We start from the raw sequence: 57,671 nt of genomic DNA, 5'->3' as shown, positions 1-57,671 counted from the left end.
GGACTGTTCAAATAAACTTCCTGCATACTGAGCAGATATATTTCCATCGTGATCTTGCTTACCCGCTGCAGGGATTATGATAGTATATTGTGCCAATTGTGCCAATGCGGATTCATTATTGGTCGTAAAGCCAATAACCTTTGCATGGTGATTATAAGCTGTTTCTGCAGCCTTTACAATAGAAGAAGTAGTACCGGAACCGGAGACAGCTATCAATACATCTCCACTACCTATTGCAGGTGTGGTCGTCTCTCCAACAACATGCACCGAATAGCCCAAATGCATCAGGCGCATGGCAGCTGCCTTCACCATAAATCCTGTCCTTCCAGCACCAATCAAAAAGATATGCTCTGCTTCTAGTAATACAGGGATAATAGTGTTCACCGATTCAAATTGAAGTTTATTAGATAAGTCCACATGTTCTTTGATGATCAAATCAAAGGCCTCCCGAATGCCATTGGTTTCGATAGCTGTTTCCATATTCTTACTCTTTACTAATTTCTTTGGCTCGAATTGATTAAGTAAATCTTGGATACAAAACTAGGTTGCACAGCTGGTACTGTTTGTACACTATTTGACAGATGTGTGGTACAATTAGCCCAATCCTATAAAACCTTGGGTGATATTCGCTATTTTTGTGGTACTATTTGGAAAAAGATAAAAACCCTGATAAAACAAGTATATGCTGAGTGATAAGGTAATCTATATTCGAAATCTTGATAACTGTCCACCTTCTTATCTGGATGATCCTGGAAGAAAGGAGTTCTTTGAGGTAGTCTGGCTCAAGGATGAAGATGCACTTCATGAACCTCAGCATAGTTTCCAGACCCTGCGGGGAGATTGGATTTACCTCATTCCCCCATATCGAGTTCACCAGTTAAATAAAGCTGGAAAAAAAGGCTTACTGATTTCCTTCAAAAGAGAATTATTGGAGGGCGACCTAAAGGAGTTTTTACTGGATGTCTTCCGGATTTTCAATATTCAAGGAGAATTTTCTTGCCTACAGGTCAATGAAGAAAGCTCAAGAAAACTGAATACCATTTTTGACCTGATGAATGAAGAATACAAACAACCAGTATTGAATCTCACCATGATAAAGGCACTGCTTAAAGTATTTTTACTTCAGTTGATACAATTGAAAGAGCAGCATTTTACCTTGCAGGATATCAATGAGAAGCGCATCTATGAGTTTATGATTTTATTAGAGACGAATTACTTAGAGGAGCGTACAGCTGAATTTTATGCGGATAAACTGGGAATAAGCGGTAAGAGGCTTAACCAGATATTGAGGGAAAAATTGAATAAAACGGGGATGCAATTGATCCATGACCGGGTATTGCTGGAGGCCAAAAGACAGATCATCCATAGCGAAAATACCATCAAAGAAATTGCCTTTAACCTAGGATTTAAGGACAGGTCCTATTTTAGCCGTTTCTTCAAACTACATGCAGGGCAAACACCGCAGGAGTTCCAGTTAAACGTTAGGAACCATATTGATAATTATGATAATACCCTAATTAACTAACCCGTTTTTGTAACTCGGGTTGTTTGATTCAAGCATTTGTAATGCGGCCATTTAAATAGAGAATAAGGCGTTGAAAACGCTGAGATTTAAAGTCCTCGTTGCAAACGAGGACTAGATTATTTGCTTACATCTTGTATCCTGGGGATTTGTAAAGAATATCCTGATTGCCATTTCCCATAATATCATTCGGATAGACCTCATCCTTCCATTCTTTTAAGGTAAAATCCTCTATGGTTACTGAATAGGATTCATCACCATAGCCAATGACTTTTTGGGCTGCTTTGATGACTTCATCTGCCAATGCTTGCTTTTGCGCTTCAGTTTTACCTTCTAACAGCTTTATTTGAATATGAGGCATAGCTTTTATCTTAGATAGTCTTCATCTGAAACCTTTTCCATCCATTTCACCACTTCCCCTTTTACTTCTTCCTGAATGGCTATATGACTCATGGCTTTATTTGCGGATGCTCCATGCCAATGCTTTTCTCCTGGCTCAAACCAGACGATATCACCAGGACGGATCTCTTCTATGGGACCTCCCTCCTTTTGGACCCAACCTAAACCTGACTGCACAATTAAGATTTGCCTAGCGGGATGGGTATGCCAGGCAGTTCTAGCCCCAGGTTCAAAGGTTACCAAGGCCCCTGCAGCCTTGGTAGTATTCTCTTTTTGGTTGAATAGTGGATCAATTCTTACTGCCCCTGTAAACCAATCTTCAGGCCCTTTCACTGAATTGAGTTGATCTTTTTTTATGATTTCCATAGTTCAGACTTTTAGTAATTTCATTTACCTGAGTATACTGGAAAAACACTAGCTTCCCCATAATTTTCTATTTGCTCCATATTTTGAAGGATTTCCATATCATCCTTACTGATTTCAAAATCCAAATCTGCATTGCCCTTCATATGTGCAGGATTGGCAGTTTTTGGCAAAGGAAGCATGCCTAGTTGCAAATCATAGCGAATCCCTAATTGTGGAACGCTAACTTTATATTTTTGAGCCATTTTAATTACCTCTTCATTCTTTAAAAGCTCACCATGACCAATTGGGGAATAAGCTTCCACAAGGATTCCCTGATCTTGACAGTAATTGATCAGTTCCTTTGGCGTATTGCTAATATGAGCCAATATTTGATTCACCATAGGCTTGATAGAGCAAGTATCGAGAATGTTTTCAATATCAGCTTCTTTAAAATTAGAAAGTCCAATGGCTTTCAGTTTGCCTGCTTTATAAGCATCCTCCAAAGCCCTCCATGCTTCTTGGTTTCCTTTGAGATGGCGATCATCTTGGCCAAATTCCGCCCAAGGCTGGGGACTGTGAATAATCATCAAATCAATATAGTCAAGTCCCAATTTATTAAGTGACTCATCGATTCCTGCTACGGCTTCCTCATATGTTTTTGTTTCTGCTGCCAGCTTAGTGGTCACGAACAGCTCTTCACGCATTAGACCACTATCTTTAATTCCCCTTCCTACGCCTACTTCATTTCCATAAGCCTGGGCGGTGTCTATATGCCTATAGCCCAATTTTACGGCTTCTTTTACTGCTTCTACCACTTCCTCGTCTCCAATAAACCAGGTACCTAATCCCAATTTAGGGATTTCAACTCCATTGGATAAAGTGAATTTTTCTTGTATAATCATTATTTATTTTAGTTTTAAAATTTAAAATGTTGCCGCATCTATCACATATCGGTAGCGGGCTTCTTTGTTGACTACTTTTTCCCAAGCCTCATTAATCTGATTTGCCTGGATGATTTCTATTTGTGGCCGAATACCATTATCTGCACAATAGTGAATGACCTCTTGGGTTTCTGGAATCCCACCAATTAAAGAAGAATTGAAGTTTACCCTTGAAGCAGCCAAGCCCAAATTATTGAGGTTGATTTCAAATGCTTCTGGCATCCCTACATAGGTGAAATGGCCAAAAGGTTTTACGCAGGCCACATAAGGTGCTGCGTTAAATTGATAAGGAATTGTACAGATCATATAACCCAATTGCTTGGCATATGCTTTCAGGTTTTTGAAATCCTTATCTACAACGATTACCTCCTTAGCTCCCCAAGATTTTATATCAGCTGCTTTTTCTGAGGATGTGGTAAAAGCATAAACTTCAGCTCCCTTGGATACAGCCAACTTCACCGCCATATGTCCAAGTCCACCAATTCCTGCTACCCCAACCTTATCTCCTACATTCAACCGTGCATTCATTAAAGGGGAATAAGTTGTGATCCCGGCACAAAGCAAAGGTGCCGCCTCCTCAAAACTGATATGCTCAGGGATATGTACAGCAAAATGGTCCCTTACCACAATTTTATTGGAATATCCTCCTTGGGTAATACCAGTTGGTTCGGCATTAGTTGGATATCCATAGGTAAATAGAGTTTCCCCTCTTTCACAAAAATGTTCTTCACCATGGGTGCAGCTCTCGCACTCCATACAGCTGTCAACCATACATCCTACTCCTGCCCTATCACCAAGCTTAAATTTGGTGACATTTTTACCTACTGCTGCCACCACGCCTACAATCTCATGGCCAGGTACTTGAGGATAGATTTGTTGGCCCCAATGTCCTTTTTCCTGATGAATATCAGAATGGCAGATGCTCGCAAATTTGATATCAATCAGAATGTCATCGTCCCCGACAGGTCTTCGCTCAAACTCCCAAGGCATCAGCTTTCCTGATTCGTCCATTGCTGCATAGCCTCTGGTAGAAACGGTTTGCTTTAATTTTTCTTTGTTTTGTTGCTTCGAGAAAAGCTGTATAGGATTCGATAAGGTCAGCCCAGCTCCAAGCAAGGTCGATTGTTGAAGAAATGCCCTTCTAGAGCTCTCCCTCACGGTTTTTTCATTCTTCATTTTATGGATTTATTAGGTTTGATTAGGAATTTCTATTCTTTTCCTGCATCATAAATTTCATCAGATACAGCTTCCATCCATTCTACTATCCCTTTTTCAGTATTAGGAACGATATACAACTGCTGTAAACCAAATTCATGGCTTGCTCCATGCCAATGTCTGGTATTAGGCGGGCAGGTCGCCACATCTCCTTTCTCCAACTTCTGAATGGGCTCTCCTTCAATTTGGTGATAGCCCATACCATCAGTAATGATCAGGATTTGACCAGCTGGATGTGTATGCCAGTTACTACGAGCCCCTGGCTCAAAATATACATTCCCTACCAAAGTAGTCAAGGTAGAATCCATCGGAACCAAACCCTGGTTATAGGCATTTCCTGTAAAAAATTCCGATGGGCCCTTTTGACCTTTAGGGAATATGCTCTCCAAAACTTGGTCATTATGGCTTTTTGAAACCTGCTGACCACAACTTGCAGTAAGTGCTAAAAGCATTGAAAATGTAAGTAATCTTCGCATGATTATTTATATTTAAATTCAAGATCAAGGTATTGTATTTTATAACTTAGGAGATAAAGGATATCAAACCTATAATTAAGAAATTCAAATCATTCCCCATTTCACAAGACACCTTAACAGACTGTTGTTCTTATTTTTAAAAAATACAACCTCGAAATAGATTAAGATTATTTACAGAATCTTGTATCTGTATAAGGATTAGTTATGACAAGTTGTTATGTGGGATAGCTCTATCAAAATGAGACACAATCCACCAGAAAATTTATTCGTTCAATTCCTTCTTAATTTTTGCAGGTACTCCAGCTACAAGGGTATTGGCTGGTATGTCTGATGTTACCACAGCACCAGCAGCAACGACAGCATTTTCTCCTACAGTTACACCAGGGAGAATTGTTGCTCCTGCCCCTATCCAAGCATTCTTCTTTACAGTCACTGCTCCAGGCACTAATGTTTTCCTTATGGAAATCTCCACTGGGTGGTTTTCGGAAGTGATATTTACCCTAGGGCCAATCATCACTCCATCTTCTATGGTTATTCCACCCAAATCAAGAAAACTACAGGCATGGTTGATAAACACATTTTTTCCCAAAGAAATATTCTTACCATAATTGGTGTAAAACGGAGCAAACACCCTGGTGCTCTCATCGACCTTCTCTCCTATGATTTCACTCAGATATTCCCGAATTTCATTCACATTAGTAGAATTATTCAGTTGAGTGGAAAGAACTATGGTATGGTCTACCTCTTCAGATAGCTGTTCGAAACCTGGGTCATCCATTGGGATAGATTCCCCTTCTAAAAATCGATCAAAAATGTTCTTTTCAGATGATTGTGTTTTAATTGACTTGCCCATTTCCTTCAATATTTAGATTTCCCTGATAATAATTCAAGCTTATATAATATACATCAAAGCATATTAATCATTGCTTTAGTTGAGCTCGAACCACGATACAAAGGTCAGCAAAAAATGGGCTGGGGTAATAATGAATATCAAATCAAAAAATAAGAATTTCAAACATTGGCAATCCGAATATCCTTTGGAGTATTGCCTGTTTGCTTTTTAAAGAAATTGTTAAAGTAAGTGGGGTACTCAAAACCCAAAGCATAAGCAATTTCGCTAATATTCCAGTTGGTATGCTGAAGAAGAGCCTTCGCTTCGCTCAATATACGCTCTGTAATATGAGCTGTCGTTGGTTTACCCGTAACCTCCTTGATAGACCGGTTGAGATAATTGACATGAACAGAAAGATTGCTTGCATAATCCTGAGCCGTTCTAAGTTTCAAAGGGTTATCTGGAGTTTCGATGGGAAATTGTCTTTCCAACAGCTCCATGAAAACTGAGGTTAACCTTGAAGCTGCATTATGATGTTGATCATAGTTTTCAGATGGCTGCAATTTCATGGCCTCATGTAAAATCAAATAGATATAATTGCGAATCAAATCATCTTTATAGGAATAGTCAGATTGCTGTTCTTCAATCATTTTTTGAAAAATCCCATTTAAGAATTCCCTTTGCTGTTCCGTTATTTTAAGTATTGGAGTTCCTCCTAGTTTAAATAAAGGTGATTGTTGGAGAATATCTAAACGATCTGATTGCTTTAAGAAATCCTCAGAAAAGAGACAAGTGTACCCCACATACTTGGTAGAAATTGTCTCCCATGAATAAGGTATATGTGGATTACCAAAAAATAAAATCGTGCCTTCCTGCTCAAAACTACGATCAGCATAATGAATAACACTTTTACCAGTGGTCAGACAGATTTTATAAAAATCCTTTCGGCTATAGGTTTTAGTGGCATTACCATCCTTTTCAATTTGGAATATATTGAACCCTTTTAGTTTTAATTCATTGTTGAAATCGGAAACAGAGCGCTTGATTTTGGTATCCATATATTAAAGTTAAGAAATTCAAACCGAATATGTACAATCGCTAGTTTGGATTTAAAGTTCCCAATTACATTAAATCGAGCTAACCCGTGTTTGCAACGCAGGTTGCTATATCAAAGCATTTGTAATTCGGCTAATTGATTTAATGATTGAAGCGTTAAAAATGCTGAAATTAAAAAATCCTAGTTGCAAATGAGGACTAGATATCGTTTCTATGACAACCGGTACAGTTGTATTACTGGGTGTAGCAAATGCTACACCCAGTAACTAGGTTCAAAAAACACCTATTAATAACTATCCCCATATATCTCAAATACCAACTATTTTTCCAGATAAGCCTTAATTCCTGTGGTATCCACATTACCTTGGATGGACCAGGCAAAATCCAACAATAATTGTCCATCAAAGATCGTATCTGATCGACTGACATAGGAATTGCCCACGTAGGGTGTTTTTGAGGTGGAGGAAGTGGAAAGGCCATCTGGATTTACCGAAGCCATTCTATGACAGCTCATACAATTGGTCCTTACCCCGGCATAGGTATCTATTTTACCTTCTTCCGTATTTACAAAGCTGATAGCTTCATCAAATACCTTTGGACCGAAGCCCGCTTCCAAATATGGATTAAAAGCATAATTAGGAGTCCCGATGATATTTTCTCCAGAATAAGGCTCATTGGGATTTACCATATAATAGGCCACAGCCATAGCATAATGACGGGCTGGCCCTTTCAGTTCATCAGGCCTACTTTCCGCTATGGATTTTGAACTGGGGGCTGGTGGGTCATTATGATCAGGAGTCCACCAGAAAGTTTGCCAAGTCCAATTGGTGATTTCTCTAGAGGTCACATGCATCCCTATCAATATGGCTATATCCCCGGGCTTTGCATTGAACTGATTTCCGCTATTTTCAGAAAATTCTTCATTAAGAAAATAGGCATCTTCGTCATTCAACTTAAAATGGATAAAATCATCCAAGGGATAAATATCATTGGATATATTTCCATTATTATTTACATCCACCGTCACATAGCTACCCCATTCCTTTTCTGGAAAAGCTGCCAATGAATCTATAGTACCCGGCCAAGTAGCAATGTCAAACCTTGATTCTCCTCCTGAAGTAGGTAATAGTTTAAATACTGGCTTTATCGTAATGGCATCAGTTGGGAAAAAAGGAATCTCTGTCCTCCCTTCATTTTTGGCCATATTATAAAGGGTAGTGGCCATGAATATTTTATTTTCAATGGCATAGCTGGATGCCCCTGGACTATATGATACAGACTCAAAAATACTATCATTGACTGTTTTTTGCATTGCAGCAAAATGGGTGAATTGATTGGGGACTTTCAGGTTGGCCCTATTGGATCTTTTGATCGGTTCATTTTTAATGGAATCAATCATTTCCTCTGGAGTCAGCCATGTCTCAAAAACAAGCAAGTTTCTTGGATCTCCGGGAATTTTTTGATCGGTTTTGGCTGTAAGCCCAGCCCAAATTCCCCAGCCATGTAAATAGATTTTTTCGGTATCCATTTCATGAATCCACTGGTTTAGGACTGTTGAATCTTCCGGGAAGTTAAAACCAGGAATATTTAGCTGAGGAAATTCCGCAGGTGTTACCTTGTCATAAGCGAAATGCATTAGAGCGGTTTCAGTAACCTCCTTCTTTTGTTCTTTACAGGAGAACAGGCCTAAGAGCAATACCGTCATTAAGTGATAATGTGATTTATTTTTCATGATCATTGTGTTTGGTGAAAAAAATTGAATTAAATCGGCAATTTCATCTATGTCTATTCCCCCTATATTAAAGGCGGAAATAATGATTCTAGGCACACTAAAACTTGATCACTCCCTTTTTTTATACAATTCGAATTGACCTTCCTGATTTTAAAAAAATAATATGATTTGGATCAAATTATATTCCCAATCAGCCCATTAAACATTGCAATAAAATCTTTCAATTCAGAATCTTGTATATCATTGTATTTCAAGAGATTTTCCTCCTATCAACCAACAATTATTATAAATCTAAAAATTAAATTTTCATTTTAATACTATAAAACAAATATATTTCATTTCCAAAAAACAACCTTTGGTTTACAATTAACATTTATTCATTTTCTCATGGTTTTGATTTAAACCTTTGATCATCTTATATGTAATCCTAATTTTCATTGATGGAAAGTGAATATTAAACCGATCAATATGGATATTGTCTAAACTATATCCCAGCAGATAAAATTGATGACTTTAATTTTTCAAATAGTGATTTTAATGATCCTAACTGTGTTTTCAACAAAAGACCCAGTAAAAAATACGATCTTAGTCGATGGGATTGATCGGAGTTTTATCTTGGACTTACCCCAAAACCCGAATGACAAAATACCTCTTTTAATTGTCTTACATGGTGGTTTTGGCAGTGGGCAGCAGGCAAAAGATTCCTATTCGCTCACTCCTATATCTCATCAAAATGACTATGCTGTGGTCTATCCAGATGGCATTGACCGTAAGGGACGGCTATTGAATATACGAACTTGGAATGCAGGAGGCTGTTGTGGTTATGCTGCTAAAAACGAGGTGGATGACGTGAAGTTTATCAGTAAGCTTATTGATAAATTGGTGGCAGAACAGGGTATTGATCCTAAAAAAGTATTCGTTACAGGTATGTCCAATGGGGCAATGATGGCTTATCGCCTGGCCTGTGAAATTCCTGAAAAGATCAGGGCCATTGCACCAGTGGCAGGTACCATTCTACCCGTGAAAAGCTGTGGTTCAGCAGTGCCTATTATCCATTTTCACTCCAAGGAAGACCAAAATGTACCCTTGGAAGGAGGAAAAGGAAATGGGCCATCAGGCTTTGATTTCCCCTCTTTGGAAGAAGTCATCGCTAATTGGGAGGAAATCAATCAATGCGAAGAGATGGAAACCTTAAAAAACAATGGGTATACGCTATACCAATGGAATAAAGGTTCAGTGCCCATGAAATATTATATCACAGATGATGGAGGGCATTCTTGGCCAGGCGCAGAAGGGAAACCATGGAGAAAGGCTGATGCCCCCTCTCAAATTTTAGATGCCAATCATTTGATTTTTGATTTTTTCAATACCCTGGAGTAGTAAGTGATCTTTTGATTCTTTTTGACTTCCATTCAAATAAAGTAAAAGCAATTACAAACATCCAACAACACATTGATATTCAGCAAATAGTATATCCTCACTTACAACTCACACTCCTCATTATCGTTAATAACGTAATATTTCTTTTAACATAAACCCTAGCGAAAATGAAAAATTCAAACCCATCTGGAGTATTCCATGAAATACACGATATAAAAGTAGAAGAAAGGGAAAAGCCAATAATTAGCGATGATAGTGTAATTGTAAAAGTAGCAAAGACAGGAATTTGCGGAACCGATTTACATATATATCATGAAGGACTTGTTCCCAGAGGTTCTGTATTGGGGCACGAATTTTCTGGGGAATTGATAGAAATTGGTAAAGATGTACAGGGTTTAAATATTGGGGACAGAGTGGTCATCAACCCAATGTACAATGGTATTGGTCTTGGACTTGCCCCTGGTGGATTTGCCAAATATGTAAAAATAGATGCCGCAAAGCTCAACCAAAACATTTATAAAATCCCCGATAATATTGACAGCAAAAAAGGAGCACTGATTGAACCCCTATCAGTGGGCCTGGCAGCCATTAATATTACAGATGTACACCCCCAGGATAATATACTTGTAACAGGATGTGGCACCATTGGTTTGGTGACAATTGCTGGGTTAAAAAGTAAAGGAATAGATAATATTATCGCCTCGGATATCAGTTCAAAACGACTTGAACTGGCAAAAAAGGTCGGGGCAAAATATGCCTTTAACCCTTCCACCGATGGAAATATGAAGGATTTTGTTTCTAAAACATATGGTGAAGTAGACTCTTTAAACTATGCAGGTAAATTGCCCAATTTGACTGCCGTATTTGAGTGTTCAGGAGTGAGCGCTTTATTGGCCCAAAACATGGAATTACTGGCCCCAGATGGTAAGCTTACCGTTTTGGCCATATACAGCAAGGACCTTATTGTTGACCCCAATCTTGTGGTATACAAACGCTTGACGGTAAGGGGATCCTTGTTCTATAAACCTGAAGACTTTTTGGAGGCAATTGAACTCAGCAGCAATGGCAAACTGGATATTTCTCCACTTGTCACCCATCAATTTCCGTTGGCCGAACTGCCAAAAGCATTTGAGACACAAGCCGATGGATCTAAGTCCGTAAAAGTCCTGGTAGACTGTCAGGAATAATAAATTTTATTCCGGATTCGCAAAACATCCAAATAACAAAACCCGCCTTTTAAAAATGCGGGTTTTGTTATATAATGAAGCTTCAAATTTTAATATAAAGAAATTACTTCTAAGGATTAATGAATAGTTAGCCTGGAAAGTGTCACGGCCTAAAATTACTTGACACTTTTTTCATTAATCTTAAATCTAATGTAGAATATCTAGTGTCGAATATCTAACATTATTCTGGATTCCGAATATAAATCATATACTGCTACCAAACCTTCCTGGCCGGTATTATTGGGATAGGTCTCATATCCGCTAAATTCCTCACGGCTTTCCACATATTGAGGCTTATAGGTTTCATCCACCACATTCCAAATAATCAACATATAGTTATACCTGATCTTTTTTGCGCGCCCTTCTTCTAGCCAATTTTCAAAAAGTTCCTCACTAAGTGCCTTTGGATAATCTGAACCTTCAAACATATAATTAATCTAAGGGATAAATAATTTCGACCGAAGTTAGTCATCAAAATTTCCATTGCAAAGTAAAAAAAGTATTCAGTAGGGATTGTGGAGTATTGAGAAAGAAATGGACTAAGATGCTTGTTATGAGCAATTCTGCTTTTCACAGTAAAAATCCAAGATTTCCGTATCTTTGTGGCTCATTAAAACGATTTGTAAAAATGTCTGATATTATCCCTTGCCCAAAATGCGGCTGTGAATATACTTATCCAATGGATGCTTTGATGGTTTGTCCAGAATGTGCACATGAATGGAACCCTGATGAAGCAGTGGTAGAAGAAACTGGTTTGGTGGTCAAAGATTCTAATGGCATGGAACTACAGGATGGCGATAGTGTAATTGTAGTGAAGAATTTACCAGTTAAAGGTTATCCTCAACCTATCAAAGCGGGTACTAAAGTAAAAAATATCCGTTTGGTGGAAGGTGATCATAATATCGACTGTAAGATTGATGGCTTTGGTTCTATGGCCCTGAAATCAGAGTTTGTGAAAAAGGCATAATTTTTAGTCATGAGTATTTAGTCGTGAGAAACACTAGGCGCCTTACTTATAATATTAGATGGCAAACTCAGTATTTTTTTCCGTACTTAATACTCAATACTGACTAATTCCTCCAAAAGACTTTGGTAATCGTATTGTAAATCCTCATGGAGCCCAGAAATGAGCTTTTGAATCTTATTCAACTGCATTTGATAAAGGTTTCCAATCACAGGATGGCGAAAATCCATATAGCCGTTTTCCTTCAGTCCTCTGCAGAAGAAAGCAATCAGCTCAATCTGAATAGTTTTATCCTTCGTGAACTTCAGGTATTTGTTCAGCTTCCTTCTGATGGCTTGGGCTGATTTTTTGGCAAAATGAGCATGATCCAAATTGGCATTCTCAAATGCCTGCTGGAGTTCTTCTTCCACCATTTCCTGAAAAAATACTGGATTCTCCCTTCCGTAAACTTTAAAAAACAGAAACTGCTTATTGTCTGTAGTGAACTTTGCAGTATCCATTAACAAGGCAATCAAATCATCCTCTGAAAGATGGGAAAGCTCTTTTTTTATCTGGGCAAGGCTGGGGAGTTTCATAAACCAAAAGTCATCATTAAAGCCAAAAATATCAACATGAAGCCATCAATACTTCTTCTCACAGCCTTAAATACCTATCACAATTATACTAGTAGTAATTGATTTCATTAAATTTGAATATTATTTAAAACAAAAAGATGCAGGAATCCTGGAAATTCAAATTGAACAATACCCATTCTGATCCAAAAAATCTGATTGGGGAAACCATAGCCAAAGAGCAAAAGGAATGGGGCATTTTTATCTCCTTGTATGCAAAATTGGATGGGGCCATTGCTGAAGATATCTCATTGGAAGAAATCAAGTCAATTGGTACAGATCTCTCAGGAACAGTGATTCTAGCTTTTAATAAGATTTACTATAATGCCTGCCTGAATATTCATGAACAGGATAAGGACAAAATCAAACTGGATTATCAAATTGATACTGAAAAAGATGAAATTGTTTTCATTGGTCCCATGATACCAGAAAGAGGGATGGATGATATTTAGAGGTTAGACACAAGACATTAGACTTAACTCGTTACTTTTCAACTCAAAAATCCCACTTCGTACTTCTCACCTCGTTCTTTGTACATACATGGGGTTCTTTGTGCAAGCTTTGTGACCTTTGTGGTAGATTAAACAATAAACTATTGACCTTAAATAGCCCAATACTCCAATTGCTCATAAAGCAGCCCATTAATTTGAAAATCCGTTTCTTGCTCCTATCTTTAATCCCCAACTTTTAATACAACCTATAGAAAACCTTATAACATGACCAAGAAAATTAATGTGGCCATAGTGGGCACAGGATTTATCGGACCAGCCCACCTAGAGGCTTTGCGCAGAATTCCCAATATCGAAGTTACCGCATTATGTGAAGTGAATATCGAATTGGCCAAGGAAAAAGCCAACTTGCTAGGTATTCCAAATGCCTATCTTTTTGATGATATGTTGAAGCAAGATGATATTGATGTTGTTCATATCTGTACCCCTAACTTCCTTCATTATTCACAGTCAAAGGCAGCCTTATTAGCTGGCAAACATGTGGTTTGTGAAAAGCCATTGGCCACCAAAATTGAGGAAGCTGAAGAATTGGTAGCCCTGGCCAAAGAAAAAGGCCTTGTCAATGCAGTTCACTTCAACCTGCGCTATTATCCAATGGTTCGTCAGATGAAGACCATGAGAGAAAATGGTGAATTGGGAGATATTTATAGCATTATGGGCTCTTACCTACAGGACTGGTTATTCTTAAAAACTGACTATAACTGGAGATTGGAGCCGGACAAATCCGGTGATTCCAGGGCTATTGCAGATATTGGTTCCCACTTATTGGATTTGACTGAATATGTAACTGGATTAAAGGTTACTGAGGTAATGGCCGATTTCTCTACGGTACATAAAACACGTTTGAAGCCGTTAAAAGCCATAGAAACCTATTCAGGCAAAATGCTTCAGGAATCAGATTATGCCGAAGTTCCAATTGATACTGAGGATCATGCTACAGTAATGCTAAGGTTTGACAATGGCAATAAAGGTTCTGTGACCGTAAGTCAAGTCAACGCAGGTAGAAAAAACAGATTGAATATTGAGATCGCAGGTTCTAAATCCAATTTTGAATGGTGCTCTGAAAAGCCCAATGAGATGTGGATCGGTAAACGTGAAACGGCCAACCAACAATTGATGAAAGATCCTTCCTTATTTACCCAAGAGGCTGCTGGTTTGATCAGTTTCCCAGGTGGTCATAATGAAGGCTTCCCAGATACCTCCAAACAAATGTTCAAAGAAGTGTATGCTGCTGTTGCTGAAGGAAAGCAGCCTGAGGCACCAAGCTTCCCTACTTTTGCTGATGGATACAGGGAATTGTTGATTTGCGAGCGAATCATAGAAAGTAATAAAAAGCAGGCTTGGGTGAAAATCTAGGATTTGCAGGAATATAAGATGCTAAAGGCCTTTCCTGTTTATTGGGAGAGGCCTTTTTATTGAAATACCTATTTGATGGAGCTGGAAATACTATACCAAGACGATTATTATATTGCTGTCAATAAACCAGCAGGTATGATGGTGCATAAATCCAATATCGCCATGGAGGATGAACCTGTTTATGCCCTTCAAACCTTGAGAGACCAAATAGGCCTTAAGGTTTATCCCCTTCACAGGATAGATAGGCCGACTTCTGGCATTCTTTGGTTTGCCAAATCATCTGAGGCAGTGGCCCCTTTCCAAGAGCTCTTTACCAATAATGAAATTAAAAAATACTACCTCACCATTGTTAGAGGCTATACCAAGGAAAAAGAAGCGCTTATAGATCATCCATTAAAAAAGAAGCTAAAAAAAGAGTTGCAGGATGCCCAAACGGAATACCTAAGACTGGCAGAAGTTGAAATTCCTTTTGCGAGTTCCCCCAAACATGAAACTAGCCGTTATTCACTGGTAAGGGCCTACCCTCTCACCGGTAGAATGCATCAAATCCGTCGTCATATGGCCCATGAAAGGAATTATATCATCGGGGATAATACACACGGTGACAATCGCCAAAACAGATTTTTTCGAATGCACTATAATATGCACAATATGCTTCTACATGCTTGGCAAACTGAATTTATCCATCCCATAACCAAAGAAGTCATTCGGGTGAAAGCAAATCCACCTGACTACTTTATGCATATCGTTCAATCTTTTGGTTGGGGAAATAGCATAGCGTAGATAAAAAAACCGGCCCCCAATAAAGGCCGGCTTTTTACTCCACTAACCAAATCTATGTAATTTTTTACTTAGTGATCATGATCATGATCATCTTCTTCATGCTCTGCATGAATCTCAAATGTAAGATTCAGAACATCGTCTCCTGGAAATCGCTCTTCGTAGTCATCTGCATTCCAATCAATACGCTCAATCCCTGCCTTGGTAATAGGATCATCGAATTTTCTAAGTACATAAGACACCGCTTTAGACTCTCCCTCATTGGATTCTCCAATGATTAAATAACTTAATATTCCTGTGACTTCATATTTGCCATCCACGGCAGATCCATCTGCATATTCTTTTTCCCTAGCTTGGAAAATGGCACCAGATTCATCATCTGTATCAGGGTTCAGCACAAAATCCCCCCCTATTAAAAAGGCCTTGTATTGGTCTGCTGTAGCTTTATTCTTGATAAAATCTGACTCAACCCGGTTCCCTTGATAATCCCAAGCTTGCAGCTCAACCTTATAAATTACTTCTGGATCCAAGTGAAGGTGGCCACCACTTAAAGCATTTCCATCTGAATCAAATTCAACTGAAATGTGCTCTCCTTCTGTTGCCCCATCTATACCATGAAAATGATCCCCATGGGCACTGAGATGGTCATCCCCAGAAAGTGCTGTAAAAACCAAATTGGCCTTTTCAATTCCTTCCTGTGGAATCACCGGCTCATCATCTTCAGTACATGAAAAGGCCAGCAATGCAACGAACAATACAGGAAAAAACGATCTTTTGATAAACTGTGTCATAAATAGTTTGATTTAAGAAATTAAAATTGATTTATAGTGTTGTTAATAAAATGCAATAATGTTGCATATTTAAATTAGACATACATATCCAAGCTAATGAGCATTTTACCCATTAGATGCCTGGCCTAAACTTAAATTATTGAACGCTGTTCAATCCAGCTTTATACTAATTCCCTTCAGGGTTTGCCAGCCCTCTTTATCTGTAACCTTGATCATAAAATGATAATCCCCTGGATCTACATCTTTTGGTACAGTAATTTCCATGACTGCCTCATAGGTTTGAAAGCCTTCAGGAATAGGAAAACTTTCTATGAACAAATAGGGCTTTTCGGTAGTCTTTACCGGATCCATATTACAGTCATTCACTTCTGTGCTGTGGGAATGATGGTCAAAATTGTGGTGCACATCCAGGCTGTAACTACCTAATTCCACATTATCCTTGAATAAAGCTCTAAAAACAAATGTTTCTCCTCTTTTGATCACTGCACATTGGCTTGGAAAAGCCCCTAAAAAACTATTATCAATCTCAGGTGAAATCAAATCCTGTTCATCTTCATTGAACTGACAACTAGCAACCAAAAAAACAAAGATGAGCATGTAAGCAGTAAAAATTTCACGTATCTTAAGGTACTTCATATTGTCTCTTCGTTGATGATGTAAAAGTCTTCTTTAAGTTGTAAATGAGTTCCATTGGTATCTACCACAGTAAAGATAAAATCATAGGCACCTATTGGAGCATTTTCTGGAATGGTAAAATGCTTATGCACATTAGTGTTTTTCAATCCCTTATATTCATTCCATTCCACAAAATATTCCCATTCTTCTGTGTATGACTGATCCTGTTTTTGTAGCATTTGAACTGTTAGGGTTTTGATTTTTTCCCCAGCTACGATATCTGCATTGAAATGAAAGTCCTCCCCTACTTTTCCTTCTTTTCTATTATCATAACCAATCTCAATATTGCTAATCTGGGGATTGGCCAAATCTGGCTGTGCATCATCTTCAGAACAGGACGACATTGCCCAGCCAAAGCATAAAATCAATAAGATGCATACATACTTTTGTTCCATCATTTTATTTTTAAATATCTAATTGAAAGGAAATATTAAAACTTCTTCCCTGCTCGGGAAGGTCGATTAATCTATAGAAACTGGTATGGTTCAAATACCTAGTATTGGAAACGTTTCTAACTTGAAAATCAAATTGTAAGGGCGAATCGAACAAATTCAACTCGGCCCCAAACCTCAAATCCACCAGTTGGTATCCAGGAGTCATTTTCTCCGGTGGTACAATCTGTTGCTGTCTAGCTGTTAACCGATAATCTATGGCTAAATATGGGTTTTCCATGCCCAAGGACCATGATGGTTTATAAGTAGTGTTTAGCAATATTGAGGGCGGTGGTGAGAATGGTAAGGTGTATCCCTTTTTATCCCCAGAAAGCTGTTCACTATATACATATTCACCCAATAACTCTACATCCAAGTCTTTATTGATTTGGTGAATTACAGCAAGTTCACCTCCAAAACGGACTACTTCTGACTGGGTATAATTAAAAACCTGATTGCCTGCCCCGTATAGATAATCATATTCAGCTGATGGACTGAGGTAAATATAATTGGAGAAGTAATTCAAAAAAGGACTAAAGTCAATCTGCCACCTGTCTTCTTTAAATGTCACTCCCAAATCCAACTGGTAAGACTTCTCTGGGGCTAAATCAGCATTTCCTCTTTCGTATCGATAATAGTGATAATTCACCCCATTTGCACCCAATTCCTTGGCTATAGGCACCCTAAATCCTGTTCCAATATTTCCTTTGAAACTGAACTTTCCAGGGACGTAATTGAAGCCCAGTGCCCAAACCTGACTATTGAATGTTCTTGTACTAGCTTGAGAGCGGTACAAATAGTCAGAAGGCTGCTCCTCCTGCTCTTCAGTAGATGGAAACCAGTCCTGATATGCCTCAATGGCTATCCGGCTATAATCATATCGCAAAGCGCCCTGTACTTGCCACTCTTCATTTATCTTGAACTTGTCCAGGGCATAAAGTCCAAAACCACCTTTTCGAAAGGCAGGTATTAAAAATCCCCAGCCCCCGATCTCATTAATCTGCCACTCTCCACTGAGCCCAAACTGCAATTGGTGTTTATTAAGGAACCATTCATCTCTGGGCTGCATACTGAAGACTTTTTTGTCAAATGAACGTTCCAAAGTGGAGGGATAGCTCAATTCATCAGGGTAATTAGGCGGCATAAAACCATGATTAACATATTGGCTCCACTCCTTTCTTTCATTGAGCTGAAAGCCGAAATCAGCTTCTATGAGGTGCTTTTCAAATCGATAGGAAAACTGATCTACGAGCTTAAAATGTCCCACTTCCTGATGAGGTAAAAGTATATCCCTATTAGCACTATCATGCAATTCCTCATTGACATTGCGAGGCTCCAATCCATGGGCATTGGCAAAGAAGCCTGATTTCATATATACCCTTCCAGCGGTAAGGGTATTTTTCAACGGGCCTTCCAAATATCCTAGCTTAACAGACCAATCAAATTCTTTTCCTGCAGTATTTCGCACCTTGCCCTGATCTAAGGCGACGCCAAAGTCATATACATAAACCGTATCAGCGGGCACTTTAAAATCCCCGTAGGAAGCATAGCTGAAACGCATATCATAAAACCATTTTTCCCTACGTCCATAAATATTAGCTGAAGCCCCAAGCCAAGCCGTATTGGACTTGGCATTCAAAATAAGGCTTCCACCCTGACTTCCTCTGTCTGGAACAGGTTTGTCCTTGATATCTATCACGCCGGCTATAGCATCTGAGCCATAACTTATAGAGGCAGGACCTTTTATGATCTGCACTTGGTCGACATTATATTGATCCAATTCCAATCCATGGTCAGCGCCCCATTGCTGTCCTTCATGCTTGATACCATTCGTGAGCACTAGAACTTGATTAAAGCCCAATCCCCTGATCAATGGCTTGGATGTGCCTGAACCAATTCCGACCGTGCTTATTCCTGGCAATCTTTCCATTGTCTTCATTAAGCTATTGCCCCTGTTTTTTCGGAGATAATCTTTTCTGACAAATGAGATATTGGAGGATTCTTCTTTTATGATTTGCTCTAGATGATCAGAGACCATCACTTCGCCCAATTCATAGGTCTTAATTGCTTCTTTATTGATTGTAGAATCTTTCCGCTGCTGAAGTTGAGCATAAGCTGGAAAAGAGCCCATATCTAAATAGGCATTACCTTCTCGAATTAGCAAGGGATTTAATAAGGACAATAATAAGATGCTTTCTATAAACATAATCATAACCATAAACGCAACATTGTTGCAAATGTAATGATATTATATAAAAATGAAACAATGTTGCATATAAAAAGCACCCCATATTTAATATAATTTTATTAGTTGCCTCATTTTCATTTACTAATAGTTAGAAGAAAACCTAAGTATTTAATCAGGAACTAAGTCTGCCATAAATCAATTATATTTAGCTATCTAATTTTAAATAAAGCTCATGAAGAAAAACCTACTTTATTCATTTTTGTCCGGATTGGCATTAATGCCCGCTTATACTAATGCACAGCAAAATAAAATCGACCAATCCATCAAGGAAAAGGAAGCGATCTCCCATTTCAGGTATTTAGCTTCAGATGAACTAAAAGGCCGGGATGCTGCACGTTCTGAAATAGATATCGCGGCGAGATATATAGCGGAGCAATTCTGGAAATACGATGCTCGACCTGTTGAAGGAGCAGATAACTATTTTCAGGAAGTTCCTTTCAGGATCTCCAATCCTCCAAATGAAGGGGCCATAATATTTGGAGAAGAAACCTTGACTCAAGGTCAGGAAATTCTAGTTTTGGACGGCAAAGCCATTGAAGGGAAATATGAAACTGTCGTAGCTGGCTATGGCTTAGAAGAAGATTTAGAAGGTAAAGACATAGAAGGTAAAATTTTGATCGTTAGGGTTGGTGGACCTGAGCAGATGGGCCCTTCTCAGCTTTTTGCAGCAGGAAGAAAAAAACTAGCACTTGCTGAAGAAAAAGGAGCACTGGCTTTGATAGAGATGTACAATCTCCCTACCACTCCATGGAGCCTATTGACCAACTATCTGAATAAACCACAAATGACCATCGCCCAAGGTGATCCAAAGGAAGCTGGAATCCCTTATATCTGGGCCAAAGACCTTAATGGAAATTTGATTAAATCAATAGACCAATCTCCTGGTTCCGAAATTGACCTCAACATAAAAGGAAAGAAAAACCTATCTATAACCGGCAAAAATGTAATTGCCCAAATTGAAGGGACAGATCCAAACTTAAAGGATGAGTATGTCATGCTATCCGCCCACTACGATCACATAGGTGTGGGTAAGCCAGACGCAGAAGGAGACAGTATTTATAATGGCGCTAGGGATAATGCTGTAGGTACCGTAGCCATCATCAATGCCGCTAAATACTTTGCTGAAAATCCACCTAAGCGGTCCATACTACTTTGTGCCTGGACAGCCGAGGAAAAAGGGCTTTTGGGATCTGCTTATTATTCTGAAAATCCAATGGTCCCTTTGGACAAGGTGATCTATAATTTAAATATTGACAATGGTGGTTATAATAATACAGAAATCATCACAGTCATTGGATTTGGAAGAACTTCTGCAGACCATTTGATCAAGGAAGCTGTTGATACTTATGGGTTGAGGGTTACTGCTGATCCATCTCCAGAGCAGGGACTTTATGATCGTTCAGATAATGTCAACTTTGCCAAAAAGGGAATCCCTGCCCCCACTTTCAGCTTGGGATTCACAGCCTTTGATGCTGAAATCATGAAGTACTATCATCAGGCTGCTGATCAGGTAGATAATTTTGACCTGGATTATGCCATGAAATATTGGAAATCATACCTGCTCACTGCTGAAAATATAGCCAATGCTCCTGAGCAGCCAAAATGGATAGAAGGTGATAAATATGAAGAAGCTGGAAAACAGCTGTACGGAACGGAATAATCAGATACTTGGAGAATCATATGATTCAATTTTATATGAAATAGGGAGGTCAATAAGGCTTCCCTATTTTTTTGCTTCAGATTTAATACCAAGCCTTTTGAGCATACTAATTTTCCTTATAAGTATCTGATCCTTAATATTTTCATAAAACCATATTTTTTACAAAATTAGAATCAGATACAGACAAGTCAGATTGTGGGTTTTTATGATTATTTATAACTATAAAGACAAAAAATAGCTTAAAATAAATTATATTAATTCGATCTATAATACAAGACTACCCTTAGTGTACTAATCATTTCTGATTAAATGAAATAGAGCAAAAAAATTAACTTTTAGCATTATAAACCATAATAGTTATGAAAGTAAAAGCATATCTTTTGATCGTTTTATTGGTACTTAGCTGCTCCACTGTCTATTCGCAAGCCGAAAATGAACAACAATCAGCTGCTGAGCTTGCCAAAAAACTCGCCAATCCTATAGCTAGTCTCATCAGTGTTCCATTTCAACAAAACATGGATTTTGGAATTGGAGATCTAGAAGGTGCTCGTTATAATGTAAATATCCAACCCGTAATTCCCCTCAGCTTAACTGAAGATTTGAACCTTATTACCAGGGCAATTTTACCTATAATTACCCAGTACAATATCACTGAAACTGGCAGCAAGCAATCAGGCACTGGTGATATGGTTCTAAGTGGATTTATAAGCCCAAAAGAATCTGAGATAATTTGGGGTTTCGGGCCTGTATTTGCCATTCCCACAGCTTCAAATGACTTACTCGGAAGCAAGAAGTTTGGAATGGGCCCCACGGCTGTTGCTTTATATCAAGTAAGCGCTATTACTATTGGTGCTTTGGCCAACCAAATTTGGAGTATTGCAGGAGACAGTGAAAGGAATAATGTAAGTCAGCTATTTTTACAGCCTTTTATGGCCTATAACTGGCCATCAGGTGCTGGCGCAGGTTTTAATTTTGAACTTACCCAAAACTGGCAATCTAACAATACCACCTTATGGTTCAACCCTAACGTAAGTGGAGTAACAAGCTTGGGAAAACAAAAAATACAATTCGTAACAGGTCCACGCTTCAACTTAGCAGCACCTAACGGGGCAAAATCTGCATTTGGGATGAGAGCAGTAATATCTCTAATATTCCCAAAGTAGTATGTTAAAAAATAAATCAGCATATAATATTTTTCTGGTCATCATAGTCATTTTGACTTATGAACATGCTTACTCACAAGATGAAAGTGAGGGCAAAAAAACGATTATATCGTTAAATGTAGGAGATACTTTAATTTCTGATTCAACAAAAATAATTGAGGATGTCCCACTGGATATTGCACAGGACAGAGGTTTATTTATTGGCACACCGGACGGATCCATGCAGTTAAGGATTTTAGGTTCTGTAAGATACTTGGTGGTATTCGATGGAAGAAATTTAAATTCAAAGTATGGCTACAGCACCTATGAAATTCCTACTGGGGAGCTAAACACTCCCTTGCCTAATTATTTTAACGGACTTGAACAAACCCGTTTAGGGTTTGAAGTCACCAGAAAAACAGATGACGGGGATATTTTTATTCGATTGGAAACAGATTTCTTGGGAGTAAATGGCTTTAGAATTAGACATGCCTATGGGCAATACAAACACTTTCTATTTGGACAAACATGGAGTCTTTTTTCACATATTGGAGCTTCTCCCGCTACTGTCGATGTTGCAGGCCCTACCAGTTCACTTGTAACAAGAACACCCCAAATACGTTTTACCGCACCTAATCTATACAAAGGCTTTGATCTAGCCTTGGGACTAGAGTATACCATCCCCAATCTTAATTTGCCAGACTCATCTTCCTCGGAGACCTTCCAGCTCATTCCTAGTTTCACCACCAGAATCAACAAGAATTATGACTGGGGATCGCTTCAAGTTTCAGGCGTGATACCGGTACTCTCCGGTTTGGATTCTAATGATAAATTGCTTTTACAACCTGGATGGGGTATTTCTTCCTCGGTAGTTTTAAATTCTTGGAAAAATGGAAAATGGTACATTCAAGGAGTAGCAGGAAAAGCCATTACGAGATATTTTACTGACTTGAGTTCAGGAGGACTGGATTTATTACTAGCCCCACCAACAAATATTTATACACCGCTCTCCATAGGCTATTATGGCACCTATGAGCATAACTGGAATAATAACATGCTGTCAAGTTTAACCTATGGATGGGTTAATTTGGAGCAATTCAGTTTCACAGAGGAAAACACTTATCACAGAGCTCAAACCTTTCGAATGAACAGTTTTTGGGATATCACAGAGGGTACCAAAATAGGTTTTGAGACAATATGGGGAAACAGGATAAATAAGGACATGTCAAAAGGAAATGCCTTCAGGTTGAATCTATTATTCTATTATGATTTTTAAACCTGAGCCCCTTAGCCTGTGGACTTCTCTCAAAACCAAATAGATCCTTATCAAAATGAGAAAGGGATACTTCAAAAAAGCATCCCTTTCCTGTCTATTTATAACCTTTATATAATTATGATTGTTAATGCTGAATAGACAGGCTTCCGGAACTGGTTACGCCTTTCACGGTCATGCCTGAGTTATTATCAATCTTTAGAATTTTTCCTTTCTTTTGATCTCCTACCCTAAGGCTTCCACTGCTGGCCACCATATCAAAATTAAAGTCATCAAGGTTACTGGTGGTATTAATTTTTATGGAACCTGAAGAACATTTCAGATTGGTAGTCGAACTTAATCCTACATCGTTACCGCTTATGGAGCCAGAAGAACTGGTTAAACTAGCTACTTCAGTAATATCCTCCATGACAATCCTACCTGAACTTACCACAGCACTTACTTCTCCATCCACATCTTCTATACTCAATTGGCCACTGCTGGCCACTGCATTGATATTTCCTTCAATATCCTCTAGTTCGGCATGTCCAGAAGAAACCTTGCAATCTATGTTTCCTTCAATGTCCATCGCTTCAATATGCCCTGATCCAACAGCAAGGTATACTTGATTTACTTCCAGGTCATTAACCACCACATGGCCAGATCCTGCAGAGACTTTTAACTCCTCTGATTCAATATTTGAAACAAAGGCCTTTCCTGAGCCACTGGACACCTCCAGCTGAATTTCTTTAGGGCCTGTCACACTGATATATCCTTCATGTCTAAAATTTCTCCATGAATTCGTTTTTTTGCTTTGATCCCATTTCACAATCAGCTTGTCTCCCTTCACCTCGTAGCTAATTTTAACCCCATTTTCTCTATTAGTTTCCAAATAAGCACTCAAAGAAACATCACTGGCTCCTTCCTTGCCTTCATAGGAAACTTCGAGTGGACCACCATATAACTCCACCTGCTTTATTCCTGAAAATGATTCCTCAATATCAGATACCACGGTCATTTGGGAATAACCGCATCCTGGAAGTAGTACTGCCCATAATAACAGTGCTAAGGCCAATATGCTTGGTTTATCCTTCATCATTTTTTTCCTTTTGTTCGTTTTCCTGATTAATTGTTTGACCAAACCCGTTACTCATCACGGATAAAGTTTCGTGAGCCACCTTAATATTGTATTCGTAAGCCAGACTTTTATAATTTACCAAGTCCACTATCGTCCCGATAAAACATAAACCGACGGTAAAGAAATACAATATCCCAAGGCCTATTTGACCTAAAATAAAGCGATGAAGACCTGCAAAACCAAAAAAGCCCAGTAAAGCCAAGATCAAAACCATTTGGCTGTCTTTTCTTCGAGCCCTATAAACCTGTGCAAAAAGATTTGCCTGCTCATCATCCATGTTTTTTAGGATTCCTTGGATATATCCAAGTTCCATTCCTTCCAGTTCCGGAAGGTGCTTCAATACATTAGCCATAATAACTTGTTGTTTTTAATAGTTTCACCAATTCACTTATTCGAAAAGCAATGATCAACCAGGCTATCCCCCCCATAGGATGCATGTCAAAAGAGGCTGAAAATTCACCAGTTGAAAAGAGTTTCATGCTCCTTCCCAATCCACAACCCGGGCACCAATCAATCCCAAGCATATCCAGTGGACAAATACTAAAATGAGTCTGGGAATTGGGATCAATCAATAAAATACCCACAATCGCCAAACACCAAAATAGCAGTTCGAAGGGAAATCTTCTAAAGTGATATACTTTGCTTTTCATCTGAGACTTAAATTACGAAAAGGATGCCATTTCTTAAAAAGTGCCCTAATATCAAACCAGCCAACTTTCTAAAAATCCGTTGCTACATAAACGTACAAAATTTGACCGTTTACGGACACTCTCTGGTTACTCTTAAAAGAAAAAACTGTTGCTCAATATAGGATTAGGCAGTGAGAAATTCTTCATTCTCGATTCCTTTTGTAATTTTAGAGCAACTATCACAAATAATAGCCATCTATATGTTTAGACTGAAAAAAATCGCTGTTTTTGCGATAATAATTATATCCACATTGGCTTCCAATTCCATTAAGGCACAGGATTCTTTTGATCTCATAAGCCTCGAATCCAAAAAATTTTTAGGGAAATTCAGCATAGTCCCGGGCAGTGCCAAAAAGCTTACTGATCGAGCTGGATATGATAATCAACCCTTCTTTATCAATAACGAGCAGGTAGCCTTTTCTTCCATAGCCGATGCAGGTAATAGCGATATTATCCTCTACAGTTTTGATAAGGATAGCTTTACCAATATGACCAGAACAGATACAAAGAGTGAGTTCTCCCCGAGACTTACGGATTGCGGTCAATATATTTCTGCAGTTACGGTGGAGGAAGATAGTAGCCAGAGGCTTTGGCTGTACCCTATAAATTTTGGTGAACCAGAATTACTTTACGATGATATAGAACCTGTGGGCTATTATACCTGGTATAATAATATTGCTGCTATGTTTGTACTAGGAGAGCCCAATAAACTGGTGTACCCCCTAAGCCGCGAAAATGTACTCCCCATCGCTGAAAACATAGGACGAAGTATCCAAAAAAGGCCCAATACCAGTGAGATCACATATATCGATAAAAGTGCCAGTGTGGTCTTAAATGGGAAACCCACTTTTGAGATCAAATCCTTTGACATTGAAGAAAAAGTCAAAGGTAACTACGGAACGGCATTGACGGAAAGCGAAGATTTCATATGGATTGACAAAAACATGATGCTAATGGCCCAAGGTCAGGATTTATATGTAAAAAGAGTCAATAAAAGCCAAGATTGGGAAAAAATCGCCAAGGTCACCTTTCCTGGCTATGGTAATATCTCAAGGTTGGCCATAAGTCCAAAGGGCGATAAACTGGTGCTTGTTATGGAGCGATTGGACTAAAGCCATTAAAAAACCAATTAATTCAATTTACATTCATTGGTAAGGCCAAATATCAAAGCTTTCCTTTAATTCTAAAGCGGCAAAACCTATATTTGCAGCTCGTTTAGATTATTAGTAGCAAAACATAAATATGAACAACTTTATAGAAGAATTGCGTTGGAGAGGCATGGTTCAGGACATGACTCCGGAATTGGAAGAACACCTAAATAAAGGCATAACTTCTGCCTATCTAGGCTTTGACCCAACTGCCGATTCTTTGCACATTGGGCATATGGTAGGTGTAATGACGCTTTTGCACTTTCAACGTTCCGGACATAAGCCAATCGCCCTTGTTGGTGGTGCCACAGGTATGATCGGCGACCCTTCTTTCAAGTCAGCTGAGAGAAACCTCTTGGACAAAGAAACCCTTGATCATAATATTGCCTGTATCAAAAAGCAATTGGGCAAATTCTTGAATTTTTCCGAGGAAAAAGAAAACAAAGCAGAATTGGTCAACAACCATGACTGGATGTCCCAATTTTCTTTTCTTGACTTTATCCGTGATGTGGGCAAGCATATCACCGTAAATTATATGATGGCCAAGGACAGCGTAAAAAGAAGATTGGAAGAAGGAAATGGACTTTCCTTTACTGAATTTTCCTACCAGTTGATCCAGGGTTATGACTTTTACCACCTTTGGAAAAACAAGAACTGTACCATGCAGTTGGGAGGATCTGACCAATGGGGAAATATAGTAACGGGAACAGAACTTATCAGAAGAATGGACGGAGGTAGCGCCTTTGCCCTTACTGTTCCATTGATCACCAAGGCAGATGGATCCAAGTTTGGTAAAACAGAAGGCGGAAGTGTTTGGTTAGACCCTGAAAAGACTTCCCCGTACGCATTCTACCAGTTTTGGCTCAATGTTTCTGATGAAGATGCCACCAAATATATCCGCATATTCACGACTTTAGATAAAGACACCATTGAGGGCCTGGAGAAGGAACATCTTGAAGCACCACATTTGAGAATACTCCAAAAGGAAATAGCTAAGCAAATTACCATCATGGTACATTCAGAAGAAGACTATGAAATGGCAGTGAAAGCTTCATCTATTCTTTTTGGAAAATCTTCTACTGAAGACTTAGCATCCTTGGATGAAAGGACTTTTCTTCAAGTATTCGAGGGAGTTCCACAAGTGGAAATCAACCAATCAGAATTCAATGAAATAGAAGGCGTTTTAGATTTATTGGGTGATAAGGGACAAGAAGTAATATTTAAGTCCAAAGGCGAAGCAAGAAAAATGATCCAAGGTGGTGGTGTCAGTGTCAATAAGGTTAAGCTTGATGACCCTCAAACGACCATGGATGGCTTAGAACTTTTACAAGGAAAATACTTACTTGTTCAAAAGGGTAAAAAGAATTACTTCATTATTAAAGTTAATGGATAAGTCTCTTGGGGAGATCTTGTGGTCTCCCCTTTCTTTCAGTTTCAAAAAGATTTTTTTATCAATCTCCACTTCAAACAAACCATTTTAAAGTGCTATAATTCAATCAATTAACCAACAATACCTACACTTTCCACTCTATTTTTAAGCACACATATTTTCAATCTTTTATTATAAATTTAAATAAAGTTCAATAACTTTAAACCTTATTTAAACAACACCTATTCTTACTGAAATGGGAAAGTACGAGAGACAAAAGAAAGAGAAAGAGATATTAGATTCAGCCATTGGGCTTTTTGCTGAAAAAGGCTATCACAATACTAAAATGGATGAGGTAGCGAAGAAGGCCAAAATGAGTAAAGGCCTCATATACTTCTATTATAAAAATAAGGAAGACCTATATATGGCCGTTACCCGCAAAGCATTTGAAGAGCTAAAAGATGTTTTTAGGGAAGCCCAAAAAAGCAAGGGTAAATCTGGGTCAGAAATGATCACTATACTGGTGGAAAACTTTATCAATTTCACTGAAAACAATAAAATGTATCAGGATGCGATCCTGAATTTTATGGGAATCATGGATCAATACAATGATCCTGAAAAAAGAAAACAAATCGATCCACTTATATTGGAAAGCCCAAACTTCACAGAATTACTGGAAATACAGCATGACCCAGCCAAAATTGGGATACAGATCATTTCACATGGAGTGAGGGACGGCAGTATGCGACCTGATCTACAACCAGAGATCACCTTTTATACCGTATGGACCATGCTACTGGGATTTGAGCGTTTAAGAGGTCCAATAAATTACGATAATAAAGAAGTAAAAATCAGTAACGAAAACTGGCATAATGGTTTTATAAAATTGATCCAAGATATGCTAAAGGGGACAGTGCAAGCCCAAAGGCCAAAGGCTGTTCAAGGATCTTTATTTTAAATTTAGAATTTCTAAATCTGATATATTACCTCATCAAAAGGCCTGCTTTTTTGGAGCGGGCTTTTTGCATTTATTTACAAATGTCATTTGTACACAATAGTAATTAATAATTTAATCCCCTATTTGGTACAATTTTTCGGAAAATAAAACTGGAATTTGAAATCAATTCCAATAGATTTTTTAAATTAAGTTGTTTTTTAATCGAGCTATAAAATAAATAATTGATGGATTTATCAGCATTATTTGCTTTGAACAACCAAGTGGCAGTAATCACTGGAGCTAGCAAGGGCATCGGTCTTAGTATTGCCGAATTTTTCGCAGCGGCAGGCGCAAAAGTAGTCATTAGCAGCAGAAATCAAGAAGCCTTGGACGAAGTCGCATTAAGGCTAAACGATAAAGGATATGATGTGTTGGGGGTTGCGTGTAATGTTAGCCATCCAGATGAATTGGAACTTTTGGTAAACAAAACTTTAGAGGTCTATGGACAAATAGATATTTTGGTCAACAATGCAGGAATAAATCCATTTTGTGGTCCTGTCCATGACACCAGCATGGAAGTTTTTGATAAAATCATGGCTGTAAACGTTAGAGCACCATTTGAACTTTCTAAACTTTGTTTGCCCCATTTAAGGAAATCATCCAATGCTTCCATCATCAATATCAGTTCCATAGGAGCCATCACACCTGAACCGCAATTGGGAATTTACAGTGTTAGTAAATCTGCCCTACACTCACTCACCAAGGTTTGTGCAAAAGAATGGGGCAATCATAAAGTAAGGGTCAATGCCATTTGTCCAGGCGTAGTAAAAACCAAATTCAGCCAAGTTCTTTGGTCCAATGATCAGGTTATGGAAACCATCATGAAAAGACTGGCAATAAAACGACTGGGCAAGGCCGAAGAAATTGGTGCTCTCGCACTGTTCTTAGCCTCCCCAGCAGCATCTTACACCACTGGTTCGATATTCACGGTTGATGGTGGCTATACCAGTTAATCCTCCTCTTCCTGCTGATCTTCCACTTCAACGATTTGAATCTTAACGGCTTCTTTAATGGGCCTGATTCCTCTCCCTGTCTTTTCTGCTATATAATAGGTGATGCTGGCTCCAAACAAAAAAATAATTACCGAATAATATACCCATACCAATATTACCACCAAAGAACCGGCTGTGCCATAAGCACTGCCTATTTCACTGTTTCCTAAATAAAAGCCAATAAGGTATTTCCCCAAAGCAAATAAGACCATGGTGACAATAGCTCCCATCCAAACCGATCGCCATTTTACCTTTGCATCCGGAAGAATCTTAAACATCAATCCAAAAATAACGACCATCAGTGCCTGGGTAAACACAAAATTAGTTATGGTAGTAAGATAAAATGATGCTCCTTGAAATATCTTAGAAAGGTGATTGAAGAAAACCACAATCAAAGCATCTACCACCAAGGAAACCAAAAGAATGAATCCTATGGAAGCAACCATTGAAAAGCTCAATAAACGGTTAATAATAAACTTGACCAATCCCTTTTCCGGCTTTGATTTAATATGCCAAATATGGTTGATACTATTTTGCAGGCTTACAAAAACTGTGGTTGCACTAAAGGCTAGGACAGCAATGGCTACTAACTGGGCCCAAAAACCATCACTATCTATGGTGGCATTGTAAATAATGCTATCAATAGTTGCTGCACTTTCAGCTCCGCTTAGTTTGGAAATTTGAGCCAGTAATTCCTCCCTTACTGTTCCCTCATTATAAAAAGCGGCCCCTATATTAATCAAAATGATCAATACGGCAGGCATGGAAAAAATGGTATAAAAGGCTGTACTGGCGGCATAGGTCATTGAATCGCTCTTAGCAAAAGTTTGGACACTATCCTTTAATATCCTAAAAACAGTAAGCTTTTTTATTTTCCTTATCATATTCTAAAAATATAAACAGAAAAAAACCGGTACAAAAGATGTACCGGCATAAATGTTTAAATAATATCCAATAATTGGCATTTATCGTATTCCCTGATCAGGATATTTTCCTGTCACTGTGCGGCCATATGCCTTCATTTCTTCAATTTGCTCATCCATATTTCCATTTGGATGAATTACCGGTCCAATCCCCGCTTGTTTCTTCTTATAATCCAAAAAGCCGATTACTACAGGTACATTTGCCCCCATGGCTACATGATAGAAACCAGATTTCCACCTCTTGGCATAGCTCCTGGTACCTTCAGGAGTTACCATTACCACCAGCTCATCGGATTTGTTCAACATATCCACCATTGCTTCGGTATAGGTTTGTTTCCTCTTGCCGGCCACTTTCTTCCTATCGATGGAAATACCACCCAAAGCGCCGATAAACCATCCCAAAGGTCCTACCATTACCTCTTTCTTGATAGTAAACCTTACAGGAACATCCATTATATAAAAGGCAGCTCTTGCATAAAGTAAATCCCAATTACTGGTGTGAGGAATGGCAATCATTACCGCTTTTTTAAGTTCTTTAGGCCAGGCACCTGCCACCTTCCAACCAGTAATCCAGAATACAAAACGGGCCAGTTGTTTCATCATTTGTTACGAATAGTTTTTTCCGCTTGACCCAAATCAGCCAAGCTTTGGTGTTCAATAATATAGTTTTTGGCAGACTCATAGCCTGCTTTAAATAGTTCTTCTGCCTTTTTCAGGTCAAAAACGCCATATTGTGCCAAACCTTCTGCCTCGATAAAATAATCACATTTCGTCCTTCTATTATAGACATTATAATTCATTGACATAATTACCGTTCTCTCTATCAAGCTCTTGATATTTGTCACATTGGCTACATCAGGTAGGTGGTTACAGTTTACCCCAATGACCCAATCACTCTTATCGATCAAAGGCTCCACAGGAAGATTATTCAACACGCCGCCATCAATATAGTATTCATCTCCTATTTCTATAGGCTCAAACATGCCTGGAATGCATGTCGAAGCCATTAAGGGCCTTATAAAATCTCCCTCAGTAAAGTATTCCACCCTGCTTTTTTTAATATTGGTCGCTGCAATACTTAAAGTCTTTTCCAAATCAGAAAAATTATTATCAGGCATATGCACCCTATATAACTCCTCCAAGACATCCATTTTCAAAAGGCCTTTACGACTTATTGCAGGTCTTAGAAATTTAAAATAATTGGTGTTGATAATAATTTCGAAAATCTCATCAGGTGAATAGCCATAGCAATATAAAGCCCCAACAATAGCACCCGCACTGGTGCCGGATACCAGATCAGGGTAAATTCCAGACTCTTCCAAGGCCTTGATGACCCCTAAATGGGAAATCCCCCTCACTCCACCACCGGATAAAGCTATAGCAATCCTAATTTTAGATTTCACTCAACGAAAATGTTTGGTCCAGCCTAACTCCTTTTTCTGTCATTTTCACCGTACAGCATTCGTGCACAGGATCATGTTCAAGAAAAAGGATATATTGTTTTTCTGCTGCTTCCTCTAAAAAGGCCTTTTTTTCTTCAAGGGTCTTTAGTGGTCTGGTATCATACCCCATCACATAGGGTAATGGAATGTGACCTACAGATGGAAGCAAATCTGCAACAAAGATAATGGTTTTTCCTTTGTACCGAATCTTGGGAATCATCTGTTTGTCAGTATGTCCATCTACAGTCATAAAATCAAAGCCGGAAAACAAGCTAGGTCTTTCTAGGTCCAAAAAGGAAAGCTGTCCACTTTCCTGCATGGGTAAAATATTTTCGCTTAGAAAAGATGCTTTTTCCCTCGCATTGGGTACCGTAGCCCATTTCCAATGATCTTTATTGCTCCAATACTGGGCATTGGAAAATACCATTTCCAATTGATCAGTCCCTTGTTTATACTTTACTCCACCACCACAATGGTCAAAATGTAGATGGGTCAAAAAATTATCTGTAATATCACTTGCTGTAAATCCCGCTTTTTCTAAAGATCCGTGGAGACTATCTTCCCCATGAAGATAATAATGCGAAAAGAACTTTACACTTTGTTTATCTCCAATACCATTGTCAATTAATACCAAGCGATCACCCTCTTCCACTAATAGACATCGCATGGCCCAGTTACAAAGGTTGTTTTCATCTGCTGGATTGGTCCTTTGCCAAAGTGATTTGGGAACCACACCAAACATGGCTCCGCCATCTAACTTAAAGAATCCTGTATTGATCACATGTATCTTCATATGGAAATATTTATCACAAAATAAAACACTGACTAACAGTTATTTAAATCACAACAATTAAAGTAAAGAAATAAAAAAACCTCTGCGCAATACAGAGGTTTTAATTATACCTATAACACGCCTATTCATTAACGACGCCCATGCTCGAAAACTTATCAATTCGAGCTTCAATTCTTTTCTCAGGTTTCAATTTATCCAATTCCTTCAAAGCCTCTTGAATGCTAGCTTTGATAGTAGCGGCCATAGCCTTCATATCTTTATGCGCTCCACCCAAAGGCTCTGGAATAATACCATCTACCAATTTATTGTTTTGCATATCTGAAGCAGTAAGCTTTAATGCCTCAGCAGCCTGTTCTTTATAATCCCAACTTCTCCAAAGAATGGAAGAACAAGATTCAGGGGAAATTACAGAATACCATGTATTTTCCAACATCATCACCTTATCACCAATGGCAATACCTAAGGCACCACCTGAAGCCCCTTCTCCAATAATGATACAAATCACCGGCACTTTAAGCATGAACATCTCCTTAATGTTTCTAGCAATTGCTTCACCCTGCCCTCTTTCTTCAGCTTCCAGCCCAGGGTAAGCACCAGGAGTATCAATTAAGGTTACAATTGGTTTCCCAAACTTTTCGGCCATTTTCATAAGACGTAGCGCCTTACGGTAGCCTTCAGGATTGGCCATACCAAAATTCCTCTCTTGCCTTTGTTTGGTATTACGGCCTTTTTGCTGACCGATAAACATTACAGTTCGCCCATCGATATCTCCGAGACCACCAATCATGGCTTTATCATCTTTTACATTTCTATCACCATGAAGTTCGATGAAATCATTGGTAATTTCGTAAATGTAATCCAAGGCGTAAGGTCTATCTGCATGTCTTGACAGTTGAACCCTTTGCCATCTGGTTAAATTTTGGAATGTTTCTTTCTTCAAAGTTTTTATTTTTTCTTCCAAAGACTGAATATCGTCTGACAAATCGATCTCTTTGCCTTTAGCCAAATCCTTCATTTCCTGAAGTTTAAGCTCTAAATCAGCAATTGGCTTTTCAAATTCTAGGACCATGTTTAATTTTTTTAACCAAAACAAAGATAAAAAGATTATCCCGAAGAAAAATCTTTGCCCAATAGTCTTTTGCCTGAAAGACCAAGATCACTAAACGATTCTTTTTTAGCGGATGACTTAAAATTCTATTTATCAATAATTTATGAAATATATCCCTTCACTCATAATTATTTAAGTTTTTAGAGGGTTCAATGAAATATTAGAGATACAACATATAGCACTGATTACAACTAAAAAGCTTCAGAAAAGTTAAAATACAGACCTGTACTGTTTTTACCTAAACCGAAATCCACCCTAAGATTCATCCTTGGTTGCAACTCCAAACGATAACCAAATCCCAAATTGGGTAGCCAATGCTCCAAATCGCCAAAGTCTTTGGCTACAGAGCCAGTTCCCAACCAGGTGGTAATACCATGCTTCCCCTTCTTTCCTGTTTTGTCCAAAAACATATGCCGCCATTCACCTACTAAGGCTAAACCTGTTTTATCCCTATACTGTCCATTTAAATACCCTCTTAAAAGCGAGGTGTCACCTATTAAGGTCATCGCATTATAAGGCACCTCTCCATACGCCCTCCTTCCATACAACCTAAATGCTAAGGTATTTCCAGGACGATTTATGGTTTTATAGTAACGGAAATCCATATCCATAACATCGAAATCCTGGTTACCTCCCAAATTCTTATTTGAATTATAATAGGAAATAGCCGCGTAAAACCCTTTGTAGGCATTTACTACAACATCTCTGCTGTCGAATGTCAAGGAATACACCAATCCTGATTCTTTGATATTAGGTCCGAAGGCTAAATAGTTTGGATCCTCCATCATTATAGGATTGGTCTCCTTGACATTAAAACTGCTATATAGATAGGATAAGCCAAGATATAAATTAGGTATGATCCTAAAATCAACACGAGGCTGGAATTGAAAATATACGCGATTATATTCTGTGGTTTCTTTTCCCCTAGAAAGGGAGGAGTTGTTGTCATAACCAATCCCAAAATAATCAGCGTTTACATTGGATAACTTGGTAATCAACTTTACCCTTAGCTTATCTTCAAACCAAAATGTATTAATGGTTGAGTTCAAACCCACATTCCCCCTTGTACTGACCATTCCCAATAAAGGTACAGAGGACCTTTGTAAGTCAGGCTGATTGGGATCCGTGCTAAAGGTATACAATAAACCACCGCCAATAAGCAAACCTGCTTCCGGTGTATAACCTGGTCCAGCAAAAACACTCAAAAATGGTCTCCCCTCAGAAATCAGGGAATCTTTTAGGATTTGTCTGTTTTTCATATAATTGCCAAGCTTCTCCTTAAGGGATTCTTTTTGGGCTAAAGCATCCGTGCAAATCAAAAAAGTAATGCTAATAAAAACTAAGAATGTAATTCTAGAATATAAGTATTTAGAAGATTTAGGATAGCAGTACTTTGCCCATTTAAATCGGTAATATTTCATTAAACTTATAACCATTAGAGGAATTTAAACAAGACTAACATCCTTACCGCATTTTTTGATTAGTTATAAAACAATAAACTTTCTCTTCCTTCTAATAAAATACTATAAAAGAATATTTAATGTTTTTTTAGACAAATGACACCTACTGTATCACTAAAAACTCTATAACATTAAATAAACCGCAACAGTACCTAGCTAAAATAACAATCTTTTGATTCAAAATGAGCCCTTTAACAATAATAATAAAGCATAACATCCAATTACCTAAACCAATTTTATTGACTGATAATTAATTTGTAATTCCCATATATCAAAGGGTTAACCAAGGATAAAACGATACTTAAAAGTTAAGATGATTTCTTTATTTCACTAATAGTCATTCCGGCAACGAAATAAAGTCTCTTAAGACAATTGACTATAACAGTTATGCACAGGGAAATTCAACATTTACCAAATTTTTGGTGATAAAACTACCAGTTTTATGCTAGTCTGATATGTATTAAAAAATTTATTTGGCTGAAAAAGAGGGGGCTTAGCGTATTTGCTTAATATTTTTTTACAATGTGGTTTTGCATTAAAGAACAATACTACTACCTTTGCATCACTTCAAACGAGGAGTGATAAATATTATTAACGGAGTGGTAGTTCAGTTGGTTAGAATGCCTGCCTGTCACGCAGGAGGTCGCGGGTTCGAGTCCCGTCCATTCCGCTTAAAAATTTTATTGAAAGAAGTTAACCTATTATCAAGGAGTGGTAGTTCAGTTGGTTAGAATGCCTGCCTGTCACGCAGGAGGTCGCGGGTTCGAGTCCCGTCCATTCCGCTAATCAAAGAAAATAAATAATAGTGTTAACTGATTTTATCAAAGGAGTGGTAGTTCAGTTGGTTAGAATGCCTGCCTGTCACGCAGGAGGTCGCGGGTTCGAGTCCCGTCCATTCCGCAAAAAGCCTTGCTAAGCAAGGCTTTTTTGTTTTTAAAGCTATTTACCAGTTTATTAATCGTAGATATTGGTAGATGGGGCTTATATTTATATTGACTATTAGTTATTTCTATATAAAACCATGAGTGATTCTGTTTCTTTTGAAGGTATCGTTCAAGCGAGTCATGTTTTGGCCAATGTGGTCACTCCTACTCCACTTCAATACAACTATCAATTGAGTGAAGAGTATGGCTGTAATGTTTACTTAAAAAGAGAAGATCTCCAAGTAGTTAGATCTTATAAACTTAGAGGGGCCTACCATAAAATTGCCAATTTAAGTGATGAAGAAAAAGCAAGAGGTGTAGTCTGCGCCAGCGCAGGAAACCATGCTCAAGGAGTGGCTTTTGCCTGTAAAAACCTGGATATAAAAGGCACCATTTTTATACCCTCCACCACTCCTGCCCAGAAAATCAACCGAATGAAATTATTTGGAAAGGACAGGGTAGAAATCAAATTGGCTGGAGACACATATGATGATGCTTATAAAACTGCCTCTGACTATTGTAATGAAAAAGGAGCTGTTTTTGTACATCCATTCGATGATCCAAAGGTTATTGAAGGACAAGGCACAGTAGGCAAGGAAATCCTTGAGGAGGCAAAATTCCCAATTGATTATTTGTTTTTACCTATTGGAGGTGGTGGTTTAACAGCCGGAGTCTCCACTTACTTTGAAAGAACCAGCCCTTCCACGCTAATCATTGGCACCGAACCAGAGGGAGCTCCTTCCATGTTGACTTCGATTCAAAACCACAAAAACACCGCCTTAGAAGAAATAGACGGTTTTGTGGATGGAGCGGCAGTAAAAAAAGTAGGGAACATCACATTTGAAATCTGCCAGAAAAATCTGGACGAAATGCTTTTAGTCCCCGAAGGACGTATTTGCACCACTATTTTGAACCTTTATAATAATGAAGGAATAGTAGTTGAACCCGCTGGAGCCATGACCTTAGCAGCTTTATCTTTGTATGATAAAGAGAAAATAAAGGGAAAAAATGTAGTCTGTGTGGTAAGTGGTGGAAACAATGATATCATGAGAACTGCTGAGATCAAGGAAAGATCCTTACTATACGAAGGATTAAAGCATTATTTTATGATTCAATTTCCACAAAGACCAGGTGCATTGAAAGATTTCGTCACCAAGATATTGGGACCTAATGATGATATTGCCTATTTCCAGTTCACCAAGAAGAACAATAGAGAAAATGGGCCTGCAGTGGTCGGAATTGAATTGAAAAACCCGGATGACTTGGGAGGAATTTTCGAACGCTTGGACAATAATCGATTCAAATATAATTATCTAAATGACAATCTGGATCTATTGAATCTATTGATGTAGAAATCTTAAACTATATTGATATAAATAAAACAGCCCTGAATAAGAACTCAGGGCTGTTTTATTTATACTCCTACAAACCTAATATACTACCGTAAACACACCTCTCTGCTGCTCTGTAATCGTATTCCCCTCTAATACATAGGCGTATTCAATTAAATATGTATAAGATCCAGCTGTAGCAAAATTATCATTGATCCTTCCATCCCATGGCTCACTCTCGCTGAAGATCAATTCCCCCCACCTATTGTAAATGGAAAGTTCATAATTTAAACCACAGTTTGATATAGGTTGAAATAAGCTACTATTGCTAAAATCTTTAGGGTTAAATCCTGTTGGCATCCTAACAATAGGTGCAGCTTCAGGCATTTCCGCAGAACCAAGGCTAATACATCCATTTTGATCAAGCACCGATACACCGTAACTTCCTTTGGGTAAGCCCTCAATTTGGGCTTCATTGCTTTGGTCATAATCCCATGTGTATGTAAAAGGCCCGTTTCCACCAGTCGGAACTGCCAATAAAACTCCTGTTGCTTCTCCCGGACAGCTTTTTTTAACCAATTCAATGTCTACTATAATAGGTTCAGGACTCGGTATTTTTGTTGAAACAGCTACATGACAGTTATTTGCATCAGTAATATAAAATACCTGTTCCCCTCCCTCTAAGGCTGTCAAATTAAACTCACTTGATTGAAAATTCGCAGTTTCATAATCTATACTGTATGGGGCCACTCCACCAGTGACTTGAATTCTAAGTTCACCATCTGCTTTCCCATAACAGCTTGTGCCTACTATTTGGACCACTTCCCCTTGAAGTTCATCAGGCTGTTTGACTTCTATATTTTCATGAACAAATTCACAGCCCTTACTGTCAATCACTGTTACAGAATAAATCCCTGCTACCAAATCAATAGCCTTATTCTTACCCAAATTAGGATCATGGCTCCACTGGTAAGAATACGGAGCTGTCCCACCACTGGTATTTACCACAATTTGGCCTTCATTTCCACCAAAACAACCAATATCCTCTTTAATATATGTACTGATTATTTCTTCATTGATCTCAACATTTAAGCTTTCAGATATACCTGCACACATGGCATCGAGCAAGCTTGCCTCCTCATACCATACTTCCCCTTGAATACCAGGGGTAGTCCATTTTACTTCGATAAGCTCACCATCTGAAGCTGAAATGATTTCACCTCCAGTAACAAACCATTGGTATGTCCTTTCAGGAGCATTTTGAGAAACTTCATAAGTATATACCTCATTTGGATCAAAGCATATTTCATTTTCTCCAATAGGTGCAAGAGGCTCTATTCTTTGATCAATTTTAACATCCAAAACAATTATTTCTCCTGGACATCCACTAGCAGTAAACGGCTGGGCAGAAAGATATGCCATATCATTGGCCTCTCCCCATAAAACTGTAGCAGATTGATCATCCGAGGAAACCAATTCACCGCCAGAAACCTCCCATTCCACTCTAGCGATATTTTCAGTATTGACAAGCTCATAGGTGATTTCATCCACATCCGGACAAACCATGGTGGCTCCCGACAAGTCCCCTTTGGTCTCCAATACATCTACTTCAAAAGAAATATCTTCTTGTTGCTCGCATGAATTTTCACTTACAGAAGCTGTTACCGTCACTGTATAGTTTCCAGGAGTTTCAAAGGTATGGTTTACCTCCTGTCCTTCTTTAATGGCTGAACCATCTCCGAAGTCCCAAGTAAAATAAGTGAAAATTGGATTTTCAGGCTCTATTCGCCACAGCGACTCTTCATTCAAACAAGCTACCTTATTGCCTACAACCTCAAATTCATATTCAGGTTCAACCAAAAAATTTAAATTTTCCAGGCTGGCTCCTACAGAGTATCCATAAGATTCTATTTGACCAAACCCATAGACATAGGCTATAAATCCTTCAGGATTGCTCAGCTTATGGGTTCCGCTTGAAATATTTATCCTTGCATACTCATAATCTGGATTAAATGGAACTGGAGAAAAATCAGAGGCTATATTTCTTCCATCCAAGATGGTTTGGTTTACAGCGGATGCCTCGACAATAATATTAACATAGTTATATTGTATTTGTTGAACACTCATCGCCTCAAAAGTGATGCTGGTCAGCATTTGCTCATTGGGACTATAGGTGATCATAAATGGGTCCCCTAAATTCTCATATAGTGCAGAGGATAGATTACAGTTTTGACTTTTTGAAAAAGTGGTTACACTTATAGGCTTATTGCTTTTTATAAACCTGATGTCCTGAGGGCCCAATTCAAATTCTTTAAACTCTCCTTGATTAAGAATACCTACATTTGTCCCATTCATAGTGACCTGTGTTCCATCCTCTGTTGCAATTATTTTCACCAATTCACCAGAAGACCGATCCTTCAAAGGAATATGAATAAACTCAGTGCCCCAAGTATTAATGGGGTACATTTGTTGAAATAAATGGTCATTGGCATTGCCACACTTTCCAACACCTGTCCATTTATTTCCTCCATAAACGGCTACATTTTTACAATCATCTGCACTGGTACCAATGACCCTTACCCGACTTCCCGTCAAATCAGCCCTCGCTTTCAACTGATACGTTTGACCAACGTTCAAAACAATTTGAAAAGGACTGTTAGCAGCTTTTCCATCAATGGTTCTTTGACTCGGTGTAATTTCTACAGTAGTATTATCCTCAACTGCAACCACCATAAATAAGCTTTCATTATTGGAATTCAAATTCCCATTTCCACTATTTGGAGTAGTTTCAAAATGGGAAGTGATATAGTACTCTTTACCTAGTGTAGTCAGAGGAAGTACAACTGTGCCGTCTGCACTCCTAATTCTTTCATTAAATGCGTGTACAGAAATCTTACCGTTCGAAACAATATGGATTCCTTTATTTTCTACCCTGCCAGAGCTTCTATTCAACAAGTCCTGCTGGGTTTCTGGAACTCTTAGAGTGTAATTTTGGCCTGCCAGTAAATTGAAATTGTAAGTCAATCCTGAATTAAAATTACTGAGGTCAATTGTCCCTTGAGCTGCTTCATTGGCTGATATAACGATTACAGCTGTCCCATTTTGCCCATCAGTGTTGTTCTCCATAAAACCAAACCAAAATTCTTTTCCAACGGTAGTTAGCTGGGCATAAACTGTACTCGTACTAATAACAAATAGTACTAATATTACGGACAAAATGTATTTGATATACTTCATTTTGAGCTTAAGAATCCAACTAAATTGATATGAATTCCATAATAATTGGAGAAAATGGGTGTTTTCTAAATCATTTGGAAGGTTAATTATATCATTATTTCTTCTAAATTTTACCAAAAATATGTTTAATTAATTTTTGAATAAATAAGATTTAAACATCCGTTTTAAGTTCTTTAACTCATTAATAGAGGTTATAAAAAGTAATTTTTTTATTTTCTCTGTTCAAGAGTAAATATTTTATCAATCAATAATCTGAAATGTGCCCCTGATATTCTTATTTATCTCTTTACCCTCTAGTTTATAATTATATTCTAAAACATAACTATAACTATCAGGAAGAGCCTTCTTACCTGAAACTGTACCATCCCAACCAGCGTTATTCATATAGATTAGTTCTCCCCATCTGTTATAGATGATAATTCTATATGAAAGAGGACAATTTGAAACTGGCTCAAAATATGGAAAATCTTTATTATTACTTGGCCTGAAAGCATTAGGCATTCGTACTGTCGGTGCCATTTCATTTAATTGCGCACTACCAAAACTTATACAATTATTTTGATCGGTTACTGTTACCGAATAATTACCCTTCGGAGCTTTAACTAAATGCGCAGAAGTTTGATCCTCATAATCCCATGTATAATTAAAAGGTTCGCGACCTCCTATTGGAATTGCAAATAACTCTCCATCTGGTTCTCCTGGACAACTCCTTCTCAATACTTCAACCTCAACTTCCAAAGGCTCAGGACTAGTCACTTCGAAACTGATTGGAAAAGAACATCCATTATAATCAACCACAGTAAATTGATGGTTCCCTCCAGCAAGACCACTTAATGTCATTCTACCTTGGGATAATTCATAGTTATTATAATCTATTGTATATGGCTCAGTCCCCCCCTTAATTTCTAATTTTGCGATTCCATCGGCACGACCGTAACAACTCGTCCCACTGATCTCCAACACTTCAGCTTCCAACATTTCAGGATACTTGACTTCTATTCCTTCCAATTTTTTATAACAACCATTCCCATCAGTAATTACAACACTATAGGAACCAAAAGGCAGTCCCTCAACTCTTGAAGAATTTAAGGATGGATCATGATCCCATGAAAATGTAAATGGGGAAGTTCCCTCAATTACTTTAACTTCAATAAAGGCACTTTCATCATCGAAACACAATCCGTTTTGCACAGTGACATCTAATTTAATTTCATCTTGGACTACAACTGATAGTACATCGGATATTCCACTACATTGATCATTATTTGATTCCTTAAACCAAAGCTCTCCAACTATTCCAGGTTCATTCCAACTTACTTCAATCAAAGTATCATTTTCTATTGAAATAATTTCACCTCCTGATACAAACCAATCCACTTTTCTTCCTCTCAAAACATTATTGGCGACATATTGGTAGCTTAGTTCCGGATCAAAACAAACCTCCTCCACCCCCTTTGGTGTTTCAGGAATGATGGTATTACTAATGTTTACCCCAAGAACTATTGGCTCCCCTGGGCAACCTTCAAAAGTAAATGGTTGGATGATTAATTCTGCCTCGTCATTAATTTCTCCCCATCTTATGTCCACTTTGTTCTCCTGCTGATTGATAATTTCTCCGCCCACTATTTTCCAAACAAAGCTTTCAATCCCCTCCATTCCCGTTAATTCATAAGTTATTTCCTCGTCAGGACAAGAAACTTCAGAACCTACTATTTCACCTTTCGTTTCTAATACTTCTACCTCAAATATGATTTTTTCCTGTTGATCACAAGAAGATTGACTAATAGCTGCAAGGATAGATACGGTATAATTACCCGGTTCTTGAAATATATGGCTTACTTCTTTCCCATCTTTTTTCTCTGAACCATCCCCAAAATCCCACTGAAAATAGGTAAAGACAGGGTTTTCTGGAACAATTGACCATATAGTTTCATGATTCAGACAAGCGACTTTTTCCCCATAAACTTCAAATTCATATTTTGAATCTACTTCGAAATTAAGGTTCTCCAAATTTGCACCGACTGAATAGCCATATGACTCCAAATACCCAAACCCATAGACATAACCAATAAAACCATTTAAATTTTGTAAATGATGGGAGCCGCTATTAATCTCAATCCTGGCATATGAGAAGTCTGAGCTACCAGGAACAGTTGAAAATTGATTACCAACATTCACCCCATCGAGAATAGTTTGACCTGTGCTATTGGTCTTTACAATGATATTTACATAATTCTGTTCGATGGAAACAATGTCCAATGCCTCAAAAGTTACATCTTTTAAAAGTTGTTGATTAGGACTATAACTAATCATGAATGGATCTCCATAAGTTGAAAATGGTCCACTTTGATCATTGCACATTTGGCTTTTTGCAAAAACCGAAACATCAGCAGGGTGGCTTGTTTCAATCTGAACAATTTCATCTTTTCCGAAATCCAAGGAAATGTGTTCTCCTTCATCCAAAGTTGCATAATACTGACCATTGAGGTTTAAAACTGTTCCATCGGTAGCAGCAAGGACTTTGACCATTTCTCCAGAGGTCCTTCCTTTAAAAGGAATATGAATAAATTGCGTACCCCAAGTACTAATTGGATAAACTTGTTGAAACAAATGGTCATTAGCTTCACCACATTGACCAACACCTGTCCACTTATTTCCTCCAAAAACGGCTATATTTTTACAATCATCAAAATCATTTCCCAAAACCCGTACTCTGGAGCCTGTGAGATCATCCCTTGACCTAAGCTGAATACTTTGACCTTCATTTAGGATCAATTCAAATGGAACATTTGCAGATTTTCCATCATCAGTATCTACTGAGGGAGTTATTTCAACTCTTGTCTCATTTTCAACACCTACCACAAGTAGTAGACTTTCATTTTTTGCATTAAGATCAACCATTGGATTATCGCTCCCAGGAGAAACTTCAAAATGGGAAGTCACTAAATAATCCTTGCCTAAAGTAGATAATGGAAGCACCACGGTTCCATCCGCACTTCTATACCTTTCATTAAAAGCATACACTGAAATTTTTCCTTCAGATGAAACAAATACGCCCTTATTTTCAACAATTCCAGAAGAGCGATGCATTAAGTCCTCCTGATAGGTAGAAATACGCATAGTATAGCTTTCCCCCTTCTGTAAATCGAAGCTTACAGTCCAATTGGGACGAAAATTACTCAAATCAATAGTTCCTTTTGCTGGTTCATTAGCGGTGATTATTAATACAGAATTACCACTTGATTGTTCAGTAAAATTCTCCATAAATCCAACCCAAAAGGCTTCCCCTACTGTTGTTAGCTGTGCACTTGCAGCCTTTGCACAAAATAAAAAAAAAGTAAAAGTGACTAAAAAAACTAATGGGATAGACTTCATCTTAAACAATTCAATATTCTCCTTAGAAAACAATTATAACACCAGCTGGTAAAAATCTAAACAATAATGGTATTTACCAATTATTTACCATTATTCATCTTTTGAAAACCATTTTTTCACAATTACCATCAATAATTTTACAATTCTCAACAATCATCCAATTTTCACAACAGAAAAACACTAAACAATTGCAGGATATTTCAAATATTCTCAAAACTCTTACCAAAACAACATATTTAGTTCTATTTGATTAACAATAAATCAATAAAACAAACAGAAGTTTATGAACTAAGCATAAACAAATCCTGTTTAGAAGAATTAAGATTATTTTGGTTGTAGTAATTAATGAGGTCGTGAGATGAGTAAGAAACAGTATTTTGTAGTTATTTTGATTTTAGGTGCTTTAAGTACTATAAGTCCTTTTTCCATTGATATGTACTTGCCTGGATTTCCTGCCATTGCGGAAAATTTAGGAACCAGTATCGCAAATGTTCAGCTGTCTCTTACCAGTTATCTGATAGGTATTGCTATTGGACAACTATTTTATGGACCACTCTTGGACAGGTTTGGACGTAAAAAGCCCTTGTATATTGGATTGGCAATTTATGTGTTGGCTTCTGTAGCTTGTGCCTTTACCACCAGCGTAGAAAATTTAATTCTTATGCGCTTTTTTCAGGCCATTGGTGGATGTGCTGGAATGGTAGCTGCCCAAGCCCTAGTTAGAGATATATTCCCTGTCAATAAAATAGCCCAGGCAATGGCTTTATTGATGCTGGTAATTGCAGTTTCCCCCATGATCGCCCCTACTTTAGGTGGATATGTTACAGCCCATTATTCCTGGAATGTAGTATTCATGATTTTGGCGGCAATTACTATGCTTATCATCATTGCTTCCTATTTCTTCCTTCCAGATGGATCCAATCCCGATACTGAGGTTTCATTGAAGCCAAAACAGGTTTTAAAAAAATATATTGAGGTTAGCAAAAACCGTCAATTCTTAGTTTACATGCTTATTGGAGGTGTTGCTGGAGCTGCTCCTTTTGCTTATATATCAGGTTCTGCAGATGTTTTTATGAATATCTACCATGTTACAGAACAGCAATATGGTTGGATCTTTGCTTTATTGGCTACTGCAATGATCGGATCTACTCAATTGAATCATATTCTATTGAAAAGATTCAGTAGTCAGCAAGTAATCAAGGTTGCCCTAACCTACCAAACCATCATTGGATTTATAATGATCATTGGCGTTTGGAATGATTGGTTAAATGTATTTTCCTTGATTGGATTGATGTTCATATTCCTTACTGGCCATGGCTTAAGCAATCCAAATGCTGCTGCACTTACATTGGCCCCATTTTCTAGGAATGCAGGAAGTGCCGCTGCATTAATGGGTAGTGCAAGAATGGCAATGGGAGGCTTGGTTTCTGCAGCTGTCAGTGTATTCCATAATGGAACGGCCAATCCAATGGTAATTATGATGAGCTTCTGTGCTGTTGGTGGTTTGCTGACATTAATATTGGATAGCAGCTTGAAAAAAAATGCAAGAAAAAGAAAGGCAATGGAGGACAAACAACATTCCATGGCTATATAGATATTACTGATTACCAGCCGATTTTTATTAATTAATCCCGATAATCATTTTATGAATTATCGGGATTTTTTATTTTCATTCAGCTGCTAATGGGATTTTTCAATCTTATCAGATTTTTTAAAGAACCCCATTTAAATTAATTCTGCCCATCACCATTTGGCTAATGCTATCATGGGGTGAAATATCCTTATTATTATCCAAACAAACATTAAATACTATCAAGTATCAGAAGCTATCATTGAATAATTATTGCTAAGTTTTAACTTCGGATTAAAACAGCAATAAAAAACCTGTATTAGGATTTGATTTAGCTGACTTTTTGGTTCTCTGCCCCAATAAAATTTGTATCTTTGCCACTTGTAAAAATAGAAGCGAAATAATTCATGATTTCAGTTGATAATCTTTCCTTAAAGTTCGGTAAACGAACCCTTTTTGATGAAGTAAGTCTAAAATTCACCCCAGGAAACTGTTACGGTGTTATTGGTGCAAATGGTGCAGGTAAGTCTACTTTTCTGAAGATTCTTTCTGGAGAACAAGATAGCACCACCGGTAGTGTTAATATAACTCCTGGCCAAAGAATGGCGGTATTGAAGCAGAACCACTTTGAATTCGATGAGGTGGAAGTGCTCAAAACAGTGATCATGGGACATAAGAAGCTTTACTCCATTATGGAAGAGAAAGATGCTATCTATATGAAGCCTGATTTCTCTGAGGAGGATGGACTGAGAGCCTCAGAATTAGAAGCTGAATTTGCTGAAATGGATGGATGGAATGCAGAATCAGATGCTGCTGCCATGCTTTCTGGACTGGGAATCACTGAAGACCTTCATTATATGTTGATGAAGGATTTGGCAGGTAACCAAAAAGTAAGGGTACTTTTGGCGCAAGCCCTTTTCGGTAACCCTGACATCCTAATTCTCGATGAACCTACCAACGACCTTGATGCTGAAACCATCAATTGGTTGGAAGAATTCTTGGTCAACTTTAAGAACTTGGTCATTGTAGTATCTCACGATCGTCACTTCTTGGATGCCGTTTCTACACATATCGTGGATATTGACTTCTCGAAAATCAAGATTTACTCAGGTAACTATACCTTCTGGTATGAATCTTCCCAGTTAGCTGCCAAGCAGAAATCTGATCAAAACAAAAAGGTGGAAGAAAAGCGTAAAGAACTTCAGCAGTTCATTGAACGTTTCTCTGCCAATGTGGCCAAATCAAAGCAAGCTACTGCAAGAAAGAAAATGTTGGAAAAGCTGAATGTAGATGACATACAGCCATCCACTAGAAAATACCCGGGCATTATCTTTAAGCCTGAAAGAGAAGCAGGTGACCAAATCTTCATGACAGAGGAATTATCCCTTCAAGATGATGGAACAACCTACTTTAAGGATGTGAACCTAATGGTAGACAAAGGCGATAAAATCGCTTTCATCTCTCGCACCAAACAAGCAGTTAACAAATTTTTCCAGACTATAATGGAAGAATTACCTGTTCAAAAAGGAGAATTCAAATGGGGTGTGACCATCAATAAGGCTTATCTCCCTAATGACAACTCCAGCTATTTCAAGACTGATTCCAACCTTATTGATTGGTTGAGACAGTATTCTTCCAACCAAGAAGAGGCTTATGTAAGAACGTTCTTAGGAAGGATGTTGTTTACAGGTGAAGAGACCCTAAAATCTGCTTCTGTGCTCTCCGGAGGTGAAAAAGTAAGGTGTATGATTTCTAAAATGATGCTCCAAAACCCTAACCTTTTGGTAATGGATGAGCCGACCAACCACCTTGACCTGGAGTCAATCACTGCATTTAACAATGCCATTATTGAATTTAACGGTACGGTATTATTATCTTCATATGACCATGCTTTTGTTCAGTCTACTGCCAATAGAATTGTAGAATTCACTCCTAATGGTACCATTGATAGACGTATGCCTTATGATGATTATTTGGACAATCCAGAAATCAAGGAACTTAGAGAAAAAATGTATCAAAAGGGTTAATCTCCTTATCAGATAAAGATCAACAAATCCCTTTTTGTATTGACCATTAGGTTTAGGCAGAAAGGGATTTTTTAGCTTTAGATCAAATGAACAACTATCCTAAAATCATATTAAAAAAAGGCAAAGAGATATCTTTAAAACGAAAACACCATTGGGTATTTTCAGGTGCAATTGCCAAAACAGCTGATAATCTTGAAAATGGCCAGCTTGTAAGTGTTTACAGCAATAAACAAGAATTCCTTGGTATAGGTCACTATCAGGTTGGCTCTATTACCGTTAGGATTATTTCCTTTAAAGACAGGCTAATTGACCATAATTTCTGGGAAGAAAAAATAAGAGCGGCCTATGATATGCGATCGAAGATAGGACTGACCGAAAGTCAAGCTACTAATGTCTATAGATTGGTCCATGGAGAAGGTGATCAGCTACCGGGTTTGATCATTGACTTTTACAATGGCACAGCAGTTATACAAGCGCATAGTATTGGCATGTACCAACATAGAAATGACATAGCAGAGGCTTTAAAACTTGTATATGCAGAGGGCCTTGATGCTGTATACGACAAAAGTGCAGAAACCTTATCAAAGAATCAGGTTAAAGCAGAAAACCAATTTTTATTTGGTTCTCCAAAAACCAATCTGGTGAAGGAATATAACTCAAACTATGAAATAGATTGGGAAAAAGGCCAAAAGACAGGATTTTTTATTGATCAAAGGGAAAACAGAAATTTACTTGGAAACTATAGCAAAGGGAAAAAAGTACTCAATACATTTTGCTATTCAGGTGGTTTTTCCATAGCTGCACTTCAGGCAGGAGCAAAAGAGGTCCACTCTGTGGATATCTCTGCCAAAGCCATAGAATTAACCGAAAAGAATTTAAAACTTAATCCAAATTTGACCGGTAAACATGAATCTAAAGTGGCTGATGTGGTAAAATACATCCGTGAAATCGAACAGGATTATGATGTCATCGTTTTAGATCCACCTGCTTTCGCTAAAAATATGAAAGCAAGACATAATGCCGTTCAGGCTTATAAACGATTAAATGCGGAAGCGCTAAAACACATCAAACCAGGAGGCATTCTTTTTACCTTTAGTTGCTCACAAGTTGTTGACAAGGCGCTGTTTGCCCATACACTAACTGCGGCTGCAATTGAAGTAGGAAGAAATGTGAAGATCCTGCAATACCTCTCCCAACCTGCAGATCACCCAATCAATATTTTCCATACGGAAACCGAATACCTAAAAGGATTGGTATTATATGTGGAATAAAATCTAAAGCCTCTTTAAAAGACTAAAGGGGCTTTTTTACTATAATAGCCACTTCAGTCTTCAAGCTTCCGTCTTCCATCAACTTCATCAAAGGATTTCAGGTCACTGGCATCATAGTGGGCAATCAGATTATTTTATATCAATATTGTAAACAAAAGCTCGATACTTTAACAAGGCTACAAAGACAGCCCCGCCTATTGCATTGCCCAATAAGGCAAAAAATTGAAAGTTAAGGTAATTAGACAAATTAATTTTATCTGAACTCACCAATCCTGAGAACACTTCTACATTACCTATAATACTATGATGTAATCCTGTAAATGACATCATTGCGGTAATGATAAAAATAATCACAATCCTACTAAGTGTATCTCTGGAAGAAGTTAACAACCATGATAGTAAGCCCATAAGCCAGCCTGCTAAAACGGCACTGCAGAGTATTACAAGGGAAGATAATCCTGTCACGTGTAGTGCGATCTTTTCTACAGTACTAAAATCAAATATGCTTAACCTTGGGCCTATCCACATTAACAATAATGAAATAAGATAGCCTCCTATCATGTTTCCGGATATCACAATGCCCCAAATTTTAAGAAGGCTGCCTATACTTCTCTTTTTATTTAATACAGGCAAAGTCAGCAAAGAAGTCTGCTCTGTAAACAAAATGGATTGGCCGAGAATCACCATGATAAAGCCCACAGGATATACCACAGAAATAAGCTTATAGCTAATTTCTTCCTCTATAATTCCAGAGAAAAATTGAAAAACAGTACAAATAAGTAAATAACTAAAGCCAATCTCCAAACCTGCTGTTACCGAACTTAGCAAAAGACTGATTGGTTTTCTATCGTAAGTCTCCTGCCCTTCTGTGATTTGTTGCTTCAGGATTTCTCCATGGGATTTGCTAGCATCTTTAGAAATTGAAGAGGATTTCTTTAATTCCGTATCTATACTTTTCTGCTTCTTTTCTTCTTTTTTATCCACCATAATCCTGTATTAGAGTATTATGGAAACAAAATCTATTCCCTATTTGGGCTTCAAGCTTATTTTTCTAATAAAAACCCCATTTTATAGGTCAACATCGCGTGCCAGCCAAAATAGTTATCATAACCTTTCACCGAAAGGTCTATGGATTGCTTTCGATTGGATTGCTTTCCTTTCCAATCAAACGAAAGCTGAGTTATAAGTCCCAATTGACTTCTTGAAATTCTTTCGTAGCCTTTGGAAACTAGCTCATTGTTTTCATCATTTCCGTAACCTCTAAAATAGTTATCCACACCAACACGATACGATGGCCCTGCTGCCAAACCAAGCCTAAAACCGTTGTTGATTTTCAGTAAATCAGCCTGAAAAGCAAAATTCATTAAAAGCGCTGTGCTCCTATCTGCTAATGATGGATAAGGATTTTCACTTGATTTTTTTTGCGGAAAATCAGTAGATTGAAATAAGATCAGTGAAGGGTTGAGGGATAAGCTTTTGTTCAAATAATAATTTAAATCACTGGCTATGTTGATCCCAGGAATTCCCATATTCCCCTCTACCCCAACTCCTCCGCCAAAATTTAGATAAGTATCAGATTTGGATTGGGCTTTTAATTGTATAAATGATAAAAAGGAAAATAGTAAAGCAGCTAAAAATATCTTAATATTCATAATCAAACAATTTCATTCGATGCAAAGCTAATATTTCATAGAAAAGTCTCGAATAAAACCAGATAATTATTGATTACATAAAGCCTATGTTAATGACTTTCAGTTGATTTAATTTTTAGTTCACTCCTTTCACTTTAATTGAATGGATGAATTGCCGAATCATTCTTTATCAATCTATCATAGTAATGTATATTTGTATTCGTTAATGTAAGTACCTTCATTTCACAAAATTACTTACTCCTGACTCACCAATATTTATGACATACGATATTACAATTATAGGTGGCGGTATTGTTGGACTGGCCACAGGACTGAAAATAAAACAACAAAATCCAACCTTAAAAGTGGCCATCCTAGAAAAGGAAAATGAGCTCGCCAAACATCAAACTGGCAATAACTCTGGAGTTATACATTCTGGGCTTTATTACAAACCTGGATCGCTAAAAGCCACCAACTGCATCAATGGTTATCATGAGTTGATCGATTTTTGTGAAGAGGAAAATATTCCTTTTGAACTTACCGGTAAGGTAGTAGTGGCCACAAGGGACGAGCAAATTCCTCTGTTACAAAACTTATTGCAAAGAGGCCTTCAAAATGGCTTGGAAGGCACCCGTCAAATATCGCTGGATGAGTTAAAACATTATGAACCTTATTGTGCAGGGGTGGCAGCATTGCACGTTCCTCAAACTGGAATTGTGGATTATAAAAAAGTAGCTTTGGCATATGGCGAAAAGTTCAAAACCATTGGAGGAGAAATATTTTTAAACCATAAAGCACTGAAAATAAGCCATAAGAATAGCATTTCTGAAATTATCACTTCAAATGATAATTTTGTTTCAAAATTGATCATTAACTGTGCTGGCCTTTATTCTGATAAGGTAGCAGATATGAACGGTGAAATGGATCTTGATGTAAAAATCATTCCATTTAGGGGAGAATATTATAAGATAAAAAAGGAAAGAGAATACTTGGTTAAAAACCTAATCTATCCAGTTCCCGATCCTAACTTCCCTTTTCTGGGTGTCCATTTTACAAGGATGATGAAAGGCGGAGTGGAAGCTGGACCAAATGCAGTGATGGCATTCAAAAGAGAAGGATACAAACGAACAGACTTTAATTTCGGTGAGTTCAAAGAGGCTATCACATGGCCTGGCCTTCAAAAAGTAGCAAAAAAATACTGGAAAACCGGAATTGGAGAATACTACAGATCTTTCTCTAAAGCAGCATTTACATCAGCCCTACAGGAGCTAATTCCTGATATCAAAGAAGATGACTTAGTTGATGGAGGTGCTGGAGTCAGAGCCCAAGCCTGTGACAGAACAGGAGGTCTTTTGGATGATTTTGCCATTACCGAAAATGCCCATGCAATCAATGTGCTGAATGCTCCAAGCCCAGCTGCAACCAGTTCATTAAGTATAGGAGGAACTGTTTCAAAACTTGCCCTTAAGCGATTTAATTAAAAAAAGGAGGTATTAACCTCCTTTTTTTAATCTACCCTATTCAAAACTGAATCAGGGAAGTATTTATTGCTCAAAGCAACCATTTCATCTCCTTTCACAAACATGCTTATATCTATCTCATCAGTGTGCTTCACTCCACAAGCTCCTAAAAGCTCCAAAACAGCATGCATGGTATTTCTATGAAAATTATAAGCCCTCTCTGCCTTATCATCAACTACCAGGCCTTTTACCAACATTTTATTTTGAGTGGCCACCCCTGTTGGACAATCGTTGGTATTACATCTGAGTGCTTGAATACAGCCCACACTAAACATAAATGCCCTCGCCGAATTACACATATCTGCCCCCAAGGCCCTCATTCTCAAAATTGAAAAGGCTGTCAAAACCTTTCCACTTGCAATTACCTTTACATCTTTTCTTAAGCCAAACTTTTCCAGCGTTCTTGTCACAAAGATCAGTGCAGGTTCAAGGGGAATTCCTACTGAGTCGGAAAACTCCAATGGCGCAGCACCAGTTCCCCCCTCAGCACCATCAACAGTAATAAAATCCGGTGCTATTCCTGATTTTTTCATCACTGAACACAAGTCAATAAACTCCTCTGTCCTACCAATACATATTTTAAATCCAATTGGCTTACCATCACTCAGCTCTCTTAACTCCTTAATAAAGGCTACCAAACCTTCTGGATTGGAGAATTTTTTATGACTTGGAGGAGAAATAACAGTGGTATGGGCTTTTACCCCTCTAATTTTGGCTATTTCATGAGTATTTTTCTCACCGGGCAATACTCCACCATGGCCAGGCTTAGCACCTTGGGAAATCTTGATCTCAATCATTTTGATCTGCTCATGGGCTGCGGTTTCCTTAAATTTCTCTGGGTCAAATTCTCCATATTGGTTTCTACAACCAAAATACCCGGTACCGATTTGCCAAACCAAATCGCCGCCTTCTTTAAGATGGTAAGGAGAAATCCCGCCCTCTCCAGAGTTGTGGTAGAAATTGCCTTTTTTAGCACCTTTGTTAAGCGCCATAATGGCATTTTTGCTCAGAGAGCCAAAACTCATTGCAGAAATATTCAAAACTGAAGCACTATAAGGCCTTTTACAGTCCTTCCCCCCAACAATCACCCGTGGGATTTCAGTCACAGGTTCCGTGGCATAAATAGAATGACGGATGGCCTCATAGTTTTCTCCTGAAATATCCAGTTGGGTTCCAAACGGATGGGTATCATTCACATTTTTTGCCCGGCGGTAAACCAATGCCCTATGATTCCTACTGAAAGGTTTTCCATCAGTGGTTCTCTCGATAAAATACTGCTGTATTTCAGGAGAGATCATTTCAAACAGATACCTGAAATATCCCAATATTGGGAAATTACGAAGTATGGTATGTTTTTTTTGAAAGCGATTATAAATCCCTGTTAACGCCAATGGAATCAGTATAATAAATGCCCAAATCCATTGTTCATAATAATAGGTCAAAATTGAAAAAATGATAACAAGAACGATTGTTATATTATAAAATAAATATCTCATCTTAATTACTATTGTTTATACTATTTAAATATACCTTTTAAGAAGGAATGAAAAAACTTCAAACTTCATTTTGGAAATCTATTATTCCTAAAGGAAATAGAATCAAAACCTTATCTATTGTTCCATCAAAAACTCATACATTCTCTGCTCGACCCAGCTAAATTCCTGGTTTTTCAATGCAAACCCCGTATGACCTCCCCTTTTGGGCATTTCAAGAAAAAGGTTTTCCTTTTTTTGTGCCAAGTTTATGGGATAGCACCTGTCTTGCAATAAAGGATCGTTTAATGCATTTACGATCAAGGTTGGAATATTAACCTGATGTAACCAGTTATCTGGACTCACAGATTCATAAAAGTCCTTGGCATCCTTAAAGCCGTGAATTTTGGCAGTAAAATGATTATCAAAAGTATTGAATTCCTTTACCTTTTCAAGCAAATCCAAATCAATTAGGTCCGGAAACTGATTTGCTTTTTCCGCCATCTTTACTTTAAGCTTTGAAAGAAATTTTTCTTTATAAAAGAAGTTACTCGTAAAATGAAGTGTAGCGGCACTATCAGGAAGATTACAAGGAGTACTATATACCGCTGCTTTCTTGATCGAGTTTGGAAGTGATGCAGCTTCTTCACCTATATATTTAAGCGTTTGAGCACCTCCCATGCTAATTCCGGCAAGGTAAATTTCCTCATAACCGTATGTTTTTGAAACATGGTCTATGACGGCTTTGAGATCGTAGGTAGCCCCATGATGATAAAGAATCGGTCTAAGGTTCATTTCACCGCTACAGGACCGATTATTCCAGGCCAAAACATCCACATCCTTTTGGTTGAATAATTTTACCAAAGCCTGTACATAATGCCTAGAGGAATTTCCTTCCAAACCATGTGAAATAATAAGTAGTTTTTGATGTCCCTGCCTACTCCAATCTAGATCCAAAAAATCTCCGTCTGAAGTAGTGATCCTTTCTCTTTGATAGCTTACTCCTTCGATTTTACGAAATATACTTGGAAGAATAGTTTCAAAATGCTCGTTCAAATAAAGAGCAGGTGGTCCAGGGTAATTGGAATTTATAATTGGCATGTTATATTTTGAACATTGTTAACAGGTTCAAAATATAACATGCATTAAGTCCCTAAAAAAGTCAAAATGGGTGTTTGGGTAATATTAATTTATGGTCGAATTAATATCGGCCAATAAATCATCAACAGCCTCTTCAAACAGGTGATAATGATTGTCCAAATCGGCATTTAAGCCCTTGGTATTAATCAGATTTCTTCCATTTTCTAAAACAAAACTAAGTTTTCGTAATTCGAAAATAGTAATCGTCGGTTTCACCTTATGACGCGCTTGATGTAAGATTTCAGGGTCCTTTTTGCTCAAACCTTGAAGATATCTTTCCTTTAACTCCTTTACGGAATTTGAAATTGCATGTAGCAATTCCTTTTCGAATGCTACATCGCCCTCTGACATTTCATGGACCTTATCAAAATTAATGTTAATACTTTCTACCATAAGTAAATTTGAATTTCTCATAGCTAAGTTGTTGTAGATTTTCCTGCCAAATATCCTGTCGTCCACGCAGCCTGAAAGTTAAATCCCCCAGTAATACCATCAATGTCCAAAACCTCTCCGGCAAAATATAAGCCCTTCAAGATACGACTTTCCATGGTCTTGGGATCGACCTCTTTCAAACTGATTCCTCCTGCGGTAACAAACTCTTCTTTAAAAGTTGTTTTACCATTTACATGCAATATATAGCAAAAAATATGTTGTTCCAAACTATTTATTTGCTTTTTACTAACATTCATCCATAGTAAATCACTTTTCATACCAGATTTTTCTATCAAATGCTCCCATAGCCTTTTTGGTAAATCAAAAAGTGGATAACCAAGAACCTTTCGTTTTGGATGATTAGACTTATAAGTGACTAAAGTATTCCTGATTTCTTCCTCTTTTAATTCTGAATTCCACCTGATGTGTGCATTTGCTTTATAGTCATGATCATGCAACCATTGAGCCCCAAAAGCTGAAAGCTTTAATACAGCTGGCCCGCTTACTCCCCAATGAGTGATCAATAAAGGGCCTTCATAAGAAAGTTTTGTTCCTTCCAATCTCACATGGGCATTTGGGACAGATATCCCAGGAAGGGATTTCAAGCTTTCTCCTGGTGTATTAAAAGTAAACAAAGAAGGAATCGGAGGCTCAATATCGTGCCCCAAGTCCTGATACATACGAAACCCATCTAACTTTGGACTTCCTCCAGAGGTAATGATTACTTTGTCTACTTTTTCGGATCCATCTCCTACAAAAAGCAAGAAACCATCATCCATGACTTCTATTTTATTTACTGCCGATTTTAACTTCACCACTACACTATTTTTAGCAGCTTCGTTTCTTAGCACATCAATGATCGTTTGGGAGTCGTCACTTATGGGAAAGATCCTTCCATCCTCTTCAGTCTTAAGCTTTACTCCTCTTGATTCAAACCATTGTATTGTATCTTTTACCTGAAACTCCCTGAATGCCTTCTTTAAAAAATTAGCTCCCCTAGGATAATTTTTCAGTAAATGGGAGGTTTGAAATGCCGCATGCGTTACATTGCATCTTCCTCCGCCAGAAACCTTAACCTTGGAAAGGGTCTTTGATGTCTTTTCATAAATAGTTACCTGTGCTCCCTTTTCTGCTGCATGAATCGCTGCAAAAAAACCTGCTGCTCCACCTCCTATAATTCCTATTTTATTCATATTTCTTTAAAACAATTTATAAGAGCAAAAATGGAAAAAAATGATGAATAGAATCCCTTAAGTAAGCACTAATGTATTCTCTATTTGAGAATCCTCACCTCCTCTTTCCAGACAGTGTGCCCAAAATACTCCTTGCTAGTTCTCTAAAAATGGTTCTTCCTATTTGCCTTACCATGGTATTCTTACTGATCTCTTCAAAAATGTTTTCTTCTTTCTCCTGCCTACTTCCTGATTTAACCTTCCTCTCAGCCCGACCTTCTTCTATTTCTTTGATGGCAATATTTGCCCTTGTAATTTTTGCATCCAGCATTTCCATCGCACTTTCGCGATCAATGTCCCTATTGTATTTGTTAGCTATTTTTGATCCTTGGACGATTTCTTCAATTTCTTGTGAGCTCAGGACATCCATCCTAGATATGGGAGCACGCATCAAAGTTCTCACCAGTGGTGTAGGCATTCCTTTTTCATTTAATGCAGTCACCAAAGCCTCGCCAATTCCCATCATCGTCAAAACATGCCGGGTATCATAAAAATCAGATAAAGGATAATTCTCAGCTGTTTTACTAATTGACTTCCGGTCTTTAGCTGTAAAAGCCCTTAAGGAATGTTGCACTTTTAGCCCCAACTGACCTAAGACACTTTCAGGAATATCTGTAGGACTTTGCGTGCAAAAATACACCCCTACTCCCTTGGAACGTATCAATTTCACAATTGCTTCAATTTTCTCAATCAGTGCGTTGGAAGCATTGTCAAACACCAGGTGCGCTTCATCTATAAACAAACAAAGCTTAGGTTTATCCTGGTCTCCCTGCTCAGGAAAACTTTCATAGATTTCAGAAAGTATGCTGAGCATAAAAGTGGAAAACAATTTCGGCCTGTTTTGAATATCAGTCAAACGAATGATGGAAATCATTCCCTTACCATTCTCCACCCTTATAAAATCATTT

At 38.0% G+C, this 57,671-nt stretch carries 52 protein-coding genes and 3 tRNA genes (2 of these 55 cut by a window edge); 22 read left to right on the top strand and 33 right to left on the bottom strand.

Features of this window, described 5'->3' with window-relative positions:
- Positions 1 to 480, bottom strand: partial view of a 6-phospho-3-hexuloisomerase gene (gene hxlB, locus KMW37_RS18705; RefSeq protein ID WP_215226176.1) — the 5' portion only. It extends 96 nt beyond the left edge of the window; only the first 480 of its 576 coding nucleotides appear in the window; the start codon lies at positions 478 to 480; its stop codon lies beyond the left edge, outside the window.
- A 202-nt stretch (positions 481 to 682) separates the two neighbouring features.
- Between hxlB and KMW37_RS18700 the strand changes: the two genes are divergently transcribed.
- Positions 683 to 1,525 carry a helix-turn-helix domain-containing protein gene (locus KMW37_RS18700; RefSeq protein WP_215226175.1) on the top strand — a complete coding sequence of 281 codons (843 nt, stop codon included), beginning with the start codon at positions 683 to 685 and terminating at the stop codon, positions 1,523 to 1,525.
- 124 nt (positions 1,526 to 1,649) lie between these two features.
- On the opposite strand, the gene KMW37_RS18695 is transcribed toward KMW37_RS18700, so the two are convergent.
- The 8 genes from KMW37_RS18695 to KMW37_RS18660 form a co-directional block, all read right to left on the bottom strand.
- Positions 1,650 to 1,883, bottom strand: a complete 234-nt coding sequence (locus KMW37_RS18695) for a tautomerase family protein (protein WP_215226174.1) — start codon at positions 1,881 to 1,883, stop codon at positions 1,650 to 1,652.
- A 5-nt stretch (positions 1,884 to 1,888) separates the two neighbouring features.
- Positions 1,889 to 2,287: a (R)-mandelonitrile lyase gene (locus KMW37_RS18690; RefSeq protein ID WP_215226173.1), complete on the bottom strand. Its 399-nt coding sequence runs from the start codon at positions 2,285 to 2,287 to the stop codon at positions 1,889 to 1,891.
- Positions 2,288 to 2,307: 20 nt separating this feature from the next.
- Positions 2,308 to 3,168: an aldo/keto reductase gene (locus tag KMW37_RS18685; RefSeq protein ID WP_215226172.1), complete on the bottom strand. Its 861-nt coding sequence runs from the start codon at positions 3,166 to 3,168 to the stop codon at positions 2,308 to 2,310.
- Positions 3,169 to 3,189: 21 nt separating this feature from the next.
- Positions 3,190 to 4,383: an NAD(P)-dependent alcohol dehydrogenase gene (locus tag KMW37_RS18680; RefSeq protein WP_215226171.1), complete on the bottom strand. Its 1,194-nt coding sequence runs from the start codon at positions 4,381 to 4,383 to the stop codon at positions 3,190 to 3,192.
- 32 nt (positions 4,384 to 4,415) lie between these two features.
- A complete protein-coding gene (locus KMW37_RS18675) occupies positions 4,416 to 4,898 on the bottom strand; it encodes a cupin domain-containing protein (protein ID WP_246581570.1) in 483 nt (160 codons plus the stop codon).
- A 262-nt stretch (positions 4,899 to 5,160) separates the two neighbouring features.
- The gene (locus tag KMW37_RS18670; protein WP_215226170.1) at positions 5,161 to 5,751 is read right to left on the bottom strand and encodes a DapH/DapD/GlmU-related protein; all 591 of its coding nucleotides are present in this window, start codon (positions 5,749 to 5,751) and stop codon (positions 5,161 to 5,163) included.
- Between the two features lie 158 nt (positions 5,752 to 5,909).
- Positions 5,910 to 6,788: a helix-turn-helix domain-containing protein gene (locus KMW37_RS18665; RefSeq protein ID WP_215226169.1), complete on the bottom strand. Its 879-nt coding sequence runs from the start codon at positions 6,786 to 6,788 to the stop codon at positions 5,910 to 5,912.
- Positions 6,789 to 7,105: 317 nt separating this feature from the next.
- Positions 7,106 to 8,518 carry a hypothetical protein gene (locus tag KMW37_RS18660; protein WP_215226168.1) on the bottom strand — a complete coding sequence of 471 codons (1,413 nt, stop codon included), beginning with the start codon at positions 8,516 to 8,518 and terminating at the stop codon, positions 7,106 to 7,108.
- A 537-nt stretch (positions 8,519 to 9,055) separates the two neighbouring features.
- Between KMW37_RS18660 and KMW37_RS18655 the strand changes: the two genes are divergently transcribed.
- A complete protein-coding gene (locus KMW37_RS18655; RefSeq protein ID WP_215226167.1) occupies positions 9,056 to 9,898 on the top strand; it encodes an alpha/beta hydrolase family esterase in 843 nt (280 codons plus the stop codon).
- A gap of 167 nt (positions 9,899 to 10,065) precedes the next feature.
- Positions 10,066 to 11,085: a zinc-dependent alcohol dehydrogenase gene (locus KMW37_RS18650; protein WP_215226166.1), complete on the top strand. Its 1,020-nt coding sequence runs from the start codon at positions 10,066 to 10,068 to the stop codon at positions 11,083 to 11,085.
- A 200-nt stretch (positions 11,086 to 11,285) separates the two neighbouring features.
- On the opposite strand, the gene KMW37_RS18645 is transcribed toward KMW37_RS18650, so the two are convergent.
- Positions 11,286 to 11,552 carry a hypothetical protein gene (locus KMW37_RS18645; RefSeq protein ID WP_215226165.1) on the bottom strand — a complete coding sequence of 89 codons (267 nt, stop codon included), beginning with the start codon at positions 11,550 to 11,552 and terminating at the stop codon, positions 11,286 to 11,288.
- Positions 11,553 to 11,752: 200 nt separating this feature from the next.
- On the opposite strand from KMW37_RS18645, the gene KMW37_RS18640 reads away from it, so the two are divergent.
- Positions 11,753 to 12,091, top strand: a complete 339-nt coding sequence (locus KMW37_RS18640) for a zinc ribbon domain-containing protein YjdM (RefSeq protein WP_215226164.1) — start codon at positions 11,753 to 11,755, stop codon at positions 12,089 to 12,091.
- An 86-nt stretch (positions 12,092 to 12,177) separates the two neighbouring features.
- Here the strand turns inward: KMW37_RS18640 and KMW37_RS18635 are convergent, their stop codons facing one another.
- A complete protein-coding gene (locus KMW37_RS18635; RefSeq protein WP_215226163.1) occupies positions 12,178 to 12,663 on the bottom strand; it encodes a hypothetical protein in 486 nt (161 codons plus the stop codon).
- 137 nt (positions 12,664 to 12,800) lie between these two features.
- Between KMW37_RS18635 and KMW37_RS18630 the strand changes: the two genes are divergently transcribed.
- The 3 genes from KMW37_RS18630 (at position 12,801) to KMW37_RS18620 (ending at position 15,347) form a co-directional block, all read left to right on the top strand.
- Positions 12,801 to 13,151, top strand: a complete 351-nt coding sequence (locus KMW37_RS18630) for a hypothetical protein (RefSeq protein ID WP_215226162.1) — start codon at positions 12,801 to 12,803, stop codon at positions 13,149 to 13,151.
- A gap of 264 nt (positions 13,152 to 13,415) precedes the next feature.
- Positions 13,416 to 14,564 carry a Gfo/Idh/MocA family protein gene (locus KMW37_RS18625; RefSeq protein ID WP_215226161.1) on the top strand — a complete coding sequence of 383 codons (1,149 nt, stop codon included), beginning with the start codon at positions 13,416 to 13,418 and terminating at the stop codon, positions 14,562 to 14,564.
- Positions 14,565 to 14,639: 75 nt separating this feature from the next.
- Complete coding sequence (locus KMW37_RS18620; protein WP_215226160.1) at positions 14,640 to 15,347, top strand: pseudouridine synthase; 708 nt, start codon at positions 14,640 to 14,642, stop codon at positions 15,345 to 15,347.
- Between the two features lie 68 nt (positions 15,348 to 15,415).
- Here the strand turns inward: KMW37_RS18620 and KMW37_RS18615 are convergent, their stop codons facing one another.
- From KMW37_RS18615 to KMW37_RS18600, 4 genes are all read right to left on the bottom strand, one after another.
- Positions 15,416 to 16,135: a hypothetical protein gene (locus KMW37_RS18615; protein ID WP_215226159.1), complete on the bottom strand. Its 720-nt coding sequence runs from the start codon at positions 16,133 to 16,135 to the stop codon at positions 15,416 to 15,418.
- Positions 16,136 to 16,285: 150 nt separating this feature from the next.
- A complete protein-coding gene (locus KMW37_RS18610) occupies positions 16,286 to 16,771 on the bottom strand; it encodes a DUF4625 domain-containing protein (RefSeq protein ID WP_246581569.1) in 486 nt (161 codons plus the stop codon).
- Entirely contained in the window at positions 16,768 to 17,208 is a 441-nt protein-coding gene (locus KMW37_RS18605; RefSeq protein WP_215226158.1) for a DUF4625 domain-containing protein, read from the bottom strand. Before KMW37_RS18605 ends, KMW37_RS18610 begins: the two co-directional genes overlap by 4 nt.
- A 7-nt stretch (positions 17,209 to 17,215) precedes the next feature.
- Positions 17,216 to 19,447 (bottom strand): TonB-dependent receptor, encoded by a 2,232-nt coding sequence (locus KMW37_RS18600; RefSeq protein ID WP_246581568.1) that lies wholly within the window; start codon positions 19,445 to 19,447, stop codon positions 17,216 to 17,218.
- A gap of 214 nt (positions 19,448 to 19,661) precedes the next feature.
- On the opposite strand from KMW37_RS18600, the gene KMW37_RS18595 reads away from it, so the two are divergent.
- The 3 genes from KMW37_RS18595 to KMW37_RS18585 all read left to right on the top strand — a co-directional run bounded on the left by KMW37_RS18595 (position 19,662) and on the right by KMW37_RS18585 (position 23,567).
- Entirely contained in the window at positions 19,662 to 21,149 is a 1,488-nt protein-coding gene (locus KMW37_RS18595) for a M28 family peptidase (protein WP_215226157.1), read from the top strand.
- A 359-nt stretch (positions 21,150 to 21,508) separates the two neighbouring features.
- Complete coding sequence (locus tag KMW37_RS18590; protein WP_215226156.1) at positions 21,509 to 22,312, top strand: hypothetical protein; 804 nt, start codon at positions 21,509 to 21,511, stop codon at positions 22,310 to 22,312.
- Between the two features lies 1 nt (position 22,313).
- Entirely contained in the window at positions 22,314 to 23,567 is a 1,254-nt protein-coding gene (locus tag KMW37_RS18585) for a DcaP family trimeric outer membrane transporter (protein ID WP_215226155.1), read from the top strand.
- Between the two features lie 124 nt (positions 23,568 to 23,691).
- Here KMW37_RS18585 and KMW37_RS18580 read toward each other — a convergent pair whose 3' ends face one another.
- The 3 genes from KMW37_RS18580 to KMW37_RS18570 are packed head-to-tail and all read right to left on the bottom strand — an operon-like array spanning position 23,692 to position 25,331.
- Positions 23,692 to 24,642, bottom strand: coding sequence for a DUF4097 family beta strand repeat-containing protein (locus KMW37_RS18580; RefSeq protein WP_215226154.1), 951 nt, complete (start codon positions 24,640 to 24,642; stop codon positions 23,692 to 23,694).
- Complete coding sequence (locus tag KMW37_RS18575) at positions 24,629 to 25,033, bottom strand: TM2 domain-containing protein (RefSeq protein ID WP_215226153.1); 405 nt, start codon at positions 25,031 to 25,033, stop codon at positions 24,629 to 24,631. The genes KMW37_RS18580 and KMW37_RS18575 overlap by 14 nt, the downstream gene beginning before the upstream one ends.
- A complete protein-coding gene (locus KMW37_RS18570) occupies positions 25,026 to 25,331 on the bottom strand; it encodes a DUF2752 domain-containing protein (protein WP_215226152.1) in 306 nt (101 codons plus the stop codon). Before KMW37_RS18570 ends, KMW37_RS18575 begins: the two co-directional genes overlap by 8 nt.
- 239 nt (positions 25,332 to 25,570) lie before the next feature.
- Here KMW37_RS18570 and KMW37_RS18565 point away from each other — a divergent pair, with 239 nt between their 5' ends.
- The 4 genes from KMW37_RS18565 to KMW37_RS18550 all read left to right on the top strand — a co-directional run bounded on the left by KMW37_RS18565 (position 25,571) and on the right by KMW37_RS18550 (position 29,837).
- The gene (locus KMW37_RS18565) at positions 25,571 to 26,482 is read left to right on the top strand and encodes a TolB-like translocation protein (RefSeq protein ID WP_246581567.1); all 912 of its coding nucleotides are present in this window, start codon (positions 25,571 to 25,573) and stop codon (positions 26,480 to 26,482) included.
- A 130-nt stretch (positions 26,483 to 26,612) separates the two neighbouring features.
- Entirely contained in the window at positions 26,613 to 27,911 is a 1,299-nt protein-coding gene (gene tyrS, locus KMW37_RS18560) for a tyrosine--tRNA ligase (RefSeq protein WP_215226151.1), read from the top strand.
- Positions 27,912 to 28,143: 232 nt separating this feature from the next.
- The gene (locus KMW37_RS18555; RefSeq protein WP_215226150.1) at positions 28,144 to 28,845 is read left to right on the top strand and encodes a TetR/AcrR family transcriptional regulator; all 702 of its coding nucleotides are present in this window, start codon (positions 28,144 to 28,146) and stop codon (positions 28,843 to 28,845) included.
- A 224-nt stretch (positions 28,846 to 29,069) separates the two neighbouring features.
- Positions 29,070 to 29,837: an SDR family NAD(P)-dependent oxidoreductase gene (locus KMW37_RS18550; protein WP_215226149.1), complete on the top strand. Its 768-nt coding sequence runs from the start codon at positions 29,070 to 29,072 to the stop codon at positions 29,835 to 29,837.
- On the opposite strand, the gene KMW37_RS18545 is transcribed toward KMW37_RS18550, so the two are convergent.
- From KMW37_RS18545 to KMW37_RS18520, 6 genes are all read right to left on the bottom strand, one after another.
- Positions 29,834 to 30,760 (bottom strand): YihY/virulence factor BrkB family protein, encoded by a 927-nt coding sequence (locus KMW37_RS18545; protein WP_215226148.1) that lies wholly within the window; start codon positions 30,758 to 30,760, stop codon positions 29,834 to 29,836. The two genes, KMW37_RS18550 and KMW37_RS18545, sit on opposite strands and share 4 nt — an antisense overlap.
- A gap of 81 nt (positions 30,761 to 30,841) precedes the next feature.
- The gene (locus KMW37_RS18540; protein ID WP_215226147.1) at positions 30,842 to 31,402 is read right to left on the bottom strand and encodes a 1-acyl-sn-glycerol-3-phosphate acyltransferase; all 561 of its coding nucleotides are present in this window, start codon (positions 31,400 to 31,402) and stop codon (positions 30,842 to 30,844) included.
- Entirely contained in the window at positions 31,399 to 32,202 is an 804-nt protein-coding gene (locus KMW37_RS18535; protein ID WP_215226146.1) for a patatin-like phospholipase family protein, read from the bottom strand. Before KMW37_RS18535 ends, KMW37_RS18540 begins: the two co-directional genes overlap by 4 nt.
- Complete coding sequence (locus KMW37_RS18530; protein ID WP_215226145.1) at positions 32,192 to 33,034, bottom strand: MBL fold metallo-hydrolase; 843 nt, start codon at positions 33,032 to 33,034, stop codon at positions 32,192 to 32,194. Before KMW37_RS18530 ends, KMW37_RS18535 begins: the two co-directional genes overlap by 11 nt.
- A 121-nt stretch (positions 33,035 to 33,155) precedes the next feature.
- Positions 33,156 to 34,103: an acetyl-CoA carboxylase carboxyltransferase subunit alpha gene (locus KMW37_RS18525; RefSeq protein WP_215226144.1), complete on the bottom strand. Its 948-nt coding sequence runs from the start codon at positions 34,101 to 34,103 to the stop codon at positions 33,156 to 33,158.
- A 230-nt stretch (positions 34,104 to 34,333) separates the two neighbouring features.
- Positions 34,334 to 35,401 carry a BamA/TamA family outer membrane protein gene (locus KMW37_RS18520; protein WP_215226143.1) on the bottom strand — a complete coding sequence of 356 codons (1,068 nt, stop codon included), beginning with the start codon at positions 35,399 to 35,401 and terminating at the stop codon, positions 34,334 to 34,336.
- Positions 35,402 to 36,198: 797 nt separating this feature from the next.
- Between KMW37_RS18520 and KMW37_RS18515 the strand changes: the two genes are divergently transcribed.
- The 4 genes from KMW37_RS18515 (at position 36,199) to ilvA (ending at position 37,877) form a co-directional block, all read left to right on the top strand.
- Positions 36,199 to 36,272, top strand: a tRNA-Asp gene (locus KMW37_RS18515).
- Between the two features lie 38 nt (positions 36,273 to 36,310).
- A tRNA-Asp gene (locus KMW37_RS18510) sits at positions 36,311 to 36,384 on the top strand.
- A 44-nt stretch (positions 36,385 to 36,428) separates the two neighbouring features.
- A tRNA-Asp gene (locus KMW37_RS18505) sits at positions 36,429 to 36,502 on the top strand.
- Between the two features lie 121 nt (positions 36,503 to 36,623).
- A complete protein-coding gene (ilvA, locus tag KMW37_RS18500; RefSeq protein WP_215226142.1) occupies positions 36,624 to 37,877 on the top strand; it encodes a threonine ammonia-lyase IlvA in 1,254 nt (417 codons plus the stop codon).
- 78 nt (positions 37,878 to 37,955) lie between these two features.
- On the opposite strand, the gene KMW37_RS18495 is transcribed toward ilvA, so the two are convergent.
- Positions 37,956 to 41,093 carry a PKD domain-containing protein gene (locus KMW37_RS18495; protein ID WP_215226141.1) on the bottom strand — a complete coding sequence of 1,046 codons (3,138 nt, stop codon included), beginning with the start codon at positions 41,091 to 41,093 and terminating at the stop codon, positions 37,956 to 37,958.
- Between the two features lie 240 nt (positions 41,094 to 41,333).
- Positions 41,334 to 44,357, bottom strand: a complete 3,024-nt coding sequence (locus KMW37_RS18490; RefSeq protein WP_215226140.1) for a PKD domain-containing protein — start codon at positions 44,355 to 44,357, stop codon at positions 41,334 to 41,336.
- Between the two features lie 469 nt (positions 44,358 to 44,826).
- Here KMW37_RS18490 and KMW37_RS18485 point away from each other — a divergent pair, with 469 nt between their 5' ends.
- The 3 genes from KMW37_RS18485 to KMW37_RS18475 all read left to right on the top strand — a co-directional run bounded on the left by KMW37_RS18485 (position 44,827) and on the right by KMW37_RS18475 (position 49,336).
- The gene (locus KMW37_RS18485; RefSeq protein ID WP_215226139.1) at positions 44,827 to 46,062 is read left to right on the top strand and encodes a Bcr/CflA family multidrug efflux MFS transporter; all 1,236 of its coding nucleotides are present in this window, start codon (positions 44,827 to 44,829) and stop codon (positions 46,060 to 46,062) included.
- A gap of 383 nt (positions 46,063 to 46,445) precedes the next feature.
- The gene (locus KMW37_RS18480) at positions 46,446 to 48,065 is read left to right on the top strand and encodes an ABC-F family ATP-binding cassette domain-containing protein (protein WP_215226138.1); all 1,620 of its coding nucleotides are present in this window, start codon (positions 46,446 to 46,448) and stop codon (positions 48,063 to 48,065) included.
- An 86-nt stretch (positions 48,066 to 48,151) separates the two neighbouring features.
- Positions 48,152 to 49,336 carry a class I SAM-dependent rRNA methyltransferase gene (locus KMW37_RS18475; protein WP_215226137.1) on the top strand — a complete coding sequence of 395 codons (1,185 nt, stop codon included), beginning with the start codon at positions 48,152 to 48,154 and terminating at the stop codon, positions 49,334 to 49,336.
- 129 nt (positions 49,337 to 49,465) lie between these two features.
- Here the strand turns inward: KMW37_RS18475 and KMW37_RS18470 are convergent, their stop codons facing one another.
- Both KMW37_RS18470 and KMW37_RS18465 read right to left on the bottom strand, forming a co-directional pair.
- Complete coding sequence (locus KMW37_RS18470) at positions 49,466 to 50,323, bottom strand: formate/nitrite transporter family protein (protein ID WP_215226136.1); 858 nt, start codon at positions 50,321 to 50,323, stop codon at positions 49,466 to 49,468.
- Positions 50,324 to 50,379: 56 nt separating this feature from the next.
- On the bottom strand, positions 50,380 to 50,988 hold the full coding sequence (locus tag KMW37_RS18465) for a hypothetical protein (protein WP_215226135.1): 609 nt from the start codon (positions 50,986 to 50,988) through the stop codon (positions 50,380 to 50,382).
- Positions 50,989 to 51,245: 257 nt separating this feature from the next.
- On the opposite strand from KMW37_RS18465, the gene lhgO reads away from it, so the two are divergent.
- Complete coding sequence (gene lhgO, locus KMW37_RS18460) at positions 51,246 to 52,448, top strand: L-2-hydroxyglutarate oxidase (RefSeq protein ID WP_215226134.1); 1,203 nt, start codon at positions 51,246 to 51,248, stop codon at positions 52,446 to 52,448.
- 26 nt (positions 52,449 to 52,474) lie between these two features.
- Here the strand turns inward: lhgO and KMW37_RS18455 are convergent, their stop codons facing one another.
- The 5 genes from KMW37_RS18455 to KMW37_RS18435 form a co-directional block, all read right to left on the bottom strand.
- The gene (locus KMW37_RS18455; protein WP_215226133.1) at positions 52,475 to 53,983 is read right to left on the bottom strand and encodes an FMN-binding glutamate synthase family protein; all 1,509 of its coding nucleotides are present in this window, start codon (positions 53,981 to 53,983) and stop codon (positions 52,475 to 52,477) included.
- Between the two features lie 114 nt (positions 53,984 to 54,097).
- Entirely contained in the window at positions 54,098 to 55,060 is a 963-nt protein-coding gene (locus KMW37_RS18450) for a YheT family hydrolase (protein ID WP_215226132.1), read from the bottom strand.
- An 84-nt stretch (positions 55,061 to 55,144) separates the two neighbouring features.
- Positions 55,145 to 55,513, bottom strand: a complete 369-nt coding sequence (locus KMW37_RS18445; protein WP_246581566.1) for a hypothetical protein — start codon at positions 55,511 to 55,513, stop codon at positions 55,145 to 55,147.
- 2 nt (positions 55,514 to 55,515) lie between these two features.
- A complete protein-coding gene (locus KMW37_RS18440) occupies positions 55,516 to 56,724 on the bottom strand; it encodes a BaiN/RdsA family NAD(P)/FAD-dependent oxidoreductase (RefSeq protein ID WP_215226131.1) in 1,209 nt (402 codons plus the stop codon).
- A 94-nt stretch (positions 56,725 to 56,818) separates the two neighbouring features.
- Positions 56,819 to 57,671 carry the 3' portion of a helicase HerA-like domain-containing protein gene (locus KMW37_RS18435; protein ID WP_215226130.1) on the bottom strand. The gene runs 689 nt beyond the window's last position, so the window shows 853 of its 1,542 coding nt (coding positions 690-1,542); the start codon falls outside the window, past its right edge; its stop codon occupies positions 56,819 to 56,821.

Origin of the sequence: Echinicola shivajiensis (assembly GCF_018642165.1) — a bacterium.
Lineage (GTDB): Bacteria > Bacteroidota > Bacteroidia > Cytophagales > Cyclobacteriaceae > Echinicola > Echinicola shivajiensis.
The sequence above is the reverse complement of the archived record's forward strand: the minus strand, read 5'-3'. Positions and strand labels throughout refer to the sequence as shown.

Coding starts and splice junctions, on each gene's coding strand:
- KMW37_RS18700 (WP_215226175.1), top strand. CDS start 683: ATGCTGAGTGATAAGGTAATCTATATTCGAAATCTTGATAACTGTCCA.
- KMW37_RS18695 (WP_215226174.1), bottom strand. CDS start 1,883: ATGCCTCATATTCAAATAAAGCTGTTAGAAGGTAAAACTGAAGCGCAA.
- KMW37_RS18690 (WP_215226173.1), bottom strand. CDS start 2,287: ATGGAAATCATAAAAAAAGATCAACTCAATTCAGTGAAAGGGCCTGAA.
- KMW37_RS18685 (WP_215226172.1), bottom strand. CDS start 3,168: ATGATTATACAAGAAAAATTCACTTTATCCAATGGAGTTGAAATCCCT.
- KMW37_RS18680 (WP_215226171.1), bottom strand. CDS start 4,383: ATGAAGAATGAAAAAACCGTGAGGGAGAGCTCTAGAAGGGCATTTCTT.
- KMW37_RS18675 (WP_246581570.1), bottom strand. CDS start 4,898: ATGCGAAGATTACTTACATTTTCAATGCTTTTAGCACTTACTGCAAGT.
- KMW37_RS18670 (WP_215226170.1), bottom strand. CDS start 5,751: ATGGGCAAGTCAATTAAAACACAATCATCTGAAAAGAACATTTTTGAT.
- KMW37_RS18665 (WP_215226169.1), bottom strand. CDS start 6,788: ATGGATACCAAAATCAAGCGCTCTGTTTCCGATTTCAACAATGAATTA.
- KMW37_RS18660 (WP_215226168.1), bottom strand. CDS start 8,518: ATGAAAAATAAATCACATTATCACTTAATGACGGTATTGCTCTTAGGC.
- KMW37_RS18655 (WP_215226167.1), top strand. CDS start 9,056: ATGATCCTAACTGTGTTTTCAACAAAAGACCCAGTAAAAAATACGATC.
- KMW37_RS18650 (WP_215226166.1), top strand. CDS start 10,066: ATGAAAAATTCAAACCCATCTGGAGTATTCCATGAAATACACGATATA.
- KMW37_RS18645 (WP_215226165.1), bottom strand. CDS start 11,552: ATGTTTGAAGGTTCAGATTATCCAAAGGCACTTAGTGAGGAACTTTTT.
- KMW37_RS18640 (WP_215226164.1), top strand. CDS start 11,753: ATGTCTGATATTATCCCTTGCCCAAAATGCGGCTGTGAATATACTTAT.
- KMW37_RS18635 (WP_215226163.1), bottom strand. CDS start 12,663: ATGAAACTCCCCAGCCTTGCCCAGATAAAAAAAGAGCTTTCCCATCTT.
- KMW37_RS18630 (WP_215226162.1), top strand. CDS start 12,801: ATGCAGGAATCCTGGAAATTCAAATTGAACAATACCCATTCTGATCCA.
- KMW37_RS18625 (WP_215226161.1), top strand. CDS start 13,416: ATGACCAAGAAAATTAATGTGGCCATAGTGGGCACAGGATTTATCGGA.
- KMW37_RS18620 (WP_215226160.1), top strand. CDS start 14,640: ATGGAGCTGGAAATACTATACCAAGACGATTATTATATTGCTGTCAAT.
- KMW37_RS18615 (WP_215226159.1), bottom strand. CDS start 16,135: ATGACACAGTTTATCAAAAGATCGTTTTTTCCTGTATTGTTCGTTGCA.
- KMW37_RS18610 (WP_246581569.1), bottom strand. CDS start 16,771: ATGAAGTACCTTAAGATACGTGAAATTTTTACTGCTTACATGCTCATC.
- KMW37_RS18605 (WP_215226158.1), bottom strand. CDS start 17,208: ATGATGGAACAAAAGTATGTATGCATCTTATTGATTTTATGCTTTGGC.
- KMW37_RS18600 (WP_246581568.1), bottom strand. CDS start 19,447: ATGTTTATAGAAAGCATCTTATTATTGTCCTTATTAAATCCCTTGCTA.
- KMW37_RS18595 (WP_215226157.1), top strand. CDS start 19,662: ATGAAGAAAAACCTACTTTATTCATTTTTGTCCGGATTGGCATTAATG.
- KMW37_RS18590 (WP_215226156.1), top strand. CDS start 21,509: ATGAAAGTAAAAGCATATCTTTTGATCGTTTTATTGGTACTTAGCTGC.
- KMW37_RS18585 (WP_215226155.1), top strand. CDS start 22,314: ATGTTAAAAAATAAATCAGCATATAATATTTTTCTGGTCATCATAGTC.
- KMW37_RS18580 (WP_215226154.1), bottom strand. CDS start 24,642: ATGATGAAGGATAAACCAAGCATATTGGCCTTAGCACTGTTATTATGG.
- KMW37_RS18575 (WP_215226153.1), bottom strand. CDS start 25,033: ATGGCTAATGTATTGAAGCACCTTCCGGAACTGGAAGGAATGGAACTT.
- KMW37_RS18570 (WP_215226152.1), bottom strand. CDS start 25,331: ATGAAAAGCAAAGTATATCACTTTAGAAGATTTCCCTTCGAACTGCTA.
- KMW37_RS18565 (WP_246581567.1), top strand. CDS start 25,571: ATGTTTAGACTGAAAAAAATCGCTGTTTTTGCGATAATAATTATATCC.
- tyrS (WP_215226151.1), top strand. CDS start 26,613: ATGAACAACTTTATAGAAGAATTGCGTTGGAGAGGCATGGTTCAGGAC.
- KMW37_RS18555 (WP_215226150.1), top strand. CDS start 28,144: ATGGGAAAGTACGAGAGACAAAAGAAAGAGAAAGAGATATTAGATTCA.
- KMW37_RS18550 (WP_215226149.1), top strand. CDS start 29,070: ATGGATTTATCAGCATTATTTGCTTTGAACAACCAAGTGGCAGTAATC.
- KMW37_RS18545 (WP_215226148.1), bottom strand. CDS start 30,760: ATGATAAGGAAAATAAAAAAGCTTACTGTTTTTAGGATATTAAAGGAT.
- KMW37_RS18540 (WP_215226147.1), bottom strand. CDS start 31,402: ATGATGAAACAACTGGCCCGTTTTGTATTCTGGATTACTGGTTGGAAG.
- KMW37_RS18530 (WP_215226145.1), bottom strand. CDS start 33,034: ATGAAGATACATGTGATCAATACAGGATTCTTTAAGTTAGATGGCGGA.
- KMW37_RS18525 (WP_215226144.1), bottom strand. CDS start 34,103: ATGGTCCTAGAATTTGAAAAGCCAATTGCTGATTTAGAGCTTAAACTT.
- KMW37_RS18520 (WP_215226143.1), bottom strand. CDS start 35,401: ATGAAAAACAGACAAATCCTAAAAGATTCCCTGATTTCTGAGGGGAGA.
- ilvA (WP_215226142.1), top strand. CDS start 36,624: ATGAGTGATTCTGTTTCTTTTGAAGGTATCGTTCAAGCGAGTCATGTT.
- KMW37_RS18495 (WP_215226141.1), bottom strand. CDS start 41,093: ATGAAGTATATCAAATACATTTTGTCCGTAATATTAGTACTATTTGTT.
- KMW37_RS18490 (WP_215226140.1), bottom strand. CDS start 44,357: ATGGAGAATTTTACTGAACAATCAAGTGGTAATTCTGTATTAATAATC.
- KMW37_RS18485 (WP_215226139.1), top strand. CDS start 44,827: ATGAGTAAGAAACAGTATTTTGTAGTTATTTTGATTTTAGGTGCTTTA.
- KMW37_RS18480 (WP_215226138.1), top strand. CDS start 46,446: ATGATTTCAGTTGATAATCTTTCCTTAAAGTTCGGTAAACGAACCCTT.
- KMW37_RS18475 (WP_215226137.1), top strand. CDS start 48,152: ATGAACAACTATCCTAAAATCATATTAAAAAAAGGCAAAGAGATATCT.
- KMW37_RS18470 (WP_215226136.1), bottom strand. CDS start 50,323: ATGGTGGATAAAAAAGAAGAAAAGAAGCAGAAAAGTATAGATACGGAA.
- KMW37_RS18465 (WP_215226135.1), bottom strand. CDS start 50,988: ATGAATATTAAGATATTTTTAGCTGCTTTACTATTTTCCTTTTTATCA.
- lhgO (WP_215226134.1), top strand. CDS start 51,246: ATGACATACGATATTACAATTATAGGTGGCGGTATTGTTGGACTGGCC.
- KMW37_RS18455 (WP_215226133.1), bottom strand. CDS start 53,983: ATGAGATATTTATTTTATAATATAACAATCGTTCTTGTTATCATTTTT.
- KMW37_RS18450 (WP_215226132.1), bottom strand. CDS start 55,060: ATGCCAATTATAAATTCCAATTACCCTGGACCACCTGCTCTTTATTTG.
- KMW37_RS18445 (WP_246581566.1), bottom strand. CDS start 55,513: ATGAGAAATTCAAATTTACTTATGGTAGAAAGTATTAACATTAATTTT.
- KMW37_RS18440 (WP_215226131.1), bottom strand. CDS start 56,724: ATGAATAAAATAGGAATTATAGGAGGTGGAGCAGCAGGTTTTTTTGCA.